The 57,671-nt window shown below is 61.2% G+C and carries 52 protein-coding genes and 1 pseudogene (1 of these 53 running past the window's edge); 24 read left to right on the forward strand and 29 right to left on the reverse strand.

The window, feature by feature from the left end:
- Positions 1-32: 32 nt before the first annotated feature.
- Positions 33-917, reverse strand: coding sequence for a M48 family metallopeptidase (locus tag VGL22_RS05690; protein ID WP_465265929.1), 885 nt, complete (start codon positions 915-917; stop codon positions 33-35).
- Complete coding sequence (locus tag VGL22_RS05695; protein WP_465265930.1) at positions 914-4,702, reverse strand: DUF2339 domain-containing protein; 3,789 nt, start codon at positions 4,700-4,702, stop codon at positions 914-916. Before VGL22_RS05695 ends, VGL22_RS05690 begins: the two co-directional genes overlap by 4 nt.
- Positions 4,703-5,013: 311 nt before the next feature.
- Between VGL22_RS05695 and VGL22_RS05700 the strand changes: the two genes are divergently transcribed.
- Positions 5,014-6,057 (forward strand): radical SAM protein, encoded by a 1,044-nt coding sequence (locus VGL22_RS05700; protein WP_465265931.1) that lies wholly within the window; start codon positions 5,014-5,016, stop codon positions 6,055-6,057.
- Positions 6,058-6,124: 67 nt separating this feature from the next.
- On the opposite strand, the gene VGL22_RS05705 is transcribed toward VGL22_RS05700, so the two are convergent.
- Together VGL22_RS05705 and VGL22_RS05710 are read right to left on the reverse strand one after the other, a co-directional pair.
- Positions 6,125-6,778, reverse strand: a complete 654-nt coding sequence (locus VGL22_RS05705) for a methyltransferase domain-containing protein (protein WP_465265932.1) — start codon at positions 6,776-6,778, stop codon at positions 6,125-6,127.
- Between the two features lie 57 nt (positions 6,779-6,835).
- The gene (locus tag VGL22_RS05710; RefSeq protein WP_465265933.1) at positions 6,836-7,243 is read right to left on the reverse strand and encodes a bactofilin family protein; all 408 of its coding nucleotides are present in this window, start codon (positions 7,241-7,243) and stop codon (positions 6,836-6,838) included.
- Between the two features lie 363 nt (positions 7,244-7,606).
- Between VGL22_RS05710 and VGL22_RS05715 the strand changes: the two genes are divergently transcribed.
- A complete protein-coding gene (locus tag VGL22_RS05715; protein WP_465265934.1) occupies positions 7,607-8,458 on the forward strand; it encodes a hypothetical protein in 852 nt (283 codons plus the stop codon).
- Positions 8,459-8,460: 2 nt separating this feature from the next.
- Here VGL22_RS05715 and VGL22_RS05720 read toward each other — a convergent pair whose 3' ends face one another.
- Positions 8,461-8,916, reverse strand: coding sequence for a hypothetical protein (locus VGL22_RS05720; RefSeq protein WP_465265935.1), 456 nt, complete (start codon positions 8,914-8,916; stop codon positions 8,461-8,463).
- Positions 8,917-9,081: 165 nt separating this feature from the next.
- Complete coding sequence (locus VGL22_RS05725) at positions 9,082-10,743, reverse strand: alpha-amylase family protein (RefSeq protein WP_465265936.1); 1,662 nt, start codon at positions 10,741-10,743, stop codon at positions 9,082-9,084.
- Between the two features lie 52 nt (positions 10,744-10,795).
- On the opposite strand from VGL22_RS05725, the gene VGL22_RS05730 reads away from it, so the two are divergent.
- Both VGL22_RS05730 and VGL22_RS05735 read left to right on the forward strand, forming a co-directional pair.
- Positions 10,796-12,358 carry an alpha-amylase family glycosyl hydrolase gene (locus VGL22_RS05730; RefSeq protein ID WP_465265937.1) on the forward strand — a complete coding sequence of 521 codons (1,563 nt, stop codon included), beginning with the start codon at positions 10,796-10,798 and terminating at the stop codon, positions 12,356-12,358.
- Between the two features lie 341 nt (positions 12,359-12,699).
- A pseudogene (locus VGL22_RS05735) lies at positions 12,700-12,789 on the forward strand (hypothetical protein); the annotation flags it as partial.
- A gap of 55 nt (positions 12,790-12,844) precedes the next feature.
- Here the strand turns inward: VGL22_RS05735 and VGL22_RS05740 are convergent.
- The 4 genes from VGL22_RS05740 to VGL22_RS05755 form a co-directional block, all read right to left on the reverse strand.
- Complete coding sequence (locus tag VGL22_RS05740) at positions 12,845-13,150, reverse strand: ATP synthase F0 subunit C (RefSeq protein ID WP_465265938.1); 306 nt, start codon at positions 13,148-13,150, stop codon at positions 12,845-12,847.
- A 220-nt stretch (positions 13,151-13,370) separates the two neighbouring features.
- Positions 13,371-14,105, reverse strand: coding sequence for a F0F1 ATP synthase subunit A (atpB, locus tag VGL22_RS05745; RefSeq protein WP_465265939.1), 735 nt, complete (start codon positions 14,103-14,105; stop codon positions 13,371-13,373).
- A gap of 41 nt (positions 14,106-14,146) precedes the next feature.
- On the reverse strand, positions 14,147-14,560 hold the full coding sequence (locus VGL22_RS05750; RefSeq protein ID WP_465265940.1) for a hypothetical protein: 414 nt from the start codon (positions 14,558-14,560) through the stop codon (positions 14,147-14,149).
- Positions 14,557-14,859, reverse strand: coding sequence for an AtpZ/AtpI family protein (locus tag VGL22_RS05755; protein ID WP_465265941.1), 303 nt, complete (start codon positions 14,857-14,859; stop codon positions 14,557-14,559). The genes VGL22_RS05750 and VGL22_RS05755 overlap by 4 nt, the downstream gene beginning before the upstream one ends.
- Positions 14,860-14,962: 103 nt before the next feature.
- Here VGL22_RS05755 and VGL22_RS05760 point away from each other — a divergent pair, with 103 nt between their 5' ends.
- Both VGL22_RS05760 and VGL22_RS05765 read left to right on the forward strand, forming a co-directional pair.
- Positions 14,963-16,606 (forward strand): lysine--tRNA ligase, encoded by a 1,644-nt coding sequence (locus VGL22_RS05760; RefSeq protein ID WP_465265942.1) that lies wholly within the window; start codon positions 14,963-14,965, stop codon positions 16,604-16,606.
- 57 nt (positions 16,607-16,663) lie between these two features.
- Complete coding sequence (locus VGL22_RS05765) at positions 16,664-17,461, forward strand: TIGR00282 family metallophosphoesterase (RefSeq protein WP_465265943.1); 798 nt, start codon at positions 16,664-16,666, stop codon at positions 17,459-17,461.
- A gap of 134 nt (positions 17,462-17,595) precedes the next feature.
- Here the strand turns inward: VGL22_RS05765 and VGL22_RS05770 are convergent, their stop codons facing one another.
- From VGL22_RS05770 to VGL22_RS05820, 11 genes are all read right to left on the reverse strand, one after another.
- Positions 17,596-18,924 carry a hypothetical protein gene (locus VGL22_RS05770; RefSeq protein WP_465265944.1) on the reverse strand — a complete coding sequence of 443 codons (1,329 nt, stop codon included), beginning with the start codon at positions 18,922-18,924 and terminating at the stop codon, positions 17,596-17,598.
- A gap of 501 nt (positions 18,925-19,425) precedes the next feature.
- A complete protein-coding gene (gene metX / locus VGL22_RS05775; protein ID WP_465265945.1) occupies positions 19,426-20,652 on the reverse strand; it encodes a homoserine O-acetyltransferase MetX in 1,227 nt (408 codons plus the stop codon).
- Positions 20,649-21,998, reverse strand: coding sequence for a homocysteine synthase (locus tag VGL22_RS05780; protein ID WP_465265946.1), 1,350 nt, complete (start codon positions 21,996-21,998; stop codon positions 20,649-20,651). Before VGL22_RS05780 ends, metX begins: the two co-directional genes overlap by 4 nt.
- A gap of 907 nt (positions 21,999-22,905) precedes the next feature.
- Entirely contained in the window at positions 22,906-23,505 is a 600-nt protein-coding gene (locus VGL22_RS05785) for a UbiX family flavin prenyltransferase (protein WP_465265947.1), read from the reverse strand.
- Positions 23,506-23,518: 13 nt separating this feature from the next.
- On the reverse strand, positions 23,519-24,241 hold the full coding sequence (locus VGL22_RS05790; RefSeq protein WP_465265948.1) for a uracil-DNA glycosylase family protein: 723 nt from the start codon (positions 24,239-24,241) through the stop codon (positions 23,519-23,521).
- 5 nt (positions 24,242-24,246) lie between these two features.
- Positions 24,247-25,557, reverse strand: coding sequence for an adenylosuccinate lyase (purB, locus tag VGL22_RS05795; RefSeq protein WP_465265949.1), 1,311 nt, complete (start codon positions 25,555-25,557; stop codon positions 24,247-24,249).
- 207 nt (positions 25,558-25,764) lie between these two features.
- Positions 25,765-26,019 (reverse strand): glutaredoxin family protein, encoded by a 255-nt coding sequence (locus VGL22_RS05800; protein ID WP_465265950.1) that lies wholly within the window; start codon positions 26,017-26,019, stop codon positions 25,765-25,767.
- Positions 26,020-26,358: 339 nt separating this feature from the next.
- Positions 26,359-26,844, reverse strand: a complete 486-nt coding sequence (gene tadA / locus VGL22_RS05805; protein WP_465265951.1) for a tRNA adenosine(34) deaminase TadA — start codon at positions 26,842-26,844, stop codon at positions 26,359-26,361.
- Positions 26,841-27,968 (reverse strand): agmatine deiminase family protein, encoded by a 1,128-nt coding sequence (locus VGL22_RS05810; protein WP_465265952.1) that lies wholly within the window; start codon positions 27,966-27,968, stop codon positions 26,841-26,843. Before VGL22_RS05810 ends, tadA begins: the two co-directional genes overlap by 4 nt.
- 131 nt (positions 27,969-28,099) lie before the next feature.
- Positions 28,100-29,011, reverse strand: a complete 912-nt coding sequence (locus tag VGL22_RS05815; RefSeq protein WP_465265953.1) for a carbon-nitrogen hydrolase — start codon at positions 29,009-29,011, stop codon at positions 28,100-28,102.
- A 96-nt stretch (positions 29,012-29,107) separates the two neighbouring features.
- The gene (locus VGL22_RS05820) at positions 29,108-29,659 is read right to left on the reverse strand and encodes a pyruvoyl-dependent arginine decarboxylase (protein WP_465265954.1); all 552 of its coding nucleotides are present in this window, start codon (positions 29,657-29,659) and stop codon (positions 29,108-29,110) included.
- A gap of 234 nt (positions 29,660-29,893) precedes the next feature.
- Between VGL22_RS05820 and VGL22_RS05825 the strand changes: the two genes are divergently transcribed.
- From VGL22_RS05825 to mdh, 3 genes are all read left to right on the forward strand, one after another.
- A complete protein-coding gene (locus VGL22_RS05825; protein WP_465265955.1) occupies positions 29,894-30,499 on the forward strand; it encodes a hypothetical protein in 606 nt (201 codons plus the stop codon).
- Positions 30,500-30,686: 187 nt separating this feature from the next.
- Positions 30,687-32,087: an NADP-dependent isocitrate dehydrogenase gene (locus VGL22_RS05830; protein ID WP_465265956.1), complete on the forward strand. Its 1,401-nt coding sequence runs from the start codon at positions 30,687-30,689 to the stop codon at positions 32,085-32,087.
- A 118-nt stretch (positions 32,088-32,205) separates the two neighbouring features.
- On the forward strand, positions 32,206-33,132 hold the full coding sequence (gene mdh / locus VGL22_RS05835) for a malate dehydrogenase (RefSeq protein ID WP_465265957.1): 927 nt from the start codon (positions 32,206-32,208) through the stop codon (positions 33,130-33,132).
- Positions 33,133-33,267: 135 nt separating this feature from the next.
- On the opposite strand, the gene VGL22_RS05840 is transcribed toward mdh, so the two are convergent.
- Genes VGL22_RS05840 through VGL22_RS05850 form a run of 3 tightly spaced genes read right to left on the reverse strand, consistent with a single transcriptional unit; the run spans position 33,268 to position 35,118 of the window.
- Complete coding sequence (locus VGL22_RS05840) at positions 33,268-34,185, reverse strand: alpha/beta fold hydrolase (protein ID WP_465265958.1); 918 nt, start codon at positions 34,183-34,185, stop codon at positions 33,268-33,270.
- A complete protein-coding gene (locus VGL22_RS05845; RefSeq protein ID WP_465265959.1) occupies positions 34,182-34,640 on the reverse strand; it encodes an NUDIX hydrolase in 459 nt (152 codons plus the stop codon). Before VGL22_RS05845 ends, VGL22_RS05840 begins: the two co-directional genes overlap by 4 nt.
- Positions 34,641-34,680: 40 nt before the next feature.
- Positions 34,681-35,118, reverse strand: a complete 438-nt coding sequence (locus tag VGL22_RS05850) for an ester cyclase (RefSeq protein ID WP_465265960.1) — start codon at positions 35,116-35,118, stop codon at positions 34,681-34,683.
- Between the two features lie 138 nt (positions 35,119-35,256).
- On the opposite strand from VGL22_RS05850, the gene VGL22_RS05855 reads away from it, so the two are divergent.
- From VGL22_RS05855 to ftsY, 4 genes are all read left to right on the forward strand, one after another.
- Positions 35,257-35,484: a heavy-metal-associated domain-containing protein gene (locus tag VGL22_RS05855; protein ID WP_465265961.1), complete on the forward strand. Its 228-nt coding sequence runs from the start codon at positions 35,257-35,259 to the stop codon at positions 35,482-35,484.
- A gap of 3 nt (positions 35,485-35,487) precedes the next feature.
- The gene (locus VGL22_RS05860; protein WP_465265962.1) at positions 35,488-37,746 is read left to right on the forward strand and encodes a heavy metal translocating P-type ATPase; all 2,259 of its coding nucleotides are present in this window, start codon (positions 35,488-35,490) and stop codon (positions 37,744-37,746) included.
- Positions 37,747-37,766: 20 nt separating this feature from the next.
- Complete coding sequence (locus VGL22_RS05865; protein ID WP_465265963.1) at positions 37,767-40,121, forward strand: LptF/LptG family permease; 2,355 nt, start codon at positions 37,767-37,769, stop codon at positions 40,119-40,121.
- Between the two features lie 69 nt (positions 40,122-40,190).
- The gene (gene ftsY / locus VGL22_RS05870; protein ID WP_465265964.1) at positions 40,191-41,183 is read left to right on the forward strand and encodes a signal recognition particle-docking protein FtsY; all 993 of its coding nucleotides are present in this window, start codon (positions 40,191-40,193) and stop codon (positions 41,181-41,183) included.
- 80 nt (positions 41,184-41,263) lie between these two features.
- On the opposite strand, the gene VGL22_RS05875 is transcribed toward ftsY, so the two are convergent.
- Both VGL22_RS05875 and VGL22_RS05880 read right to left on the reverse strand, forming a co-directional pair.
- Positions 41,264-42,673 (reverse strand): PQQ-dependent sugar dehydrogenase, encoded by a 1,410-nt coding sequence (locus tag VGL22_RS05875; RefSeq protein ID WP_465265965.1) that lies wholly within the window; start codon positions 42,671-42,673, stop codon positions 41,264-41,266.
- A 419-nt stretch (positions 42,674-43,092) separates the two neighbouring features.
- Positions 43,093-43,809, reverse strand: a complete 717-nt coding sequence (locus tag VGL22_RS05880; protein WP_465265966.1) for a hypothetical protein — start codon at positions 43,807-43,809, stop codon at positions 43,093-43,095.
- Positions 43,810-44,024: 215 nt separating this feature from the next.
- Between VGL22_RS05880 and VGL22_RS05885 the strand changes: the two genes are divergently transcribed.
- Complete coding sequence (locus VGL22_RS05885) at positions 44,025-44,990, forward strand: alkaline phosphatase family protein (RefSeq protein ID WP_465265967.1); 966 nt, start codon at positions 44,025-44,027, stop codon at positions 44,988-44,990.
- A 191-nt stretch (positions 44,991-45,181) separates the two neighbouring features.
- Here VGL22_RS05885 and solA read toward each other — a convergent pair whose 3' ends face one another.
- Positions 45,182-46,339, reverse strand: a complete 1,158-nt coding sequence (solA, locus tag VGL22_RS05890) for an N-methyl-L-tryptophan oxidase (protein WP_465265968.1) — start codon at positions 46,337-46,339, stop codon at positions 45,182-45,184.
- 281 nt (positions 46,340-46,620) lie between these two features.
- On the opposite strand from solA, the gene VGL22_RS05895 reads away from it, so the two are divergent.
- Positions 46,621-46,911, forward strand: a complete 291-nt coding sequence (locus VGL22_RS05895) for a hypothetical protein (RefSeq protein WP_465265969.1) — start codon at positions 46,621-46,623, stop codon at positions 46,909-46,911.
- 141 nt (positions 46,912-47,052) lie between these two features.
- Here VGL22_RS05895 and VGL22_RS05900 read toward each other — a convergent pair whose 3' ends face one another.
- Positions 47,053-47,505, reverse strand: a complete 453-nt coding sequence (locus VGL22_RS05900) for a hypothetical protein (RefSeq protein ID WP_465265970.1) — start codon at positions 47,503-47,505, stop codon at positions 47,053-47,055.
- Between the two features lie 152 nt (positions 47,506-47,657).
- Here VGL22_RS05900 and murA point away from each other — a divergent pair, with 152 nt between their 5' ends.
- The 6 genes from murA to VGL22_RS05930 all read left to right on the forward strand — a co-directional run bounded on the left by murA (position 47,658) and on the right by VGL22_RS05930 (position 54,744).
- Positions 47,658-48,962 (forward strand): UDP-N-acetylglucosamine 1-carboxyvinyltransferase, encoded by a 1,305-nt coding sequence (gene murA, locus VGL22_RS05905; RefSeq protein WP_465265971.1) that lies wholly within the window; start codon positions 47,658-47,660, stop codon positions 48,960-48,962.
- 293 nt (positions 48,963-49,255) lie between these two features.
- Positions 49,256-50,191 (forward strand): DmsE family decaheme c-type cytochrome, encoded by a 936-nt coding sequence (locus VGL22_RS05910; protein ID WP_465265972.1) that lies wholly within the window; start codon positions 49,256-49,258, stop codon positions 50,189-50,191.
- A gap of 12 nt (positions 50,192-50,203) precedes the next feature.
- On the forward strand, positions 50,204-52,681 hold the full coding sequence (locus tag VGL22_RS05915; RefSeq protein ID WP_465265973.1) for a hypothetical protein: 2,478 nt from the start codon (positions 50,204-50,206) through the stop codon (positions 52,679-52,681).
- 34 nt (positions 52,682-52,715) lie between these two features.
- A complete protein-coding gene (locus VGL22_RS05920; RefSeq protein WP_465265974.1) occupies positions 52,716-53,036 on the forward strand; it encodes a c-type cytochrome in 321 nt (106 codons plus the stop codon).
- Positions 53,037-53,342: 306 nt separating this feature from the next.
- Positions 53,343-54,128: a DUF2092 domain-containing protein gene (locus VGL22_RS05925; RefSeq protein WP_465265975.1), complete on the forward strand. Its 786-nt coding sequence runs from the start codon at positions 53,343-53,345 to the stop codon at positions 54,126-54,128.
- Position 54,129: 1 nt separating this feature from the next.
- Positions 54,130-54,744, forward strand: a complete 615-nt coding sequence (locus VGL22_RS05930) for a hypothetical protein (protein ID WP_465265976.1) — start codon at positions 54,130-54,132, stop codon at positions 54,742-54,744.
- An 80-nt stretch (positions 54,745-54,824) separates the two neighbouring features.
- Here the strand turns inward: VGL22_RS05930 and VGL22_RS05935 are convergent, their stop codons facing one another.
- Positions 54,825-55,235 (reverse strand): hypothetical protein, encoded by a 411-nt coding sequence (locus tag VGL22_RS05935; RefSeq protein ID WP_465265977.1) that lies wholly within the window; start codon positions 55,233-55,235, stop codon positions 54,825-54,827.
- Between the two features lie 369 nt (positions 55,236-55,604).
- Here VGL22_RS05935 and VGL22_RS05940 point away from each other — a divergent pair, with 369 nt between their 5' ends.
- The 3 genes from VGL22_RS05940 to ychF all read left to right on the forward strand — a co-directional run.
- Positions 55,605-56,858: a diguanylate cyclase domain-containing protein gene (locus VGL22_RS05940; RefSeq protein WP_465265978.1), complete on the forward strand. Its 1,254-nt coding sequence runs from the start codon at positions 55,605-55,607 to the stop codon at positions 56,856-56,858.
- 89 nt (positions 56,859-56,947) lie between these two features.
- Positions 56,948-57,466, forward strand: a complete 519-nt coding sequence (locus tag VGL22_RS05945; protein ID WP_465265979.1) for a DUF4149 domain-containing protein — start codon at positions 56,948-56,950, stop codon at positions 57,464-57,466.
- Positions 57,467-57,588: 122 nt separating this feature from the next.
- A protein-coding gene (gene ychF / locus VGL22_RS05950) for a redox-regulated ATPase YchF (protein WP_465265980.1) crosses the window boundary here: on the forward strand, positions 57,589-57,671 show its beginning. Its footprint extends 1,003 nt past the window's final position; 83 of the gene's 1,086 nt are visible here — the first part of the coding sequence; it begins with the start codon at positions 57,589-57,591; its stop codon lies off the right edge, out of view.

Consider the following 57,671-nt stretch of genomic DNA (forward strand, 5'->3'; position numbering starts at 1 on the left):
CTAATGAGTTACTACATTCAACTGCAAACTTCCTACTGCGAAGTAATCTCATACTCCACGTGAAACGGCCTGAGCGTGCGATCCAGCGGCAGATGGTCCTCCGCGATGACCGCCTGTGCCTGGGTCAGGCGCTCTGACGGAAGCGGATGCGAACGGAAGTAGCCTTCCAGCCCCTCCACTGCCAGCCTGCTCAGTTCGCCCGTCGGGGTCTTTGACTGAACCACAAAATCCTGCCGTAACTTGACCAAACGATTCAGCAGGTCCAGCGCTCCCCTGGGCGAGTACCCCGCGACGCACGCCAGCCGCAGCCCCTCGCGATCGGCCTCCGCCTCTTCATCCTTGCTGTAACCCGTCTGCCACAGGGTGATGGGAAGTTGCGCGAGCTCGCTCAGCGCGCCAAAATCCACCTTGCGCAGCCGCGCCTCCACCTGCACCCGTTCCATGGAGTGGAAGTGGTCAACGTGTTCAACCTCGTGCCCCAGCACAAACGCGACTTCGTCCTCGCTGCGCATAAGATCCAGCAGCCCCTGTCCGATGAATACCTGGCCGCCCGGCAGCGCAAACGCATTCACCAGCCCGCGATCGGGCACCAGGTGAAAATGGAAAGGCAGCTTCCGCTGTGCATGCGCTGCCAGCGCCGCGCCAATCTTCTCCACGTACTGCTCCGTAGCCTTCTGTTCCGCATCCAAATCGCGGTCAGCATACCGCGACGCGAGTTCATTGCCTATGCGCACCTCCTCCGCATCGGAGATCCGCGTCATGTGCATGGGAATGCGGCTCGCATCGCGCTGCCAGTCCGCGGCTAAATCGACCACCGCGTTGGCTGTGACGGCATCCGCCTGCTTGCGGCGCTGAGCCAGATACATGCCCGCTCCCGCAATCAGCAGCACCACCGCGAGCCCGAAGACACGTTTCATAACAGGCGCCTCACCGTGTCACGGAATCTGCCATAGAGTGTGGAAACCAGCGTGAGCGCCGCGCCCAGCACCGTGAAGGTGATCCAGCGATCGCGAGGCTCCAGCCGCCACGCGTCTCGCGCCACAACCTTGCCCACACACAATGACAGCAGCCCGAGCCCCGCCAGCCGATACGAGCGCTCGCTCGTCGCCAGCCCCAGCAGGATCATCAGCAGTCCCTCCACACCCCAGGCCAGCGTCACAAGACCGGGATGCAACTTGACTGCAATCACAAACGCCATGATCAGCGAAGGCGCAAAGAAGAAAACCTGCTCTGGATGCCGCAGGGCCGTCACAACCTGTGATAACCCGTCCTCACCCTCGAAAATCTTCCGCAAGCGGAAAGCCGGGGGCAACGCCAGCAGCATCAACGCCGAGGTCACGCTCAGCACGCCGATGCTTCCATTCCACCCTGTCGACGTGAAGTAACTCCCCCCATAAATGTTGTGTGCCAGCGCGCGCACCACAACACCGGCCGCCAGCAACTCTCCCTGGTGGAGGAACACTTCCTTCTTCATCAACAAGCTCACACACAAAAGAGCAAGCGCCGTCACTGACCAGGCCGCCACAATCCACTCCGGCCGTGCCTCAAAGTAGATCAGCGCCACCACTGAAGCCGTTCCGAGATACGAAATCAGATTCGCAGGCGACCATCCGCCCCCGGCATCATCGGTCTTCTTCGATTGCATTTGCGACCACACGAAGAAGTAGATCAGCGCAAGCGGCACGACGGTGTACACCCGAGGACTCAGCATTTCGCCGGGCGCGGCAGCCGCGGTGAGATTCACAAAGAAGATTCGTCCGAAGCTCGTCGCGAAAAACGCGTATGCCTGCAGCCGCAACTGCCTGGCATCGCGCCAGTCGCCTGCCTCGAACAGCGCCAGCCCCAGCACCGCCAGGCCCACTGCCACTGCCACCGGCTGCAACTCCGCCCACAACAGCCAGCCAAACACGCCTGCAGCCGCCCACGTATACACATGGCGCGCCGCGGTCCCGCTTTCCGGAATCCGCACCCACCGTGCCAGCGCGTAAAGCACTGCAATCACCGGCACAACCGTTAACAGCCGCAAATCAACGTTGTGCCATTTGCCGGTCTCTCCCAGGTTGACTGCCGCGCATCGCGCCACCGCCAGCACCGCCAGCACATGCGCCTGCCACGGAAGCTCTTCAATCCCGAACCACCGATCGGCCAGCGCCAGCACCAGCGCGAATCCGGCCCACAGCACCGCCAGCCACGGCTGCGGGGATTCGTGCCATGCCAGCGCCGCCAGCAGCCCCGTTGCCGCCCAGGTATGCGCCCAACCAGCCACCCGCGCATAGGGCGCATCCTTCAGCGTGCAGAAGCGCGAAATCGCGTAGAGCACTGCCGCCGCGCCGCCCATGGGAACGTAGCGTTCCAGTGCCGTCGCTGCCTGCAGATTCATGGCTGACAGCATTGCTGTCGAAAGCACCGCGAGCAGGTGCTCCTGCAGCGCGAGTTCCACAACCCGCAGGCGCCTGCCCACAAGGCTCAACGCCGCGGCCATAATAACCCACGTCAGCGTCACCCACGTGGGCTTCACTTCCATCCACACCAAGGCCGCCAGCGCAGCCGTGCCGGCCCATAGACAAAACTGCTTCAGGTGCAGTCGCAGATCTTCCGAACCTCTAAGCAGCCACGCGGCTGCATAGAACGCCAGGGCGATCAGCGGCAGTGTCGCGATGCGCGTCGCCAGATGCCGGGGGAACGGGTCCAATATATGCAGGTTCTGTGCGAATCCGGCCGCCGCCACCGCCGCGGCGAAGGCCGCGGCCTGCGCGAGGAGATGATTGTCCTCAAGGCGCCGCTTGCCCCACGCCGCCCCCAGCAGCAGCACAGCCCACGCTATCGCTGTCCAGTCGCCGGTGAACAGCGCCCACGTACCCAGGAACGCCGTCGCCGCGCCGAGGTACCCCTGCAGCGTAGCCAGCGGCTGCTCCACTCCCTCGAACAGCGTCCGCCATCTTCGCCGCAGCCCCAGCGCGTTTGCATAGAACAGGACGCTGCACGCCAGCAGCAGAATCCCGTCTTTCGTCATGGTCTGAGACGACGTCAGCCGCGTTTCGACAATGCCGCGCGCGGCATACAGAATCAGGGCGCCGGTCACTGCTCCGCCCAGCAGACCCAGCCTCCGGAACAGCTTCTCTTTCTGCGTGATGCCGGCGACCAGCAACACTTCCGCCGCAATCATCCACAGCAGCGCAATGTTGTTCCCGCTGAATTTGAAAGGCACCGACGCAAACACCAGAATCGTGCCGAGCACTGTCAGCAGGACGAACGCCGGCCGCCGCCTCCTGGTCACAGGCAATTGCCCCAGCCCAAACTCCACCAGGCCCAGCGCTAATAACGCATAGAACGCAAGCTCGGGATGCGTCGACTGGAACTTCATCACCGCCAGCAGCGCAATTGAATTCAGCAGAGCCGCGACCGTCGACAGCGACTCCTCGCGCGGCGTGCGCACCGTGCGCGCAATATAGGAGCCGCGGAACACTGCCCAGTACAGCATCAGGATGATCGCGCTCGGTAAGAACTGCGGAAACGCGTGCCCCGCCATGCCTTCCGGGTACAGCTTGTAGAGCCAGTAGAAGTGGTTCCCGTAGCTCGCGGCAATGCCGAAGATCTCCAGCTCGAACCAACCCATGCGCAGCGCGATACCCGCGATCCCAACCGCCAGAATCACGCCCGCGCTCAGCGAGTACACCGTATCCTGGCTGAGCGCCACAGTAGAAAAGGCCAGCAAAAATGCCGTGCCCGTCACCAGTTGCGACTCGTACTTGAGCGTGTGCGCCACCATGCCCGCGGCAACCGCCAGCATGAGCACGCAATCCAGCGTGTTTGACGCCAGCACCGTCATCGCGCCCACGTTGTGCAGGGCAAACGTGGTAAAGAACAGCAGCGCCCACCCGCCGCCGATTGCCATTCGCCCCACCAGCCGATAGCGCTCCCTGCGCTCCAGCCATACGCCCGCGCCCAGCATGCCCACGGCCACGCCATAGAGAATAAGCACGCGCTCGGCAGGGGCCATCGTCTCCAACGCCAGCCGCCCCCAGAACGCCACACCCAGCGCCAGCAGCGTAATTCCAATCTTCGCGAAGAAGTTCATGCCCAGCACTTCTTCGAGAGGCAATGCAGTGCCGAGCCGCTCGCGCCATGTGCGACGCGGAAGGGCGGGCTCTTTCGAGGCTTTCGCCGCCAGCACGGGTACTGGAGGGGTCTCCCATTTGCGCGGCTCAGGACGTGCATCCGGCAGCGGCGGTAAGGGGGTCGCGGCTGGCTCGGCTGCAACCGGAACAGCAGCCGCAGGTATCTCTTCAATGGGGGGAACGACAGGCCGTGGCGCCTCCCCGGCCAATTCGGCGTGGGGAGCAGCCTTCTCTTCTATCCCCTCCACCTTCTTCGGTGAGTAGACAAACCCATCCACCGTCACCCTCACGTCGTGCGGGACGTCAGCCGTCCTGATCACGGGATCGGCCGCCGCATGCGTCTGCTCGACGCGGACCGCCGCCACCGGCGCCGGCGCTTGCTCGCTCCGCTCCCCACGCGCGTGGGCCGCGGCCGTCTTCGCCACCTCACGCCGCACATCGGAGAGCTCCGCCTCCAGCTTCAACACCCGGTATGCCTGCTGCTCCAGTTGCTCGCGGAGGGATTTCGTCTTTACCAGGGCAACAATCGCAATCACCGGAATGGCGAGCACACACCCGGCTATCAGCACTACGAGTAGTTCCATGCTTCCCTCTCCGGCAAAACCGCTGCTTTCAGATGGAACGCGCCGGTTTCTCCTCCTTGCAGCATTTTTCGCGGTTCACGTGCCGAGCGAACCAGCCCTGTTGCCCTGGGCGAGAACCTGCCGCTTCAAAAAGGAGTTTTACGGAGTATACCGCCAGGTTCGGTCAGGCCCCTTGCGTAAGCCCGCGGCAGCAGGCCTGTCGCAATTGGCCACACAACAGAAGCCTCAAGCCAGCGCCTCAGATCATGGCATCCTGGCCGTTCCAGGGTTCACTTGACGCAGGCGCCGGGATGAGACTATAAGGCGAATATATGGCGAAAAACTCTACGGCTTCCCTCTTCCCTTCCGCGGAACCCGCCAGGCGCCTCAACCTGCTCGCCCGCTCCGCAGCCTCGGCGCCCCTCGATTCCACGGGGCATCTCACCCAGTACCGACCGATCCAGACCCGTTCCGCCATTTCCAGGGTGCAGTCCAAGCGAGGCCTGCCTTTCACCCACGCCATCAATCCCTACCGCGGCTGCGAGTTCGCCTGCCGCTACTGCTATGCCCGTTACGCCCATGAGTTTCTGGAGCTTACCCCTGAAGACTTCGAGCGCATTATCTACTTCAAGGAAAATGCCGGATGGCTGGCTGCCCGTGAGCTGGCCCGCCTCAAACCCGGCACCGAGATCGCCTTAGGCACGGCCACTGACCCCTGGCAGCCCATCGAACGCCGCCAGCGCATCACCCGCTCGATACTGCAGGCGTTCGCGAAGACCAGTGGATTCTCCCTCGGCATCGTCACCAAGTCCACGCTGATCCTGCGCGACATCGATCTGTTAAAGGAGATTTCACGCCGTCACGCGCTCACCGTACACCTGACCGTGACGACGATGGATACGGAACTCGCGCGCCTCCTCGAGCCGCGCGCGCCCCGCCCTGACCTGCGCATGTGGGTGGTCCGCAGATTGCGAGAGGCGGGCATTCGCGCCGGAGTTCTTTGTTCGCCCATCATCCCGGGAATTACCGATTCACGAAAGTCGATCGGCGCTGTTGCTGAAGCCGCCGCCGGGGCGGGCGCATCTTTCTTCGCGGCAAACCCGCTCTTCCTGCAGCCCTGCTCCCTGCCAACCTTCTTCAAGTTTGTCGAGGAGCACTTCCCGGGGCAGCTCGATGCGTACCGCCGCCGTTACGGCGCAAGTGCCTTTGTCTCAGCGGAATACCGTAAGCGGATCGCCGATCTGGTCAATGCCCTCTGCCGCGAATACAAGCTCGGCCGGCGTCACCAGCCCATGCCGCCGGCGCGCGAAAACCGCCTGCCTGAACTGGTTCAGATCCAGACCCGGATGCAGGCTCAACTGCCCTTTTCCGCGTGATGAAGAAAGCTCGCTCTGAAACTGCGAATGCCGGCCGGACCCGGCCACCCGGCGCGAGCGCGGCAGCTCAGCGGGTCATGATGACTTCAGACAACGCATCTTTGGCCAGAAACTGGCGATGCCCCGACCAGCCCGTGAACAGCCGTTCGATCGACCGGTTCGTGAAGGCGCGCTTAATAGCGAACGGCTCGCCCGATTGGACTTCCACCTCGTCGGTGGCAGTCACATGGAACCGGCTATGTTCCGTCATCGGCCCCTGTGTCTTGGCGTGGAAGAACGCAAGCACCGATCCGCCCTGATTCATCGACTCATACAGCCGGTTAACCACCGGCATCACCAGCGGCTCAGGAAGATAGTCGAGAGTTGTCCAGAGAAGCACAACATCGAATTGCTTGCCCGAGAAGTTCAGCGTCGAACCGAGAAAGCCGTCAACGTCCCATTGATCGTTGCCGTCCTCGTCCACACCCCTCTTCCAGTCGCCCGTCCAGGCATCATGGACCAGATCCGCCATGTAAACGGAATGCCCGATCGACGTGAGGTAATTGATATTCGTCGGCGACGTAGCGCCCGCGTCGATTACCCGAAGACCCGACTCCGCCTGCAGGCGTTTGCGCAGCGTCGACCACGCGCCTGAATATCGTGCGTACCGCGGCCCGGACATGGTCTGAGCAGACCCGGACTTTGAATCATTCTGCTTCTTTTCTAACCAGCGCTTGATCAACCCAGGTACCTTCTTCCGACAGCGGACGTAGCGCAGCCGCCGGCGTCCAATCTGTTGCTAGGAAACGCCGCCCGTCACCGGAGCTGCCGCGGGCGCTGAGCTCGCCTGAACGCCGGCAGCTTCCCCTGTCTTCGTCGCCTGCGACAGGTCCACCTTGCCGCGCACGCCGGCATTGTCTTCCACGGCGAGACGAGACGCCCGGATATCTCCGATCAACTGGCAGCCGGCCCGCAGTTCCACGCGGCCTGACGCGGTGATGTTGCCCTGCACCTTGCCCATCACCAGGACATCGCGCGCCGTAAGGTCGGCCGCCACATCCGCATTGGGGCCAATCGTCAGCCGGTTCTCAGCCAGATGAACGGTGCCTTCTACCCGCCCATCAATCGTAAGATCTTCTGCACCTTTGACTTCACCGCGAATCACAATCGACTTTCCAATCCGCGCAGCACCATTCTCAACCACCATCTTCGCTTCCTTCCGGGCGATGCCTGTGATCTTAACTCAGTGTAGCCCCGTACTTTGCGGGCAGCTTGTGACGCACAGCATTCCCGCGCACAAAACCCGCCCGGGGCCACAGGTCCCGTGTCCCCGCCTCTGCCCGCAACTATACTCAAGGGAGCCATTCAACAACAAACCTCGCATCGTAAGGCGTCCCGAGAACGTCAAACATGCAGAATCAGGCTCCTCGGTCATACTAAAGCCAGTTGTGCTTCGCCCCGTAAGGTTGTTCATGGAGGCGCGTTGCCTCACTTGCAGTATGCGGCGCGAGACAACCGGCGGCTGTAATCAGAATCAAGCCGGTCTTAAAGGCCGAACAGGTTTGGACGCGTGCGCTCAACTTTGAAGCTGGTCCCGCTCTGGATGTTGATGGTTGTGCCCGCCTGCGGCCAGAATGCCCCCGTGCACCCGCTGCAGGGTATGGAGTTGGTGCAGCGCGCCTTCGCGGCGGAGTTGAGCGGGCTCGAAGACACCTCCCATCCCATGCGCTACACCTCTCGCAAATCCAGCCCCCGGCTCATCACCACTAAAGACATCATTGAAACTCGCGACGGCCCCGTAGCCATGATCGTCTCAGTCAACGACCACCCGGTTGCCGAAGTCGATGCCACGAAGGAGCACCAGCGCCTGGACGACCTCCTCGCCGATCCCGGCAAGCAGCACCACAGAAAACAAGGGGAGGAGCAGGACCTGCAACGCGCCGCCAAGGTGCTTCGCGTCATGCCCAATGCCTTCCTGTACCAGTACGCCGGTCCCATCCAGGCGCCCACGGGCACGGTCGCACGATACCTCTTCAGCCCTAACCCCGCCTTCACCGCGCCCGATCTCGAAACCGAGGTGCTGACGGCGATGACCGGCGAAATCTGGATCGACCCCGTCCAGGTCCGGGTAATCCATCTGCAGGGCAGCCTTCAAAATGATGTGGAGTTCGGCTGGGGTGTCCTGGGCCGGCTGTACAAGGGCGGCTGGATCAACATCGATAATGCCGACATTGGCGGAGGCGTCTGGCGCGTCGTCCATTTCCAGATCAACATGTCCGCGCGCGTGCTGATCCGCACCAGGATCTTTGAAACGACTGAGGACCAGTCGCACTTTACCGTGGTTCCGCCGACACTCGACTACCGCCAGGCCATCGCCATGCTTCGTTCTGGCTCCGGCAGCGCGCCACCGGGCGGACCCTGACCTTAGGAGACCAGCACCCCAGCGCGATCCCGCACCGGAACCTCGGTGCTCACGCGATTCTGCAGATGACGTATGTCCTGCCAGGAGTAAGGCTTAAGGTTCAACGCCAACTCGCCTTCGCGGCCGTGAAGGCGCAGCCCGCAGGGCTCAAGAAAGGCAAACCGGCGCCGCGATGACTCCCGATCCAGTTCGAAGATGTCTCGCGGCTCGGGTTCGAGACTGTAAGAGGAGATGTTCGCCCAGCGGCGGCGCCTGAGCGAAAATGGCGTTCGCATGGTGACGCTCTCGTCGTCCCAGCACACCCGGAACCTCGACAGTATCGCCAGAGCCATCACCGTGAGGATCACTCCCCCGATTGCCCCCGGTATTCCCGCCACGCAACGAAACGCGGTGGCCACCGTCAGCCCGGTCAGGGCAACGGCTGCAAATGTCTCCCGGGCGGCTCGGATAGAGCGCATTCCCGTACGCTGATTGGTAAGCATGAGGCAGAGTCCCGCAAAACAGGCTGATTACGTCTAGTTTGCCGGATTTTTGCTTCAATTGCGAGACCTTATTCCGGAATGTGATCCCCGGATGATCTGACCCAGGCCGCCCCCGCCTCTCGCCGCCGGTCTGTCGAGCTTTTATGTGTCGGATCGCTTCAGCAGATCCTCACCTGGTCCCACCCGATACCAGTGGTATCCGTATGGCTCCAGAAGAATGCAGTGATCGCCCTTCTTGTCGGGCGAGCTGTGATCGTCAGACAGAACATTGATCAGTTTCACTTGCCCGAATTTCGCCTTGGCCGCCAGTTTAACTTCGTACGGCTCGGCATCCAGGTTGTGCAGCATGATCACCGAGTTGTTGCGCCACTCGTAACAGAGGCCCAGAACCTTGTCCGTTCCAACCGGCAGGCAGAAGAAGTCGCCCCACCCGATTTCGGGCACTTCCTTGCGCATGCGCATCATGCGCTCCATCCAGTTGAGCAGAGAATTGGGGTCGCGGCGTTGGGTCGCCACGTTGACATACTGATATCCATACCCTCCCCCGCTGATCACCGGCAGAACCGGCTTGGGGTTCGCAGTAAATCCCCCGTTGCAATCACTCGACCACTGCATGGGCGTGCGCGCGCAATTGCGCTCCGGAAGGCTAAGATCGTCTCCCATGCCGATCTCGTCGCCATAACGAATCACGGGCGTACCCGGCAGCGTGAGCATCAGGCTGTAAGCAAGCTCAATGCGCCGGCGATCGCCCTGCAGCATCGGCGCGAGCCGCCGCCGTATGCCGCGGTTATAGAGCTGCATATCCTTGTCCGGTCCCAGGACTTCGAACACCTTCTGCCGCTGCGATTCGGTAAGCCGGCCCAGGTCGAGCTCATCGTGATTGCGGAGAAACTGTCCCCATTGCGCGCCATACGGACGCGGCTTGGTAGCCTCAAGCGACTGCTGCAGCGGCCCGCAATCCGCCCCGGCCAACGCATAAAACAGATGCTGGTTCACATTGAAGTTGAACATCATCTGCAGCCGCTCGCCGGCCTTGCCGAAATACTCCAGGTCCGACTTGGGCAGAACATTCGCCTCGCCCAGAATGATCGCCCCCTCTTTCCGCCACGAGACAAATTCGCTGAACGAGCGCAGCATGTCGTATTGCTCCGCTGCGCGCTTCAAATTGGCGCCCTTCTTCGCAATCACAAACGGCACCGCGTCCATGCGAAAGCCATCCACTCCAAGCTGCAGCCAGAAACCCATGACTTTGAGGATCTCCGCCTGTACTTCCGGATTCGAAGTATTAAGATCCGGCTGAAAATCATAGAAGCGGTGAAAGTAATACTGCTTTGCCTCGTTGTCGTACGACCACGTCGTCTTCTGCACGCCGGGAAACACCATGCCTGAATTGGCGTCGGCGGGTTTCTTCTTAGACCACACGTACCAGTCGTGATACTTCGAGTCCGGATCTGCGCAAGCCTGCTTGAACCACGGATGTTCGTTAGACGTGTGATTCACCACAAGATCGATCAGCAGCCGCATGCCCCGCTGCTTGCAACCCCGCGCAAACTCCACGAAATCACCCAGCGTGCCATACCGCGGATCGACGTTGTAGTAGTCGCTCACGTCATATCCATCATCCTTGAAAGGCGACGGCTGAAACGGCATCAGCCACAGCGCGGTCACGCCGATACCTTGCAGATAATCCAGGCGCCCCAGCAAACCCTGGAAGTCACCGATACCGTCTCCATTGGCATCCATGTATGTTGCGACGGAAAGGCAGTAGACGATTGCGTTCTTATACCAGAGGTCGTTGATCATTGAGCGCGCGAGCTTCCCTTTCCTGAAAATCCAACCGGGAGTATTAACTGGGATGCAGGACTTATCGTGGTGGAAGGATGCTGTTGTATATGAGGTTTACCCACGTTCTTTTCAGGACAGCAACGGCGACGGCATCGGCGACTTGAATGGGATTCGCGAGCGGCTCGACTACCTTGTTGACCTCGGCATCGATACCGTCTGGATCTCGCCCATCTACCCCTCGCCTATGGCCGACTTCGGCTATGACGTTGCCGACTATTGCGGAATCAATTCCATCTTTGGAACCATGCAGGATTTCGATCGCCTGCTCGAAGAAGTGCACAAGCGCGGGCTGCGCATGATCCTCGATTTCGTGCCCAACCACACCTCCGATCAGCACCCGTGGTTTCTTGAGAGCCGCTCCTCCCGCGACAATCCCAAGCGCGATTGGTACCTCTGGCGTGACCAGCCCAACAACTGGCTCAGCCACTTTGGCGGTTCGGCGTGGGAATTCGACCAGAAGACCCAGCAGTACTACCTGCATGAGTTCCTGAAAGAGCAGCCCGACCTGAACTGGCGTAATCCCGCGGTGAAGACGGCCATGTTCGACGCTCTGCGCTTTTGGCTGCGCAAAGGCGTGGACGGCTTCCGCGTGGATGTGATGTGGCTGATGATCAAGGACGATCAATTCCGCGACAATCCGCCCAACCCCGGTTATCACCTCGGCCAGGGCTCCAAGGAACGTCTGCTGCCCATTTATGACGCCGATCGTCCGGAGATTCACGGTCTCGTTGCGGAGATGCGCGGCGTGCTTGAGGAGTTCGGCGACCGCGTCCTGATCGGCGAAATCTACCTGCCCGTGCAGCAGCTCATGAGCTACTACGGCAAGGACCTCACCGGAGCCAACCTGCCGTTCAATTTCCAGCTCCTGCAATGCCCGTGGAACGCCCCGGATGTTGCGCAGGTGATCGCCGACTATCACGACGCGCTGCCCGACGGCGCCTGGCCCAACTGGGTCCTGGGCAATCACGACAAGCCGCGCATCGCCTCCCGCGTCGGCGCGCATCAGGCGCGCAACGCCGCCATGCTGCTGTTCACTCTTCCCGGAACCCTCACCATGTACTACGGCGAAGAACTCGGCATGTGCGATGTGAAGATCGCCCCCGAAGACGTGCAGGACCCGGCCGAGAAGAATCAGCCCGGTATCGGCATGGGCCGCGACCCGGAACGCACACCCATGCCTTGGGACGGCTCGCCGCTCGCGGGCTTCACCACCGGAAAGCCGTGGCTCCCGCTCGGCCCGGAACACGATCAATGCAATGTAGAGGCACTCAGGAAAGACGCCACTTCCATTTACGCGCTCTATCGAAAGCTGCTGCGCCTGCGCCGTAAACACCCAGCCCTGGCAAATGGCACACTTGCCGACGTGAAAGCCGAAGGCCACGTGCTGCGCTTCCTGCGCGGCAGCGGCGACAAGGCTCTCCTGATCGTGATGAATCTCGGCCACGAGCCGGTTCGCACGGATGTGGACGCCGGTTCCATTGTGGTCTCTACCGGCATGGATCGCGACGGGGAGCGCGTCAGTGGCTCGACTGACCTGAAATCCGGTGAAGGCCTGATGATCGAGAGTCGATAACCAGCAGTGCTAAACTCCTCAGCACGTGATCCAGCTTAGGGTTCACAATCTTCAGGGTCAACACCATCCAATCGACGGAACGACCGTTCATCAGGAGCAGGAACTCCGCCACCTGCTCGATGAGTTCCGGAGGCGGGAGCCCTTCGTTGCCGAGTTGACCGCAGAAAATGGTTTCAAGCTGACCATCGGCATTGGAGGGTCGATCGGCTGCGCACAATATTCGCACTCCAACGGAGTCCGCCCTATCTCGTCGAGGTATTGGACCGACCAGAAACTTCGGAGAGCTTCGGCGTGGCTACGTTTCGCTGCGGAAACCAGCCCACTGAGATCCGAAAAGTCGATGCGTTCCTTTCGAGACGCTCGAAACGATGATCTTGGGCTTTCTCGCGACAGGCGAGCGCAGCACGGCCGTGGATTGGAATGAAATCTAAATGAAAACGGCCCCGTCCGGAGACGGGGCCAATTTCATTCCAAGCGAAGAATTGCTTACTTCACCTTGGCAAACACGATGACCAGCGTGAACAGCGTCAGCGATTCCATGAAGGCAAGACCGAGCACCAGCAGAAGCTGGATACCGGCGCGCGCTCCAGGGTTGCGGGCAAGCGCTTCGCAGGCCGAGCCCGTCGCGCGGCCCTGGCCGAGACCGCATAGACCGGCCGCAATGGCCATGCCGATGCCGGCGCCGATCGGCACCAGGTTGACCGGGGCAGCAGCGCCACCGGCCTGAGCAAACACCGGGACGGCAAAGCAAAGCACCGCCAGCGTCATAAACAGGTACTGAAACTTCTTCATAGCTCTCCAGCTTCCCTGGTAATTGGCCGTCAGTGGGTGGTTGAGGTTCACCGTGCTGACCCCCTCACGCTGACAGCCCATCTGTGTTATCCGGAGCGGAAGCGCTCTCCGGCAGAAACTTGTTGGCTGCTGGCTTCCAGCTTTACGTTCGTCTGGTGCGAGCATGATCACCTCACACCAACGAGCTGGAAGCTAACGGCTAGAAACTAGTAGCTGCTCTCTAGTGCTCGTGCGCTACTGCCTCGCTTAGATAAATCATCGACAGCAGCATGAACACATACGCCTGAATCAGCGACACAAACGCGTGCAGGCCCAGGAACACCGCGGGAATCGCCACCGGGATCAGCGAGAAGAACACCAGTGTTACCAGGTCGCTGGCGAACATGTTCGCGTAAAGACGGATGGTCAGCGACATCACGCGCGCGCAGTGCGAAATGATCTCGATCGGGAACAGCAGCCACGAAATCCACCAGATCGGTCCCGCAAAGTGCTTCAGGTAGCCGACAAACCCCTGCTCCTTGAAACCGAAAAAGTGGTAATAGAAGAACGTGCAGAGTGCGATGCCGAGCGGAACAATCGGCGCGCTGGTCGGCGTCACGATCCCCGGGATCAGTCCCGTCAGGTTCATCACAATGATGAACAGGAACACGCACGTGGTGAATGCCTGGAACTTTTGATAGCCGTGACCGATAATCTGCTCGGCCTGGCCACCGGAAAACTCGTGGATGATCTCCGCCACCTGCTGCAGGGCGCTGGGGTTCTCCACCGAAAGGCTGGCGCGTACAACCGCGAAAAACGCCATCAGTCCGAGCGCAATCAGCAATTCAAGCGCGAAGGTGTCGTTAATGGGGTGAGCCGCGTCCGCGGGATGTATACCCACCGCATTTAGCAGCGCGCTCACCGGGCCCGCAAACAATGCATTCAGAAGATCAGTAATCCAGTACGATTCGTGCATCGGACTTCTTTCTAGTTCCTTGCAGCCTCTGAAATTTGGTGCTAGTCACGAAGGAGCCGGAGGGCTTCCCAGCCCATGGCGAGCACCGCCAGGGCCAAGCCGCAGAGCAGCGCAATTGCCGACCCACGGAGACATTTCAGGCTACCATAAATGACCGCTGCAAAGATCACGATGCGCAGAAGAAACAGGGAGATAACCAGCGCCGCTCCCCGCGGCGTCTGCTGCCGGTCCAGCTTGGCATTGAACAGCTTGATCAGCCGCTGCCACTCCAGAATTGAGGCCGACGAAATCACCGCGCCCACCGCGATCATCGATGCGTCCCGCCAACCCGAAGCGATCCAGAGAATTCCCCCCGCGATCGCTCCCAGCATCAACGTTACGAACATCGCCCGTTTGAGCATCGAGGCCAGGGCCGCATCGGTCAGCCCCGCAATCGGATGTATGTCTTCCGTCATCGTCCCCCGGCGGTTCCCTTCCCGTTCTTGTCGCCGGTCCCGGTGGTGATCACCAGCCGGATCACGTACACCAGCCCTGAAATCCCCCCAAACACAATGCCCGCAATCCCGATCCAGGACTGATGCAGCATCTTGTCCAGCCACGCCCCAAGCAGCCATCCCACAAACGCCGCCGAGGGCAGCAGAATGGCGATCTGCATCATCTTCTCGGCCTGCACCAGCGTAGCCAGCCCCCCGGAGTCACGCTTCGGCTGCCGGTCGTTATCCGGTGAAGGCGGCAATGGATTGTGATAAGGCATCCTCCGTCGTTATACACGCTTCCGCCTGCTCCACGCGAGGCAGCCAGCACCTCGAAAGCCGATATACTGAGCGTTGGACCTCAGAGAAAAAGAAGGATTTCCCGTGTTCGAATCCGAATTTGAGCGCAGTCTCTTTGAGCTGCGCAGGCAAAAGCTGCAGGACATCGAAAAGCTTGGCCAGGCGGCATATCCCAATCAGTTCCCGTTCTCCCACTCCGTTGCCGGCGTGCGCGAGCAATGGGGCGAGGCCAGCACCGGCGAACTCGAGTCGCACCGCCTCACCGTCGCCGTCGCCGGCCGCATCATGGCCATCCGCGCCCAGGGCAAGGCCGGCTTTGCCACCCTGCAGCAGGACGGCCAGCGCTTGCAGATTTACGTGCGCCTCGATGCCGTAGGCCAGGAAGGATTTGCGCTCTACAAGCTCCTCGATCTCGGTGACCACATCGGCGTGGTCGGTTATCTCTTCCGTACGCGCACCGGCGAGCTCACCATTCACGTCGAGCGCCTGACATTTCTCGCCAAAGCCATGCTGAGCCTGCCGGAAAAATATCACGGCCTCACCGATGTTGAAGTTCGATACCGCCAGCGCTACGTGGATCTCTTCACCAACCTCGACAGCCGCGAAGTCTTCGTCAAGCGCGCCAGGGTGCTGCGTTCCATACGCCGCTTTTTCGATGATCGCGGCTACCTCGAAGTCGAAACCCCCATGATGCAGCCCATCGCCGGCGGCGCCGCGGCACGCCCCTTCCGCACCCATCACAACACGCTCGACATGGACCTGTTCCTGCGCATTGCCCCTGAGCTCTACCTCAAGCGGCTCACCGTTGGCGGCCTCGATCGCGTCTACGAAATCAATCGCAACTTCCGCAACGAGGGCATCAGCACCCAGCACAATCCTGAATTCACCATGCTGGAGTTCTACCAGGCCTACGCCAACTACCACGACCTGATGAATCTCACCGAAGAGCTCGTCAGCTACGTCGCGCGCGAGGTCAATGGATCCACCATCACTGAGTTCGATGGCCACACCATCGACCTGGCCAAATGGCATCGCTTCAACATGCGCGAAGCCATCGTGCACTTCTGGCCCGCGGAAGCCGGGCCCAGGCCCGCTATGAGCGCATTCGAATCCATACAGGTGCTGCAGGCCCGCATCTATGCCGCGCTCACCTCCCTGGATGAATCCCGCACTGAAGAAAGCATGAGAGTTGACCGGCGCGCCGATCTCAAAACCATGCGCGAGGCTCTCGGCCAGGTCTACCACGATGCATCCAAGGGCGCGCCTCTCGGCAAGATCATCTACAACGTATTCGAAGCGGTGGTCGAGCCTTTCCTGATCCAGCCCACCATCATCTACGACTTTCCCACCGCCGTATCGCCGCTCTCCAAGCAGAAGCCTGAGGATCCCGAGTGGGTGGAGCGCTTCGAGTTCTTCATTGGCGGCTTCGAAATCGGCAACGCCTTCAGCGAGCTCAACGATCCGGTGGAGCAGAACAAGCGATTCGAGCAACAGCTTGCCGAACGCGGCCGCGGCGATGAAGAGGCGCACCAGATGGACGAGGATTACGTCCGCGCCCTCATGTACGGCCTGCCTCCCACAGGAGGCGAAGGCATCGGGATCGATCGCCTCACCATGCTGCTCACCGGCTCACGCTCCATTCGCGACGTCATCCTCTTCCCGCTGATGAGAAAGACAGCGGCCGAGGGACCGCGGGAACAAGGAAACCAGGACGAGGCGCACGGCTAAGTGCCGCCTATACCGCCTCAGCTAGGAGCTGGAGGCGAGAAGCTAGAGGGCTGCTTTTTGAACATCCTTTTCATCGGCGACATCTTCGGCAGCGCGGGACGCAAGATCGTCGCCGCCCACATCGGCCACGTCCGTAAAACTCACGCCGTCGACCTCACCGTCATCAACGCCGAAAACGCTGCCGGCGGTTTCGGGCTTACCCCCGGCATCGCCGACGACCTCTTCCAACTAGGCGCTGACGTGCTCACCACAGGCAATCACGTCTGGGACAAGAAAGAACTGATCGACTATCTCAACTCGGTCCCCGCCGACAGCCAGGAGCACGCGCGCCGTATCCTTCGTCCCGTGAACTACTACCCCGGCGTCCCCGGCCATGGCGTGTTCCAGGGCGTCACCACCGGCGGTGTCTCTTACGCTGTCGTGAACCTCATGGGCAAGGTCTTCATGAGCGGGACTGAAGACCCCTTCCGCGCCGTCGACAATGTCCTTAAAGGTATCTCAGCCAAGGTCATCCTCGTCGACTTCCACGCCGAAGCCACCAGCGAAAAAGTCGCCATGGGCTGGCATCTCGACGGCCGCGTCACCGCCGTTCTCGGCACCCATACCCACATTCCCACGGCAGACGAGCGCATCCTCCACCGCGGCACAGCCTACCAGACCGACGTGGGCATGAGCGGTCCGTACGACAGCGTTATCGGGGTCGAGACGGAGATGGTGTTGCACCGCTTCATGACCGGGATGCCGGGCAAATTCGAGGCCGCCAGGGGGAACCCGAAGATGTGCGCCGCGCTGATCGGGTGCGATCCGCAGACGGGCCGGGCGAGCTCGATTCAGCGGATCATGCTGGGAGAGTGATAAAGACAGTGGTTAGTGATGAGTGGTTCGTGGTGAGAGATTAGAGGGATAAACAAAGAAGGGCAGCCGCGAGAGGCTGCCCTTCTTCTTTCCCAGGTATTGGATGCGGCGGAGAAATCCGCCGCCTGTTTGCCTTACTTGTGAGTTGGACGGTGCGCCGGATGATGCGCCGCCGGGGCCTTCTTCTTCTCCGCTGGAATGTACTCGCCATCCTTCAGCACCACCTGGGCCGAAGCGGAGGTCGTGTCCGTGGCCGGAAGCTGCTTGTAGGTGTCGTACGTACCCGCCAGCATGGCGTCGGGAGCCGTCTTGAACTCGAATCCGGGCTGGATGATCTTCAACTCGGCCTCGGTAAGCGGCTTCTTCATATTCACGATGAAGTCGGCAACCTTGGCGTCCTTCGCATCCTGCGTCACCGCCACCTGGACCTGGTCCGCAGTGGCTGCAATCACCACGCCGGGCACCTGCGTCTGTTTGCCTTGCAGAACAGCCCACATCTTGTCCGCGTCTTCCTTGCCGCCCAGTCCGAGAATGGTCTCCTTGTCGGAAAGCGCGAGCGAATCCAGATTCGGCGTAGACGCGATCAGGTCATGAATCTGTTCCTGCGGGCTCTTGGCCGGAGGCGGATTGTAGTCAGCCGTCGGGTTCACTGACGTCGCCGCCTTCTGCTTGATCTCGTCCAGCCCATCCAGACCGCCGTGGTACTTCTTGTAGTAATACTCAAGCTTCGGCTCGATCTGTGCCTTGTACTGCGCCGGAGCTAACGCCCACACGCGAGCGAAATACCACACCGCGACCTTGAGGTCCTGCGTCGAACCCGGCTGCGCATATGCCTGTGCCAGCAGCAGGGTGTCGTTCAGACCCGCAGTCTTGCTCTCGTCGTCGCTGTAGAGCTTGAGCTCGTTTTGGTATTCCGATTGAGCGTCCTTGTAATCCTTCTTCACCGAGTCATCGGCGGCAATCGCCGAGTGGAAGATCGGGAACGCGGCGTGCGTCAGCTTCTGCCAGTCGGCATCTGCCGTGCTGGCCGGCTTCTGAAGCGCCAGGCCCTTCTTCGCCAGCGCCGCTGCATCGTCGCAGGTGGCCTGGTCCTGGTTCTTCGCGCACTGCTGCTTCTTGATCAGCACCGAATAAAGGATCGCTTTCAGACTGTTGGGATCCACCTGGAGTTCCCGGTCTGCAGTCTTCAGCACTCCATCCTGATCGCCAGCCGCCTGATAGGAGTCGATCATCTGATCGAGAACTGCCCCCTTCACCACGCTTTGCGGATATTTCGACAGAAACTCTTCCCCGGCCGCAGCCTTGGCCTTGGGATCGCTCTGCGTGCTGAACATCTGGTAGGCGTTGAACTCGGCAGGGTCCTTGATCGTAACCTGGCTCGAGTCCTGCGAATGCAGCTTGGGCGCGGCAACGAGGCTGATGCTCGCAAGCGCCATCACCGACGCAAATACAAACTTCTTCATTTAGTGCTCCTGGGAAAATTCGAAATGGAAAATCTCATGCACTCGCTCGCTGACGGCCAACCGTTCTGCGCATTGCGGTTGTCTGCCCGCGGTGGTGAGGAAAGCGTTACCACGGCCCGATGCGGTGTTGGAAGGATTATAGAAACCCCTGCTGCCTATGACAAGGGAAGTCCCACAGCCCGAATGAATTGCTGCCACCCGCCGTTGACGAACGTATGCTCGCAACGGGTAATGCCTGACCCCATCGCAACTCGTAATGCTCCGGAACCACCCGTTCGTTCCAGAATGTCTCATACCCCGGTCGACCGCAAACCGCCGCGAACCCATTCGCAAGCTTGGCGAACCGTTTCGCAGGGAGTGCGAACTGTACCCCCGAATGCCCCTCTGCTGCTCTGCTTGTGACGTATCTTCGCCGAGCATACTGGCTTAGACACCAAAGGAGCAACAATTGTTCCTGTCCATTTTGGATGCTCGCGCTGCCGATACGTTGGCCGCAACTGGTTACTGTAGCAGTCGCAGCAGTTCCGCCTGCTCGGCTAGAAACGCGTCATGCCCGTGATCGCTGATCATCTCCCGGTAGTCCGACTGAACCCCCGCGGCGCGAATCGTCTCGGCAAACTCCCGCACGGACTGCGGCGGAAACAGCCAGTCCGAGTTGATCCCGATAAACGTAAGCCGGGCTTTGATCCCTCCGAATACCGCCTCAGAAGTACGCCCCCCACGAAGCGGCTCCCAGGTATCCATGGTGCGCAGGATGGCGAGATAGGAGTTCGCATCGAAGCGGTCCACAAACCGCCTTCCCTGCTCGTCCAGATAACCGCCAATGTCGAACCGCCCGCCGATCAGGCCCCCGCCGCAAGCATCCAGGCCCCACGGGTCTTCGCCGTTGCGGTTGGGATTGCGCGAAAATCGCTCGTCAAACAACGGCGCCGACTTGTAACTGAGCATCGCAATCTGCCTGGCCAGCGACAAGCCCCGCGTAGGCGGCTTCTGCGGCAGATACTTCCCGCCCATCCATTCCGGATCGTGCTGGATCGCCTGCCGTTGCAGATGATTCAACGCCAGCCCCATGGCCCCCAGCGGCGCCACCCCAATCACCACCGCGCGCTCCACGCGATCCGGGAACCCTGCCGACCATTCCAGCGCCTGCATGCCGCCCATGGAACCGCCCATAATCAGCCGCAGGCGGCGCACACCCAGGCTATCCAGCAGCCGGGCCTGCGCGCGCACATTGTCAGCAATGGAAACAAGAGGAAATTCGGGGCCGTAGAGAGAACCAGTTTCAGGATTGACCGAGAGAGGACCTGTCGAGCCATAACACGACCCGAGCAGGTTGATACATATCACAAAGTCCTGATCCAGCCGCAGCACCCCGCCCGGCGCAAATACCTCCGGCCACCACTGGTGCACCAGCGCCGACCCCGACAGCGCATGGCACACCAGCACCGCATTATCGCGTGCCGCATTCAGCTTGCCGTAAACCGCGTAATGCAGCGTCAGGCCCGTAAGCGTGCGCCCGCACTCCAGCATGAAGTGCTCGTCCAGCACAAAGTCGCCTTCGTAGGTGGGCGAAGGGACAGGCGGGCGCGCCGGTCTGGCCTGGGGTTTGGCCTGAATCGTCGCCTCGCCAGCGGCTTCGATCTTGGCCTCGTTCTTCACCTTCTTCGTGGCGGCCTGCGCCGCGCCCGCCGGTTCAGCGGCTTTTTCGCCCTGGGACATCACTGTCATTGTGCCTTATGACCGGCGGCCACCGACTCGCCCGCAAACGCTGTTCCATTTGCAGCTTCAATCGCCTGGTCCAGATCCGCAACAATATCGCGAATATCCTCGATCCCGATCGATACCCGCACCAGCTCCGGAGTCACTCCGGCCGCGCGCTGCTCCTCGTCCGACAACTGCTGATGCGTCGTCGACGCCGGATGGATCACCAGCGACTTCGCATCGCCAATGTTCGCCACCAGCGAGAACAGCTCCAGTGAGTCGATCAGCTTCTTCCCTGCCTCGTATCCACCCTTGATGCCAAACGTGATCAGCGCCCCATGTCCGTCCGGCAGATACTTCTTCGCCCGCTCGTGCCACTGGCTCGACTCCAGCCCCGGATACCGCACCCACTCCACCCCCGGATGCGCTTCCAGATGCCGCGCCACCGCCAGAGCATTCTGCGAGTGACGCTCCATCCGCAAGTGCAGCGTCTCAATCCCCTGCAGGATCAGGAACGCATTGAAAGGCGAAATCGCTGCGCCTGTATCGCGCAGCCCCTGAATGCGCGCTTTCAGAATGAATGACAGGTTGGCAAACGTATCCCAGTACGACAGCCCGTGATACGACGGATCCGGTTCCACAAAATCCCTGAACCGCCCTGACGCCGACCAGTCAAACCTGCCGGCATCCACAATGATTCCGCCGATGCTGTTGCCGTGACCACCCAAAAATTTCGTCGCCGAGTTGACCACGATATCCGCGCCATGCTCAATCGGCCTCAGCAACGCGGGAGAGGTCATGGTGTTGTCGATGATCAACGGCAGCCCATGCTCATGCGCAATCTCCGCCAGCCTTGAAATATCGGTCACGTCCAGCTTGGGATTGCCCACTGTTTCCGCATACACCGCCCGCGTCTTGTCATTGATCGCCGCGCGCAATCCGTCGAAATCATCAGGATCGACGAATCGCACATGGATGCCCAGCCGCGGCAGCGTATAGCGGAACAGGTTGTAGGTGCCGCCATACAAAGACGTCGTCGACACGATCTCGTCGCCGGCCGCTGCCAGTGTGGTCACCGCCAGCGTCTCCGCCGCCTGACCTGACGCCGTCGCCAGCCCCGCCGCTCCGCCTTCAAGAGCCGCCACGCGCTTCTCGAACACGTCCGTCGTCGGGTTCATGATGCGCGTGTAGATGTTCCCAAACTCCTTCAGCGCGAACAGCCGCCCCGCATGGTCCGCATCCTGGAAGAGGTACGACGTGGTCTGGTAGATCGGCACCGCGCGCGCTCCCGTGGCCGGGTCCGGCGACTGGCCTGCGTGCACGGCGAGGGTGGCAAGCTGCTGGGTTGCGGGCTGCTTCTTCTCTTCAGGCATTCTCTCGCTCCATTGATCTCTGGTTGATCGTGCGTTCAGGGGAGCCACGGCGCCATGCGCCATCGGACACTGGGGGGATCGGGCACAAACAACGCGGCCCGAATCCGTTCAGGACCCGGGCCGTTTGTTCAAGATCGTCTGCGTTATCGCATTCGCGTCTCAACCGCACGGATGGGTTCCTCACGCATGCACATACGCATGGCCATGGCCTCATCCGGCTTTTGCTTCGCGTTCCGCATCTCCCGCAGTATCGATGCCTGCCGGCAACCGTGTCAACGCCCTTCCGCATCGAATGGTCAAATTGCCTCCACCCCGTTGCCAGGGCGATTACATTCGCGTCATCTGATCACCGTTTTCCTAGGCGCAGCTAAAAAACTCTGATAAATTGCTTTACATGCAACCGGCCGGTCACTCACCGGGCTTACAGAGTTGCAGTGTTGTTGCTTTCTAATTCGGACCCTTGGGCGTTCCACACGGATTCGGGCTTCCCTCTGATCCCGTAACCCGGTTGTTCTCAGCCCAGGATGATTTCATCCCTGCGCGGACTCTCATCTTGGAATAGGCAACGTACGTGAATGCCCCAGGAGGACTTTGTGATCCCGCATGTACGAAGTAATTTAGCGTCTAATGCTGAGTCAGACCCCTCCGACACACAGCAGCCGGTCAGCGCCCGCGCCGTCCTCGAGGAGATCTTCCAGCTCCTCGAGGAGTACGCCCCAACCTGGTACACCGAAACACACCACGATCGGATCGTGGCGGCCCTGATCAGTTCTTCCGCAGACAACCAACCTCATTCGTAGCGAGGCGCCCATCTCCCCTGCCCGCTTTGAAGCACAGCGATGCAGATGACACGTATCTCTCAGCCTCATCTTCCTCGGATTCGCGAGGTCCGCGGAAGATGAGCCTCCTACTCGTCTGCCTTCCAGATATATGCGCCCTGCTGCCGCAGCCCGACATGCGCCAGCACGCGAAAGACAAACTGCCGGGCCATCTCCGTCGAATCCGCCGGCTTGAAATAGAGCGCCGGAATGACGGGGAAAATCACCGCACCCGCCTCCGCAGCCAGCGTCATATTGCGCAGGTGAATCCGGTTGAACGGTGTTTCGCGCACGCACAAGATCAGGGGCCGCCGCTCCTTCAGCGTCACATCCGCCGCCCGCGCAATCAGCGTATCCGCCATCCCATTGGCAATCGACGCCAGGGTCCCCATCGAACACGGCAGCACGATCATCCCATCCGAAGGATGGCTCCCCGACGCAATCGCCGCCCCGATGTTGCCATCCCCATGCTGAACCGTCTTCCGCGGCGCCGCTCCCAGCAGCTTCTCCACGAGGTCCGTTCGCCCCGCAATCTCCAACTCCTCCGCAATCACCCGCAGCGAATTATCCGTCGCCACAAAGTGCACCCGCGCCACCCGCTCATCCGCCTCCAGCGCACGCAGCATCTCCCGCGCAAACACCGCGCCCGACGCGCCGGTAATGGCTAAGGTGAGCGTTACGCTAGACAAAGGAGAAGTCATCTTACGCTAAGCCTGCCTGAATTGCAGCTTCCTGAAGAAGGCGGATTTCGCCGCGAGTATCTTGATAGGGCAACTGGCGTCGCCAGGAGTTGGAGTGAGACGGGTGCGTAATTGCGGTACAAACGATGGTTGCCCCGTTGTGTTCAATGCTGGCGATCGGCAGCTTATCGATGGACGAGACTCTGTTGGATCGCCATTCGCCCAATTCGTTTGGCCACAAATGTCCCATGAATGCTGCTGCCGCTCCGAGCGCAACGATCAGCTTCGGCTGAACGATGGAAAGTGTTTCCCTGAACAGATAACCACACTCGTTCATCAGCGATTCATCGGATAGCCAGGCAGGAGCCAGTCCTCCTGTATCGTTGCTTTTTCCTTCATGCAGGAAAGGCCACGCGTTTGTGAAGAAGCAGCGGCTCAACTGAATATGCGTCTGCGGCAGAAGCATTCGGTAGAGCCCCTTCCACGTGCTGCTTGTGCGGGTCTCGTCGCTTCGCACCAGCGTTCCATCGCTTTTGATGAAGTCGCTCCTGCAGCCGAAGTTGGAACCAAGGACGATGGTTCCTCCGACCGTGATAGTCGCTTCGCTTCCATCGAACAGGCCGTTTCCGCCGGGGAAGAAAGCCTTCTCCATTACAGGAAGGCCCTTGAAGGGCACGACTTTGCGGCCGGCGACATTGAGCGCGTCGAGTTTCTCTCTAAGTTCGGCGATCTGGCTAGAGGGCATGATGTCTACTTTCCTAAGACGCGGTTGAAGATGGCGTCGACGTTGCCCAACTGACGGGTGTAGTCGAACGTCTTGTCAAGTTTCTCGGGGGTGAGGAGCGAGGCAATTTGCGGATCGCGCCCCACCTCATCCCGAAACACCAAATCGTCTTTCCAAGCACGCATGGCATGGGACTGGACAAGCCTGTAGGCGTCTTCACGCAGCATCCCCGCCTCGGCAAGATCCAGCAGCAACTGCCCTGAAAAAATCAGCCCGCCCGTCGACTCCAGATTCTTCTTCATCCGCTCCGGATACACCAGCAGCCGGTCGATGAGGTCCGTCGTCTTCGCCAGCAGGTAATCCACCAGAATCGTCGAATCCGGAAAGATCACCCGCTCCACGCTCGAGTGCGAAATATCCCGCTCATGCCACAGCGCCACATTCTCATAGGCCGCCTGCGCATTCCCGCGCAGCACCCGCGCCAGCCCGCTGATCTGCTCTGAGGTAATCGGGTTCTTCTTGTGCGGCATGGCCGACGAGCCCTTCTGCTTCTCGCTGAAATACTCCTGCGCCTCCCTCACCTCGGTCCGCTGCAGGTGCCGCACCTCCACCGCAATCTTGTCCAGCGTGCTCCCCAGAATCGCCATAGCCGAGATGTACGCCGCATGCCGATCCCTCTGGATCACCTGCGTCGCAATCGGATCCGGCCGCAGACCCAGCCGCTCGCAGATCCGCTCCTCATGCTCCGGCTTCAGGTGCCCAAACGTTCCCACCGCGCCGGAAAGCTTCCCCACCCTCATCTCTTCGGCCGCTGCGTCGAACCGCGTCAGGTTGCGCTGCATCTCCGCATACCAGTTCAGCAGCTTCAACCCGAACGTCGTCGGCTCCGCATGGATCCCATGCGTCCGGCCAATCGTCGCCGTCTGCTTGAACTCCAGCGCCCGCCTCTTCAGCACATCCATCAGCGCCGTGATCCCGGCACGAATCAGCGTCGACGCGCCCTTCACCTGCAGCGCCTGTGCCGTATCCACCACGTCGTTCGACGTCAGCCCATAATGCAGCCAGCGCGACTCCTCGCCCAGCCCCTGCTCCTTAAGGCTCTCGGAAACCGCCGTCGTGAAAGCGATCACGTCGTGCTTCACCTCCGCCTCAATCTCCTGGATCCGCTGCACTGAGAAGCTGCTCTTCGACTCAATGACGCGCGCCGCCTTCTCCGGGATCACTCCATCCTCGGCCAGCACCGCGCTCGCCGCTGACTCCACCTGCAGCCAGCAGCGGTATTTGTTCTCTTCCGTCCAGATCCGGCCCATCGCCGGCCGCGTATAACGATCGATCAAAGCAGTTCTCCTCAAACGCACGAATACCCGGCACGCCGTTCGCACCAGGTCAACATGTCGATTGTAGAAGGTCGAAAGGTGAAGCCGCCGCCAGCGCTCAACAAGTCAGGGTCGGAAACCACAAATCCAACCCCGCCGCTCACCGGCTATGCCGCGCAGCGTCGCTCACCCGCCGCATTCGGCGAACCAGCTTCTGCAAGCAAGCCGCTAGCGGCGCCCATTCGGCGTAATTCCAAACCGCTTGTACAACTCGTCATACAGCAGCCCGCGCCCCGGGCGGTACGGCTGGAACCACTCGCCATCAATCACCAGCTGCGGAATCGCCCGCTTACCCACGTGCCGGATCACTTCATCCGAGGCCGCCGGATCAGCGTCCACGTTGATCTCGGTGAATTCGATCCCGTGCGTTTCCATAAACTGCTTCGCAGCCCGGCAGTCGCGGCACCAGGCCGCAGAGTACATCTTTACTTTCATCCGTGCGATTGTACCTTGATCATTTCCGTCCATTCCGGCAAGCCTCCCTGGGTTCGCTCCGATTCGCCCGCCGAAGAGGTCTATTGCGCGCTCCTCGACTCGTCCTCGCCCCAGTACCATTGGTTGCGAGACCTGCCTGCAGAAGTTTGTTCGCGTATCACTTTATAGGATGTGGCGTCCCGTCAGGCCGATTCTTTTTGAGCCGTTTACGATGATTCCACAATGACTCCCTCTGAGATCAAGCGCCTCCTCCAGCTCGAGCCCCACCCTTGCGAGGGCGGCTCCTTCCGCCAGACCTACGTGTCACGCTGGACATGCCGGACTCGATCAGTCGTTCCGGCGCCGCTCCCGGAAGAACCCTCTCAGCAACTCCGCCGCATTCTCCGCCAAAACCCCCTGCTCCACCTGCACCTGGTGGTTCAGCCGCGGATGGTTCAGCACCTCCAGCACCGATCCTGCCGCCCCGGCCTTCGGATCCGCCGCCGCAAACACCAGCCGGTCAATCCGCGCATGGATCATCGCCCCCGCGCACATAGCGCACGGCTCCAGCGTCACGTACAGAGTCACCCCATTCAGCCGATAATTGCCCAGAGCCGCCGCCGCCCCGCGCAGAGCCACGATTTCGGCATGCGCCGTGGGATCGAAGTCGCGGAGCACCCGGTTTTGCCCGAAGGCGACAACATATCCCGTCACGATCGCGACCGCGCCGATAGGCACCTCGCCCGCGTCAGCAGCTTTGCGAGCTTCCGTAAGCGCCAACTGCATGGCTTCAAGATCCGTTGCAGGAGCCGGCGGTGGTGGCGACCACATCATGCCTTGGATGGTAATTGGGCGGACGCAGACCCCTCAGGGATTTCCGAGTTGTGTGCCGCCGGCTGCTGCTGCGTCATGCAGTGCAGTGTACCCAGTCCCCACACCAGATCGACCGCGTGGATCCCAATCACCTCGCGATCCGGGAACGCCTCCGCCAGCACACCCAGCGCCACCCGATCGTTCGCATCATGAAACGTCGGCATCAGCACCAGCCCGTTCGCAATGTAGAAATTGGCATAACTCGCCGGCAGCCTCTGCCCGCGAAACATCACGGCCTTCGGCATCGGTAGTTCCACAATCGTGAACTGCTTGCCATCCGGCATGCGCGCCGCTTTCAGCCGCGTCACATTCTCCGCCAGCGGCTCATGATTCGGGTCCGTCGTATCGTTTTCGACCGCCGTGATAATCGTGTCCGGCGCCACAAAACGCGTGATGTCATCCACGTGCCCGTGCGTGTCGTCGCCGGCAATCCCCCGCCCCAGCCACAGCACCTGATCGATGCCGAGATAGTCGTGCAGCACGCCCTCAAGCTGTTCGCGGCTCACACCCGGATTGCGTTGCTGCACATCGCTCAGCAGGCACTCTTCCGTCGTCAGCAGAATCCCCTGCCCGTTCGTGTCGATCGATCCGCCTTCGAGCACAACCTTGTACTTCGATCCGTCCTGCTTCACGATGGCAGGCTCCCATGCACGCATGCCCAGCAGCGCCGACACGCGCCCCGGCAACTGGTCGTCGTTATGCCAGTCGTCGTATTTCGCCCATGCGTTGAACCTCCAGTTCGTCAACGCCACCTTCCCCTCGGCATGGCGCACAAAAATTGGCCCGGAGTCCCGCGTCCACACCCGATCCGTCGTCCACTGGTGGAAATACACGTTCTCGAGGTTCGCGTGCGACCGCGTTAAAATGCTCTCCGCACGGCGCTGCTCAGCCTCATTCTGCACCGCAATGTAAACCTTCTCTCGGTACGACAGGAGCCGCACAATCTCCGCATAGATCCACGGAATGGCCTGAAACTTCCCCGGCCAATCCTCCGGATTGTGCGGCCACGCCAGCCAGGTCGCCTCGTGACGCTCCCATTCGGCCGGCATACGATATCCAAGTTGTCGCGGTGTCTCGTTCATCATTTCCTGGTTCCATCAGGATCCACGTATCGCTTTGTCATCCTGAGCGTAGCCTAGCGGAGTCGAAGGATCTGCGGTTGTCTTTCTTGCGCCCCAGGCAGAAGGAAAATTCCGCCTGCCACCAAGTACCAGCTCTAAAGCGGGTCCAGAAACCGCGCCGTAATCGGCGTATACGCATCGATGCGGCGGTCGCGCAAAAACGGCCAGTTACGCCGCGTCTCTTCCATCAGGGCCACGTCCACTTCGCCGATCAGGATCTCCTCATCGGTATGCGATGCCTTCGCAAGGATGCGGCCAAACGGATCGGCGATAAAGCTGCCGCCCCAGAACTCCAGGCCCGGCCCCTCCACGCGATTACCCAGCACATCGCCCGTCTCGTGCCCCACGCGATTCACGGCCGCCACATACACTCCGTTGGCAATCGCATGCGCCCGCTGAATCGTCTGCCACGCGTCGTACTGCGCCGCGCCGAACTCTTCCTTCTCCGCCGGATGCCACCCGATCGCCGTCGGATAAAACAAGACCTCCGCCCCCTGCATCGCCGTCAGCCGCGCCCCCTCGGGATACCACTGATCCCAGCACACCAGCGTGCCGATCCGCCCCTGCGGCGTGTCCACCGCGCGAAACCCAAGATCACCCGGAGTGAAGTAATACTTCTCGTAATAGAGCGGATCGTCCGGAATGTGCATCTTGCGATACACGCTCGCAATCTTGCCCTCTCCATCCAGCGTCACAGCCGTGTTGTGATACAGCCCCGGCGCCCGCCGCTCGAACAGCGAAGCAATGATCGAAACGCGCTCTTCACGCGCCACCTTGCCCAGCACCTCGGTCGACGGCCCCGGAATCGCCTCCGCCAGATCGAACAGCCGCGTGTCTTCTCGCTGGCAAAAATACTGGGCCTTGAACAGCTCAGGCAGGCACACAATCTGCGCGCCCCGCTTGGCAGCCTCGCGCACATGGCCCACCGCGGCCGCCAGGTTCGCCTCCGGGTCCGGCCCCATGCTCATCTGCACCAGACCGATCTTGTACTTTCGAGAATTCGTCATCGCCCTCTTTTACTCCCACACAACAAGGCCAACCCCGCCGTTACGCAGAATTGGCCTTTACTCTTGACCCGCGTTCGCGTGCCCGCGCGGGCAGTTCTAATCTCCATCCAGAATCAGCACCGCCGCCGCGATCGTCGTCGTCCACAGCCCGCGCTTGTCACCCACAGCCGACTGCGTCACGTTGCTGGTCCGCACAATCTTGTTGGAGATGCGGTAAATCTCCTTCTTCTCGTCCCAGCTCTTGTCGGGATCAAACTCCACATCCAGCGTCGTTGCCAGCATCTCAGCAGCCAGCTCTTCCGCGTACTCGCCGGCCTGCTCTTCGGTCTGACCAAAACTGTGATGTTCGCTCAGGTAGCCGTACGTATCCTTGTCGGCGGGAATGGCAACTCCGATACTGGCTACACAAAGACGATGCGGCTCGCGCGTGGAGTTTTCCGCGATCACCGCAAATACCACTTCCCCATGATTAAGGAGGGTTTGCCCTTCCTTGCGGGTAATCATCTTGCAGCGCGGAGGAAAGATAGAGCTGACACGCACCAGGTTCTGGCTCGCAATCCCCGCATCCCGAAGCGCCAGCTCAAAGGACGTCAACCGCTCCTTGTGCTTGCCCACACCCTTGGTAAAAAACAGCTTCTTCGGGACCATGCCTTTTCCCAATTTCTATGTACCCTCCACGAGGAAAAGTGACCATGCTTGCCAACAGTTCCCGAATGAGTGTAACGCATACAGACCCGCAGCAGAACTGGCGTGCAGGATTTATCTCCCGTTCACAATTCGGGCTCATTCCCTCCTCAAAGCGCTCCTCCGGCCGTTCCACGGCATCCAACTTCTCTTCGCAAACAGGCGCAACATTTCTCCCGCGTCCGCGTTCCAATCAATATGAACAGCCGGTTCCTCGTCTGCGCAGCCGCGGCCGCTTTGACCCTCAGCGCCACTCTCTTCGGTGCCCCGGCCCAAAGCCCTCCCCCTCCCCCCGTCCAAAGCGATAATCCCGTCGTCCTCGACTGGGCCCCGCCCGCGCTCGATTCCCTGAGCGCGCAGGCCGCTGTAAAAAACAGCTTCACCCTCGACCGCAACATGCTCCATGCCGCGGCCGGCGTATTCGCCGAGAACGATGAGCCCACCAGGCAGGCCATCGGCCATCTCGACGGCCTCAGCGTGCACACGCTCAAATTCGGCGACATGGGCGTGCCCGACGAGAACGCCGTCAACTCCATCCGCGACGCCTACCATCTGCGCGGCTGGAAGCACGTCGTCACCAGCACCAACCGCGGCGGACCCGTCCACAACGGCAACACCGATGTCTGGGTCGTTATGGACGGCGTCAACGTCCGCGGCGCCGTCGTTCTGGCCGAAACTCCCCGAACCCTCACCCTGATCACCGTCGCCGGCGACCTCAGCCCCGTCGACCTGCTCCACCTGCGCGGCCACTTCGGCATCCCCAAATTCGACAGCGACACCCTCGGCCAGGCCCAGGTGCATTAAGCACTGCCTGCGCGGGTGCCCAATGCGTGCGCGGGTGCCCAATGCAGGAGCGGGTGCCCCTCTCCAGGAGCGGGTGCCCCGTCCAGGCTCTGCTTGGGCGGGAGTTAGCGTCCGGTCAAAAATTGCCACCCCCAATTTGCAGGTGTTAGCCTTCCCTTTGAACCCACGGAAGGAACCCACCCACAACATGCAAAGCACTTACAACGGGCTGGAACTCCCCAAAGACGGGCAGCCCATCCAGTACAGCAACAGCCAGTTCACCATCCCTGACAATCCCATCATTCCCTTCATTGAAGGCGACGGCACCGGCCGCGACATCTGGAAAGCCTCGCAGCGGGTCTTTGACGCCGCCGTCGAAAAGGCCTACGGCGGCAAACGCAGCATCAAGTGGTTCGAAATCTACGCCGGCGAAAAAGCCTTCCGCCACTTCAGCAACTGGCTCCCTGACGACAGCGTCAACGCCGCCCGCGACCTGCGCATCTCCATCAAAGGGCCGCTCACCACGCCCGTCGGCGGCGGCATCCGCTCCCTCAACGTCGCGCTCCGCCAGATCCTCGACCTCTACTCCTGCGTGCGCCCCGTCCGCTACTACCAGGGCGTGCCCAGCCCCGTGAAGCATCCGGAAAAGGTCGACATCGTCATCTTCCGCGAAAACACGGAAGACGTGTACTCCGGCGTCGAATTCAAGCAGGGCTCGCCCGACGCGGCCAGGCTTCTGGATTTCCTGAACAACGATCTCCTGTCCAAAACCAGGAAAAAGATTCGCGAGGACTCCGGCGTCGGCATCAAGCCCATCTCCATCTACGGCACCAAGCGCCTCGTCCGCTATGCCCTCAGGCACGCGCTTGAGTCCGGCCGCAAAACCGTTACCCTCGTCCACAAAGGCAACATCCAGAAGTTCACTGAAGGCGCCTTCCGCGAGTGGGGCTACGAAGTCGCCACCCAGGAGTTCCGCGAGCACACCATCACCGAGCGCGAAAGCTGGATCCTCGGCAACGTCGACGCCAACCCCAACATCACCATCGAAGAGAACGCCGCCCTCATCGAGCCCGGCCTCGAGTTCGGTAACCAGGCCTTCCGCGACGCGCTGTATGCGGAGATCAAGCAGACGCTCGATTCCATAGGCAAAACCCACGGCAACGGCGCCTGGAAGCAGAAGATCCTCGTCAACGACCGCATCGCCGACTCCATCTTCCAGCAGATCATCATCCGCCCCGCCGACTACAGCATCCTGGCCACCACCAACCTGAACGGTGACTACATCTCCGATGCGGCCGCCGCGCAGGTCGGTGGACTCGGCATCGCGCCCGGCGCCAACATCGGCGACGGCTACGCGGTGTTCGAAGCCACCCACGGCACCGCGCCCAAGTACGCCGACAAGGACGTCATCAATCCCGGCTCGGTGATCCTCTCCGGCGTCATGATGCTCGAGTTCATTGGCTGGAAAGAAGCCGCCAAAATGATCGAGACCGCGATAGAAAAGACCATCCAGCAGAAATTCGTCACCTATGATTTCGAGCGGCAGACCGCCGGCGCCACCAAAGTCGGCACCAGCGAATTCGCCACCCGCATCATCGGAAACATGTGATCAGCATTGCTGGCTTTGCAACAGGGCACGACTTTAGTCGTGCCGCAAGCATTCCCAAATAGGCAACAGGGCTTTTGCCCCTGAGGGACGGACACACGGTCCCCACGGAGAAATGAAAATGCGTAAGAAAGTAAGCATTGTCGGCGCCGGCAACGTAGGCGCCACGGCCGCACACTGGATCGCTTCCAAAGAACTGGCCGATGTGGTTCTGATCGACGTGGTAGACGGCATCCCCCAGGGCAAGGCCCTCGACCTGCTCGAAGCCATGCCCATCGAAAAGCGCGATGTGCATGTGCTCGGATCGAACGACTACGCCGCCAGCGCCAACTCTGACATCGTGGTCATCACCGCCGGCATCCCCCGCAAGCCGGGCATGAGCCGCGACGACCTGCTGCACACCAACTTCAAGATCATGTCCGACGTGGTCTCGAAAGTCGTCGCCCAGTCGCCCGAGTGCATCCTCATCATCGTTTCAAATCCCCTCGACGCCATGGCCCAGGCCGCCTTCCGCCAGGCCGGCTTCAACCGCGAACGCGTCATCGGCATGGCGGGCGTGCTTGACTCCGCCCGCTTCCGCACCTTCATCGCGGAAGAGCTCAACGTCAGCGTCGAAAACGTCAACGCCTTCGTGCTCGGCGGCCACGGAGACACCATGGTTCCCCTCGCCCGCTACTCCACCGTCGCCGGCATCCCCATTACCGAACTCATCGCCCCCGATCGCCTGGAACTGCTCATCCAGCGCACCCGCGACGGCGGCGCCGAAATCGTCAAGTACCTCAAGACGGGGAGCGCCTACTACGCCCCCAGCGCCGCCACCGTCGAAATGGTTGAAGCCATCCTCAAGGACAAGAAAAAGATCCTTCCCTGCGCAGCCTATCTGCAGGGCGAGTACGGCATCGAGGGCTACTACATCGGCGTGCCCTGCAAGCTCGGCGCCGCCGGCCTCGAAAAAATCATCGAGATCAAACTCACTCCCGAAGAAGACGCCGCCCTCAAAAAGAGCGCCGCGGCCGTCAAGGAACTCTGCGCCGTCATCGGCGTCTAGCCTCAACCGCATTCACAAAGAAAAAGCCCGGCTCTCCGACGAGAATCCGGGCTTTGTCTTTTGCTTTTCTTGTCTGTCATTCCCGAAGGGAATCTGCTTTTTGGTCGCCGGGTCCGCACCCCCCGTGCCTCTCCGCTACTTCCCCAGAAACGCCTTCACCTTCGGCCCAATCTGATCCGAACACTGGATCGGCGCCAGGTGCCCGCATCCCGGAATCACCTCGAACTCCGACTGCGGAATCAGCCGGTGCATCTCCTGCCCGTTTGAAACCGGCATGATCTGGTCTTCCCCGCCCCACACTATCAGCACCGGCATCTTCAACGCCGGCAACTGCCCGTCCGTCGTGTCCTTCCCCTCCAGCATGGAGTTGAGCGCCCGCTGAATCACCCACTTATGCTCATGGGAGTAGCGCAGAATATCGCGCGCGATGAATCCCGGAACCTGCGGCGGATGCGGCATCAGCAGCTTGTCCAGCTCATCCAGTTGCTGCGCCGTCGTCGGCATAAACAGGTCCGTCTGCCATTCCGGCCGGCTGTGCAGACCCGCGCTGTCGAACAGCATCAGCCTCTTGATTCGCTCCGGATGATCGATCGCGATGCGCTGCGCAATCCACCCACCCATCGACCAGCCGCCCAGGTCCACCTGCTTCAGTCCCAGCGCATCCATGAACGCCACAACCGTGCTGGCCTCGTCTGGAATCGAATACGAAAAATTCTGCGGCCACTCGCTCCGCCCGTAGCCCGGCAAATCCATCATGTACGCCCGCCGGTGCGAAGCAAGGATGAAGTACTGCAGCATACGCCAGTCTTCGGAGTGCCCGCCCAGCCCGTGTACCAGCACCACTGGCGGCGCATCCTCCGGCCCCGCTTCGTAATAGTGAATGCGGTTCCCGTTGAGTGTCATCCAGCGGCTATGCGCCCCTGACACACTCATCTGGAAATACAGCAGCCGATTGAATACCTCCAGCGGCCGTTCGTAAAACAGCACTCCCACAGCTGCAATCAGGCAAAGAATCACGCCCCCAATCCACAGGACCTTCCGCGAGACCTTCACCTGCTCTCCTTGTGCAGTTGCGTCGAACGCTGCCAGGCAGCCTCCATCACGCGCACGGTGATGGGATCAAACACCAGTGCCGAGTGGCTGTTCCACTCGGCCCGCTCCACCCATCGCACCGCGGCGGCATCGTCCCCGGCAGCCAGCTGGCCGCCCACCACCCGGCACAGATAGTCGGCGATGACGTAATGGTAGCGAACCCGCCCTTCCTCCCGATGGATGCGGTCGAGCAGTTCCACCAGCTCCACCGGCTCAACCTCCAGACCCGTCTCTTCGCGCGTCTCGCGCACCACCGCCTCGTGCAGCATTTCGCCCACTTCAATGAGCCCACCGGGAATGGTCCACTTCCCCTTCATTGGCTCGCGCCCGCGCTGCACCAGCAGCACCCGCCCTTCGTGCACAATGACAGCGCCCACGCCCACCAGCGGCGCTAACGGATATTCGCGTTGCAGCATGATTTAAAGATAGGTCAACGAGAAGGCTCGGAAACTCCGACTACGCCCAGCCGAGTTCGCGCATGGCGTAACCCGCGTTCCATATCTTCGTCATGTGAGCAACCCTGTCGCCCGCAAACTGCATGACGTAGACATAGTCCGTGCTGGTGGACTTCCCGGTGGGTGGCACCGGACCACCTTCGCCCGTGTGGGTAGCATGGAACACGGCAAAGGCGACCACCGTGTTTTGCTCCGTGTCCGTTGCAAATGCCTTAAGGTCGTAACGCGCGTCGGGCATCAAGCCCAGAATGCCTTTCATCCATTCTGTGTACTGCGCGAGTGTCACCACATCCAGCAGCGGCTCTGCCTGGGCGGAGAAACTCGCATCGGGCGTGCAATAGACACTGCAGGCTTCCCACCCTTTGCCCGCTTCGCACGCCTCGAAGAATGCGGATGCGGTCTCTGCAAGGGTGCGCGAACCCTCGGTAACAGTTGTCATTGGGGCGTCCTCCGCGATGAGGGTAGCATAGGGCATAGTGGACGCGAGCAGAAATTGTGCGCCGCTCAGAGCGCTGCGCAACCTGATTTTTGCATCTCCTTCCCTCGCTTTGGCATCGCTAATCAAGGAGTTTGTCTTATGTCGGAATTCTCGCTACACATCGATGGAATGCATTGCGGCGCCTGCGTACGCCGTGTCGGGCAGGCTCTGTCCGCAACTGAAGGCTTGGAGGTAAAAGAAGTCCGCATCGGCGCCGCGCGCCTCGCCTCCACACAGGACCCGCCGCCCGTCGACAGCGCCATCGCCGCCCTCGCCGCGGCAGGATACAAAGCGCAGCCCGATCCGGCCGACCACCCGGGAGCCTGACAGTTGGCCCCAACTCCTACTGAATCGGTCACGCTGCCCGTCGTCGGCATGACCTGCGCAGCCTGCCAGCGCCACGTCGAAGAAGCGCTGCGCTCCACCGCCGGCGTATCCAGCGCACGCGTCGACCTGATGGCCCATCGCGCCCGCGTCGAGTTCGATCCAGCTATCGCCCCGCCTGAGAAACTCGTTGCCGCAATCCGGCACGCCGGCTATGACGCCGTCCTCCCCCGTGCCGCATCGGCAGAATCCGCCCGCGAACACGACCCCGGCTCCGCCCGCAAAGCCTGGATCATGCTCTCCGCCGGCGCTCTCGCCATGATTCTTGCCATGCCCCTCAGCAGCGCCATGGGCCCCGTCGACCACGCCTTCATGCGCGCCCTCCCATGGCTCTACTCCGCGCCTCCGCAACTCCTCCGCTGGACCCTCCTCCTCAGCACCGCCATCCTCCTCGTCTGGGCCGGCCGCCCCATCTACGTCAACGCCTGGCGCGGCCTCCTGCATCGCACCACCAACATGAACACCCTGGTCTCCCTCGGAACCGGCGTTGCCTTCCTCTACTCCGCATACGCCACGCTCCTGCCCCGGACCGGTGGCCAGGTCTACTTCGACGCCGTACTCCTCATCCTCGGCTTCCTTCTCCTCGGCAAAGCCCTCGAAGCCCGCGCCAAAAAACGCGCCCTTGCCGCGCTCGATTCCCTCAGCCGCATGAAGCCCGTAACCGCCCGCCGCGTCATCGACGAAGTTCAGACCCTCGTCCCCCTCGATGAGATCCGCCCCGGCGACTCCGTGCTCGTCCTGCCCGGCGAGCGCTTCCCTGTCGACGCCTCCGTCATTGAAGGCCGCACCACCGTTGATGAATCCATGCTCACGGGCGAATCCACTCCCCTCGAGCGGGCCCCCGGCCAACGCGTCCTCGCCGGCTCCCTCAACTACGACGGCGCCGTCACCTGCCGCGCAGAATCCCTCGGTGAAGCCACCGTGCTCGCCCAGATCACCCGCATGGTGGAACAGGCCCAGGGCTCCCGCGCACCCATGGAGCGCCTCGCCGATCGCGCCAGTGCCATCTTCGTCCCCATCGTCCTTTCGCTCGCGCTCATCACCTGCATCGCATGGCTCATCGCCACACACTCCGTCTCGCTGGCGCTGGCAAACACCGTGGCAGTCCTCGTCATCGCCTGCCCCTGCGCCATGGGCCTCGCGGTTCCCGCTGCCCTCACCGTCGCTGTCGGCCGCGGCGCGCAGCTCGGTGTGCTCTTCAAAGGCGGCGAAGCCCTCGAACGCCTCTCCAATCTCAACGCCATCGTCCTCGACAAAACCGGCACCCTCACCGTCGGCCGCCCCGTCCTCGAAGCCATTCATCCGCTCGGCGCCTACTCCGCAAACGACCTCCTGCGCATCGCCGCGTCCGCCGAAGAGCGCTCCAACCATCCCCTCGCCCACGCCATCGTCGATCGCGCGCGCCAGGACGGACTCGCCTGGCCCACCCCCTCGGACGTCCAGGTTCTTCCCGGCCGCGGCCTCACCGCACGCGTCGAAGGTCGCGACTGCATCCTCGGCAACGCAGCCCTGTTCGCGGAGTTCTTCGTCCCTCTGCCCAAAGACATCGCGCCTCCTCAGCCTGGCGTCACCCGCCTCTGGATGGCCCTCGACAACACACCGGCAGCCTATTTTGACGCCCGCGATGCGCTCCGTCCCGACGGAGCCGAGGCAGTCGCTGGCCTGCGGCGCAGCGGCCTCCGCGTCCTCATGCTCACCGGCGACTCCGAAGCCGCCGCCGCGCCCATCGCCAAACAGGCCGGAATCGCTGAACTCGAATCCGGCCTTGATCCCGCCGGCAAACTCGCCCGCATCCGCACCCTCCAGCAGCAAGGCCTCCGCGTCGGCATGGTCGGCGATGGCATCAACGACGCCGGCGCGCTCGCCCAGGCCGACGCCGGCATTGCCATGGGCACCGGCGCCGATCTCGCCCAGGAGGCTGGCGACGTGCTCCTCCTCCGCGCCACTCCCGCCGCCATCCCCGCCGCCCTCGATCTGGCTCGCTCCACGCTCCGCGTCATGCGCCAGAATCTCGCCTGGGCCGTCGCATACAACATCATCGGTATCCCGCTCGCTGCCGGCGCCCTCTATCCCGCCTTCCACATCCTGCTCAGCCCCTGGATTGCCGCCGCGGCCATGGCCTTCAGCTCCGTAAGCGTGCTCGCCAACAGCCTCCGCCTGCGCCGCTGGCGACCCGCGCCGCTGCCCCAGCCAGTCACGCGCTAAACTGAAACGAGAGCCCTGCCGTGCGCATCCTCACCCGCTACATCCTCGGCGAAATCCTGTCGCACGCACTCATCGGCTGCGCTCTGTTCACCTTCATCCTCTTCATGCCCCGCCTCCCCCAGATCCTCGAGATGGTGGTGCGCAACAGCTCCAGCTTCAGCAACGTGTTCGAGGTCTTCCTCTTCACAATGCCGAACCTCTTCTGGGTCACCATCCCCATGTCCGTCCTGGTCGGCATCCTGCTCGGCCTCAGCCGCCTCGCCGCCGACAGCGAAATCATTGCCATGCGTGCTTCCGGGCTCGGCATTGGCTACTTCGTCCGCGTCGCCTCCATCGTAGCCATCGCCGGCGTCCTGTTCGGCACCGTCAACTCCCTCTGGATCGCTCCCCGCGCCAACCAGGCCATCCTCGACATGCAGCAGTCCCTCGCTGCCTCCCAGGCCTCGTATCAAATCCAGCCCCGCGTCTTCTATGAGGACTTCCACAACGCCGTTCTCTATGTCCAGGACGTCCGCTCCGGCACCGGCGCCGCCAACTGGAAGCAGATCTTCATGGCCGACCTGAGCGACCCCTCCTCGCCAAAGGTCACTACCGCCGAGTCCGCCACCGTCGTGAACGACTCGTCCCTCGAACTCCTCATGCGCCTGCGCAACGGCCAACAGCATGACGCAGACCCGGCCCATCCCGATCAGTACAACGTCTCCACCTTCACCACCACCGACCTCCCGTTCCGGCTCAGCCCGCAAAACGACATCCACCTCGGGCGCATGGACACAGCCGTTTACGCCATCCCTACCCGCGTCCTCATTGACCGCATCCACAAACCCGACAACAAGCGCTACGTGATCGAGCTCAACAATCGCCTGGCCTACCCCGCCGCCTGCCTGGTGCTGATGCTGGTCGGCGTTCCCCTCGGCGTCATGTCACGCCGCGGCGGCAAGGGTTCCGGGTTCGTCTTCACGCTGCTGCTGGTCATCATCTATTATGTGGTGTCCTACACCGGCGTGGCCCTGGCACGGCAAGACAAACTGCCTCCCACCCTGGCCGTCTGGCTCGCCAACATCGTCTTCGCCCTCGGCGGAACCTTCCTGCTGTGGCAGATGGCTACCGGCGGACGCATACTCATTGCCATCGCCAATTTCCGCACCCGCGCGCCCAGCCTCAACACCGAATCCCTCTTGTCCGCCCTCCACACCAACGGCGGTCCCCTCGGCCACATGCTTGACCGCCGCCACCCGCGCAGCACCCGCAAGGCCTACCGCGGAGCGTTCCCGCGCATCCTCGATGCCTACGTGATCCGCGAATTCGTCAGTGCCTTCGTCCTGGTGCTCTGCGGCTTCGTTCTGTTGACGCTCGTGTTCAACTTCTTTGAGCTGGTAGGCGACATCATCAAAAACCAGATTGCGCCTGTGACCTGGGGCCTCTACCTGGTTAACCTCGCGCCCAGCATGCTCTACACCATCACGCCGCTGGCGGTGCTGATCGCCGGCCTCACAACCTTCGGCGTTCTCAATCGCAACAGCGAAATCATCGCCATGAAGGCAACCGGCATCAGCCTCTACCGCCTCGTGATGCCCATCGTCGCCATCGCCGCAACCCTCGCCGTCAGCCTGTTCCTTTTCGACGAGTTCTACCTCCCCCAGGCCAATCGCCGGCAAGAGGCGTTGCGCAACGTCATCAAGCACCGCCCGGCTCAAACCGTGCTCCATCCTGAACAAACCTGGATCTTCGGCCAGGCGCGCCCCGGCGAGCCCGGCCGCATCTTCTACTACCGCTTCTTCGATCGCGACCGCGCCGAGTTCGCCAACCTCTCCATCTTCGAGTTCCACCCCGCCACCTTCGCCCTGTCGCGCCGCATCTTCGCCGGCCGCGTCTACTGGGATGACAAAAAGAACGCCTGGCAGTTTGAGAACGGCTGGGTGCGCGACTTCGAGGGAGCCAACCAGACCGGCTTCCACGAGTTCGCAAAATCCACCTTCAGCGAAATTCAGGAAGAGCCCAACTACTTCTCCAAAGAAAGCCTGCAGTCCCAGGAGATGAACTTCGATCAGCTCGATCGGTACATCCGCGACCTGCGCCAGAGCGGGTTCGATACCATGCGCCTGCGCGTCGCGCTCTGGCACAAGCTCGCCTACCCGCTGGTCGCCATCGTCATGGCCATGCTCGCCATCCCCTTTGCGCTCTCCATGGGCCGCCGCGGATCGCTCACCGGAATCGCCGTAGCCATCGGCGTCGCCCTGGCTTACTGGATGGTCGACGGCCTGTTCGGCGCCATGGGCAACGTAAACTACCTGCCCGCCCCCCTGGCCGCCTGGTCCGCCGACGTTCTCTTCGGCCTCACCGGCGGATACCTGCTGCTGCGCACTCCCACTTAGACCCTGCCGTCCCGCCATGCCGGCCCCCGCGCCCCTCCCTATTCCCCATGCCTTATCCTGAACAAGACCATGGAATTCATCAGCCTGTTCGGCAGCCTGAACGAAGAACCCGAAAAGAAGCCCGAAGAGCAGGAACCGGAAGAAAAGCGATCCGGATTCTTCGGCCGCATGCGCGATGCCGTCACGCGCACCCGCGAGTCCTTCGGCTCCAAAGTCGAAGGCATCGTCGCCATGACCCGCCAGGTAGATGAAGCCGACCTCGAAGAGCTCGAAGCCGCGCTCATCACCTCCGACATCGGCGTGCAAACCACCACCGAAATCGTTGACGCCCTCCGCGACCGCGCCCGTCGCCAGGCCATTGAAGGCGGCTCCGAGTTGCGCGACCTGCTCAAGCAGCAGATCAAGTCCATCCTCGACAGCACCCAGAAGCCCGTCGTCCAGCCGGCCGCTCCCCCCCGCGTCACCTTCCTGGTCGGTGTCAATGGCACCGGCAAAACCACCACCAGCGGCAAGCTCGCCGCCTGGTCCAAAGCGCAGAACCGCTCCGTCCTCCTCTGCGCCGCTGACACCTTCCGCGCCGCCGCCATCGAACAGTTGGAAGTCTGGGCCGCCCGCTCCGGCGTTGAAATGATCAAGACCCGCCAGGGTGGCGACCCCGCCGCAGTCCTCTACGACTCCATTACCGCCGCCAAGGCTCGCAACATCGCCGACCTCTACGTCGACACCGCCGGCCGCCTCCACACCAAGTCCGGCCTCATGGACGAGCTCGAAAAAATGCGCCGCACCGCCCAGCGCCTCATCCCTGACGCCCCCCACGAGGTCCTCCTCGTCATGGACGCCACCACCGGCCAGAACGGCCTCCAGCAGGCCCGCCTCTTCACCCAGGCAGCCGGCGTCACCGGCATCGTCCTCACCAAGCTCGACGGCACCGCCAAAGGCGGCATCGCCGTTGCCATCGCCCGCGAACTCAACCTCCCCGTCCGCTTCGTCGGCGTCGGCGAAAAAATGTCAGACCTCCTCGAGTTCTCCCCCGAAGCCTTCGTCGACGGCCTCCTCGGCTAACCCGCTTCCATCCCCTGCACAGCGTCCACCGAACCAGCCTGCCGCTTTTTTTCTGGCGACTGGGTGGGAGACCGCGATCCTCAATTCACCCGCTCCACCCCACCCCGCAAATGCACCGAATACACCAGCCCCAAATAATCATCCGTAAGCAGAAACGAATCCGGACCCACCCGCAGAATCCCGCAAGGCCTTCCATGCACCACCGCCTTCCCGTGCTCCACCGTCATGAACCCGGCGATGAAATCCTCCGGTCTGCGTTCCGCTCCCACCAGCCGCACAACCCGGTATCCCGAACCAATACCCGGATGCCCTGCCCCATGCAGCACCACAAGCAAGCTGGCCTTCAGCCTCGTATCGCCCTCCGGAAAATACGCGAACCCCAGCGGCGAGCTGTGCGCCCGAAACCACGCATACGCCGCCGGAACACCCTCGCAGCTCTTCAGCGGCTCCGCCGGCGCACCCAGCGCCGCATTCGGATCGGCGCCGCGCGCATGCCCTCCGCCCGCCGCAAGATTCGTGCCCGCCTCGGCCACGCTACCCTGCTTCCCGTACACCGAGTCCTCTCGCCCACGCACCGGCGAATCCGTATGCGCATTGAACTTCGGATCCTCCATCCGCGGCAGAGCCGTCGTATCGAACCTCGCCTTCCCCTCCGCGAAATAGCACTTCGGCCACCCATAGTTCACCGCATGGTCCGCGCCCGCATCGATCCTTAACAGCGTGTCATCCGGCAGCTTGTCGCCCAGGTGATCGGCGCCCATGTTCGTCGCCAGCAGCACTCCCCCATCCAGTTCGGGAACCCAATGCAGGTCCACCGCGTTGCGCACGCCCTGCGCAACGACCTTCGCGTTCCCGCCATCCGGGTCCATGCTCAAAATCGATGCGCGCGCCGCCTCTCGCTCCTGGCAGTAATTGCATGAAGACCCCACGGAAACAAAAATGCGCGGCTGATCTCCCACCTTGCCCACCGCAATCGTCCGCGTAAGATGCCACCCGCCATATTTGTAATTCAGCCCATAATCCGGAAACCGCAGCAGCGTCTGCGGCGCGCCGCCCGGAGCGTTCTCGCCCGCCCGGTACGGATAGCGCACCAGCTTGTCGGTCAGCCCCACATACAGCCACGTCTGCCCCGTCTTCTCATCCGTCCAGAACGCAATGCTGTTGGGATTATGCAGATGCCGCAGGTAGGGAATCGTCCGCGCAAACGCGTGCGCGCTCTCATTCCACCCGTCAAGGATTGAAACCGAACCCAGCCGGTTATCCGCCAGGCTGTACATCGCGGTAACAAAAACGCGCCCGTCCGGTGATTGCGCGAAAAAACGCACCCGCCGAATTCCCTTGATCGCGATGTTTATCTCAAACTCCGCCGGCGCCGACAGCGTAATCGACTTACCCGGCGCATAGATAAGTGTGTGCGATTGCTGCTGCCCCCAGCCCGCGCCAACCACATCCAGAAGCATCCCTAACACCAGCAATCCACGTCGCAACATCACCAATAGTCTATCCAGCTAAGCGACAACCGCGTTGCACCTTGACCTGTGTTTGCCGTCACAGACGCCCGCTCCAGATATGGCACCATAGATGAGGTGCCCCATGCGCTCGCGGACCATCTCTCGCATCCCGCTTACCCTCACTCCCACCCCATCCAGCGACGCCAATCTGTTAACCAGAAAATTACCTGATTTCCTCAAAATGTTTTCCACAGACCCCCTTGACAGGAATTTCGCACAACCCCTTATCGCTGAGGTTTGTAGATCATCGCAGTCCAAATAAGGGTTCACCTGAACTTCGCCTTTTAAGGGGTGGTTACTAAAGATTCTTGGGAGAACTCGGTTCGCAGGCCTGAATCGCCAAGGCTACTGAATAGTTATCCCCTGCGCGACCACCTCAAGACCTCGCCGCCCGCTCCTCAACACCTGCCCGTCCTCCCGCACCATAGATCCGCATCGTTCAGGTATTGCGTCCAGTCCTTCGCAATCCCTCGCTGCGCCTCCGCCAGCGGCATCCTCCCCGCCTTCACCTCTTCGGCCAGGTAGTTCTCCACGTGATCCTTCTGCTTGAAGTAGCGCTGCTTCAACGTCACCTCGTCCGGCCCGCACTGCGGCCAGATATTGCCCAGCCCATCGGCCCCGCCCAGTTCCAGCGGAACCAGATGGTCCAGTTCGCACACCTGGTTCTCATTCGAGTTCACCCGCGGCTTCTGGATCGCATACCACCCATACGCCACGTGCTTCTGCGCCTCGCTCGACGCGCAGTTCCGCACCGTCCGCGTCCGCCACGTCGCATCCCGCATCACATTCAAATTGACTGAAGGGTTCACCCCGCCCGGCGTGCACCGCCCATCCGGCACAGGATACCCGTTCCGCGTGCGCACCGTGCAGCCCCGCATGGCCGGCTCCGTCCAGTCCGCGAAGTACTGCGTCTCGCAGACCACCTGCCCGGCCGCGCCGGAACCGCCCTCTCCGCCACGCGCCTCCGGCTTTCTCCCCTCACGCTGACTCTCCCGCCTCCCGCGCTGCTCCTCGCGCTCCGGCGCTCTCCCCTGCGTACGGATAAAGAAGAAATACACCGCCGCCACAATCAGCACACCGATAACAAGCTGAACGAAAAATGATCTGCGCTTCATTGCTGATGCCAGTACATCACGCGCGTTCGGCAACCGGTTTCCTCAACCGGGACGACGTACCTTCCCTCTAACCCCACACCTTTTGTCATCATTTGCTTGCTCTTGGCATTCACCTGCGGTTCCCAAGCCGCCCCCTCGCGCCATAGACTAAGAGCATTCATAGGGGCTTCATCCGATGTCTTCATCTCTTCAAAAGACCATCGAGAGGAGCGCTCATGCGCATTGCACTTTCCCCTTTCAAGCGTCAGCTCTGGCTGCCTGCTGCGTTGGCAATGGCTCTGCCCACCACCTTCTCCGCACAGACGGTCCATCACATCAAAACCGTCTTCGTCATCGTGATGGAGAACCACAACTGGACCGGCTCAACAGCTTCCACAAACATCGCCAATAATCCCGCCGCCCCGTTCACCAACTTCACGCTGATCCCTGAAGCCTCGTACGCGCGCAACTACAACAACCCGCCCGGCATTCATCCCAGCCTGCCCAACTACCTGTGGCTCGAGGCCGGCGACACCCTCGGCGTCCACGACGACGGCTTGCCGCGGCAGCATCCGCAGTCCACAACCAATCACCTGGTCACGCTGTTGCAGAAAGCCGGCATATCCTGGCGCGCTTACGAAGAAAACATCACCGGCAACGACTGCCCCATCAACCCCGAGGGCGCGCTCGATGCCAACGGCGGCCGGCTCTACCAGCCTCGCCATGACCCCTTTGTCTATTTCAATGACGTGACAAACACGCTGAACACCAAATCAGCCAACTGCATCAGCCACATTCGTCCCTTTGGTCAGTTCGCCACCGATCTCGTCAACAACACCGTGGCGCGCTACAACTTCATCACGCCCAACCTGTGCGACGACATGCACGACCCATGCAGCGGCAACGCCATCACCCACGGCGATACATGGCTCAAGACACACGTCCCCGCGATCCTCGGTTCCACCGCGTATCGCAGCGGCGGCGCGCTCTTCATCGTGTGGGATGAAGCCCAGACCGGCGACGGTCCCATTCCCATGATCCTGCTCTCGCCGTTCGCCAAGGGCAATCACTACTCGAACGCCATCTACTACACGCACTCGTCGATGCTGCGTACTCTGCAGGAAATCTTTGGCGTGTACCCGTACATCCGCTATGCATCGAGCGCAAAAGACCTCAGCGACCTGTTCTCCGTCTTCCCTTAGGGGCCGAACAAGCCACGCCGGAACTAACTCGAAGCAACGGTCTTCGCATCACTCAGCCCCTGAACCTGATGACCATCGGCCTCTATAACGAACCGCGCGGCGCCTGGTTTGCATCCGTTCTCTTCTGACAGCACGCTTCTTGTCTTGACCGTTGCGCTTTGATTGCCGAAGGAACTCTGCCGTGGTATTCCCTACTCCCTATTCCCTAATCCCTGCTCTTCAAACCTGCCCGGATCGAAAATCCCCACCGGCAACTCCGTCGCTCCCACCGTCGCCAAATCCGCCAGCACCTCGCCCACCACGCTCGCAAACTTGAACCCATGCCCGGAGAACCCGCATGCAACCGTGCAGTTCTCCATCTGCGGATGCCGTCCAATCACAAAGTTCTCATCCGGTGTCATGGTGTACATGCATGTCTTCGAACGCAGCACGGCCCCATCCAGTGCAGGCATGCGCAGCCGCACCTTCTCCACAATGCGCCTCATATCGGATTCGTGGATCGCACGATCCACCGTTTCCGGCGTGCACACGCCGTCGCTCCCATGCACCGCCGCCTTCACGCCGCCGGCTTCACCATCCAGCGCCGGGAATCCGTACGCAGGCGCCCCGCCATCCGGGTCCTCCGCAAGCCACACCGGAAACCGCTCCGGCAGAAAATCTCCCACGCCGCCGCGCGGCGCAATCCACGCCATCACCTGCCGCGTCACACGCAGCGGAAACACGCCGGCCATCGCATCATTTGCCCACGGTCCCGCTGCGATGACTAAGTGCCCCGCGTTGTACGTCCCGCGATCCGTTCGCACCTCGACTCCGTTCGGCCCAGCCTTCCAGGCCACCACCTTCTCTTCGAAATGCAGTTCCGCACCCGCACGTTCGGCCAGCTTGAGATGGGCACGAATGCATTCCTCCGGCAGCAGATAACCAGCATGCGGCTCCACCACCGCCACATCTCCTGCAAGAGGCCGCACCGCTGGATAGTTCTTCGTGATCGCCGTGCCCTCAAACACCTCAAACGCAATCCCGTGCTCCCGCGCCGCTTCCATGGTGCGCTGGATCATTTCGCCCCGCGGATCACCCAGCGTCATCCCGCCCGTGATACTGAGGAGCCGTACACCCGCGTCAGCCTCGACCTTCCGCCACAACTCATAAGCGCGCAGCACCAGCGGAATGTAATCCGGGCTCTCCCAATACGCCTGCCGGATGATCCGCGATCCTCCATGCGAGGAGCCGCGATCGTGCGCCGAAGTAAACTGCTCAATTCCCAGCACGCGGCCTCCGCGCCCCGCCAGGTGAAACGCCGCCGCGCTACCCATCGCCCCCAGCCCCAGCACAATCACGTCAAACGCCATTCGCTCCCCTCGCCCTTCGCGCCTCGGTTGCACATCCCATGACGCTCACGCCGTCAATACTGCCGCTGTACCCTATTCTTGTTTTCACCGCGTTCTCATCGCCGATTCGCTACAGTTTAAAAGACAGCAACGGTTCCCTCGCCCACAACAACGACCACAGAATCGAGTCATGACTCAGATCGACCGCGCCGCAGCACGCTCATGGATCCTGGCCGGCCCGCGCCGCGGGATCACGCGCGGTCATCACCATCGGCTATGCAGGCAGCGGCCTTCTGCTCTACATGGCCGCCGCAGCCCACCAGCGCGTTTTCTCCGTCGCCGCGCTCGGCCTCAGCATCGCTGCCCTCATGGCTGCTGAGGCGGGCTTCTGGTCTTACGCCGCCGAAGTGGGCGGCGAGCACTCCGGCCCGCTCTCAGGCGTCATGAATACCGCCGGTATCCTGGGAGGCATCGCATCCACTTCCCTGATACCTGTCTTGGTTCGGTACGCGGGATGGATTGCTGCGCTCTCCACCGGCACCATCATGGCCCTTCTCTGCGCAGCCACCTGGTTCTTCATCCGCGACCCCTGAACTTCTCCGCCGCTGCGCGCTCCGTACCATACAGGAAAAGCCGGGCATGCACCCGGCTGTTCCTGTTCGACCTCTATTTTTGGTTTTTATCTATATGGCCGACCCGGCAGAGAACCAAGACGAACAGACGCACATTCAGGATTACTGGACCTGCGGCTTCTCATTCCGGCTGTGCCGTTTCGCCTTGCGCTCCTGCAGCATCTGTTCGAACTGCTGCTTCTGCTGATCGTTCAGCACCGCTTCGATCTTGGTTTTGCTGTCTTCGAACGCGGCCTTCGCTTTGGCATGCTTGTCTTGCTTGCTCACTGAAGCGTCCGCCCGTAGCGACTGCATCTGCTGCTGACGATCGGCGAGAATGGGCTTGATCTGCGCCACCTGGTCCGCGCTCAGATTCAGCTTCTTGCCCAGCCGAGCCGCTGCCTTGTCTGGATCCATTTCGCGGTGCCGCGCCTTCATGCCGCCTTCAGTCGTTGACTGCGTCTGCGCATTCGCCGTGGAGCCCGCTGCCTGCGCAGCGTCGCTCGGCGCTTGCGCTATTGACATTCCGGCCGACATCGCCAGCCCCAGCACTACTGCCATTGTCTTCGTATACATACCGTTACATCCTCCGTTAAGGACCAGCCTGTTCTCCGCTGCGTCCTCATGTTCCAATCAAACCCACCCAACCTGCACAAGTTGCGCGCTCCCCGTTTCTCCTCTGCCGCTCTGCCCCTTTAAACTGGTTGTTACGGAGCACCCTGCCCCACATGGATAAATTCCTCATCACCGGCGGCCACCCTCTCACTGGAACCATTCGTGTCTCCGGCGCAAAGAACTCCGCCCTTCCCTGCATGGCTGCCGCCATCCTCACTGCGGACGACGTGATCCTCGAGAACGTTCCCCAGGTCCGCGACATCGACACGGAGCGCAAACTGCTGGCCTCCATGGGTGCTGAAGTCGAGCTCTGGGACGACGGCGATACCCGTCGCACGCGCATCCGCTGCGCCACTCTGTCTGACCCCATTGCCAAGTACGAAATCGTCAAAACCATGCGCGCCAGCTCGCTCGTGCTCGGCCCACTTGTGGCTCGCACGGGCATCGCCCGCGTGGCAATGCCCGGTGGATGCGCCATCGGCGGCCGCCCGATCGATCTCCACCTAAAAGGCCTGGAAAAGATGGGCGCCGTCATCACCACGCAGCACGGCTACATCGAAGCGCGCACCGATCGCCTTCGCGGCGCCCACATCGTCTTCGACAAGATCACCGTCACTGGCACGGAAGACCTCCTCATGGCGGCTGTCCTCGCCGACGGCGAAACTCTCATGGAGAACTGCGCCCGCGAACCGGAAGTCGTCGATCTCGCCGCGCTGCTTACCGCCATGGGCGCGCGTATCCAAGGCGCGGGCACATCCACCATGTGCGTGCAGGGCGTTACTTCGCTTTCCGGGGCGCGCCACCGCATCTTCCCTGACCGCATTGAGGCCGGCACCTTCCTCATCGCTGGAGCAATCACGGCCGGCGATCTGGTGGTGGCCGACTGCAACATCTCTCACCTGGGCGCCGCTATCGCCAAACTGCAGGAGGCTGGTGCCCGCGTCGACACCCTCGGCCGTGACGCTCTCCGCGTGCGCAGCAACGGCTATCTCCGCGCCGCGGACATTTCCACGGAGGAGTACCCCGGCTTCCCCACTGACATGCAAGCGCAGTACATGGCCCTCGCCACCCAGGCCGACGGCGTTTCTCTGGTCAAAGAGAATATCTTCGAAAACCGCTTCATGCACGTCCAGGAACTGGCGCGCATGGGCGCCGACATCCGCCTGGAAGGCCGCACCGCGACGGTTCGCGGAAAAGCACAACTCTCCGCAACCCATGTAATGTGCAGCGACCTCCGCGCCAGCGCTTCGCTGGTATTGGCCGCCCTGGTCGCTGACGGTCAATCCGTCCTTGATCGCGTCTACCACATGGATCGGGGTTACGAGAGGATTGAAGAGAAGTTAAGAGCGGTTGGCGCCAAGATAGCGAGAGTCAGCAACGTCCCTGCCCCACAAAGCGAAGAGGCCCTCGCAGGATAACTCGGTGCATCATTCCCACTTAGCCTGTCTTCCTCGGATGCTCGAGACTGCCTGATCATTGCAACCTGGTTCGATCTAAAAGTAAAGCAAGCAATGTCAGCGCATCGCGCGGTAAAGAAGCCTTTACCTTAGCTTTACAAGTGTTTACAGCCGTCTTGATCAAGCGCAATCGGGTCGTAGATCTGCCTGCCTTAAGCTCCACCCAGTACATCTCTCAGCGCCCTTCAGAGTGTGAGTTCGCTTAACACTGCAAGTGTTTCCGGCGCTCAGGTGTACCCGCGGGAGGAAGTTTCATGAGACGATCCCTGTTAAGCTCGGCATTCGTCGCACTAACTGTACTGCTCGCGGCCTGCGCACCTGCAGTTGCGCAGCGAATCCACATTGCAGCAGCAGCGGCCGCCACCACAAAGGCCAATCCTGCGGACTTTGTGGGCGCCAAAACCTGCACCATGTGCCATCGGCCTGAAGCTCTGGGAATGGCGAGCAATCCCCACTCCAAGCTGGAGCTGACTCACCAGGGCAAGGGAGTTACCTGCGAAGGCTGTCATGGACCTGGAAAGGCTCACGTCGAATCAGGCGGAGATGCGTCGAAGATATTCAGCTTTACGCACGGCAACTCGCAGCAGATGGACGGCCAGTGCCTGCAGTGTCATCAGGCTGACCACCCAGGCTTCTCCCGCTCCGCGCATGCGGACGCAAAGGTGGGATGCGTTGAATGTCATGGCATCCATAAGTCGCAAGAGCAGACCAGGCTGCTCAAAGCCTCGCAGCCGATGCTTTGCTACAACTGCCACAAGGACATCAAACCTGCTTTCTCGAAGCCTTTTCATCACAAGGTGAACGAAGGCTTGATGACCTGTACGGATTGTCACGATCCGCACGGCACGTTCCAGAAGAGCATGGCCAAGTCAGCGGCGCAGGACGATGCCATCTGCATCAAGTGCCATCAGGAGAACGCCGGCCCGTTCATCTACGAACACCCGGTGGTGAAGACAGAAGGATGCACCTTCTGCCATTCGCCCCACGGATCGGCGAATCCTCGGCTGCTGGCTCGCAACAACATGAACCAGTTATGCCTGCAGTGCCACACGGGACTCGCGGGCGACCAGTTCGTGGCCGGCGGGCCTCCCACGTCGCCCGTCCACGACCAGTCGATGCAATACACCTCCTGCATCATCTGCCACTCGCAGATCCACGGGTCCAATGTTGTCGACACGTTCATTCGATAGGGGGAGCCGACGATGAAAATCGCACAAAAGCTGATTGCACTCACGGCCAGTCGTGATTCCGTCGCCCTTCCGCTGGCAGGACACCTGCTCCTCCTGCTGGCGCTCTTGCTCGCACTGCTGATCACGCTTCCGGTAACTGCCCAGGAAGCCGTGGAAAAGAAAGTTCTGCCGAGTGAGTCCGCCGCCAGCGGCGCCGCGGGGGGCGGCATTGCTACTGGCGAAAAAGAACATCATTACGTGCTTCACCAGAGTGTCGAACTGGGCGGCCACATCGTCACGACGGAAGGCAGCCCGGCAACGTGGGCGACCCTGGTGAACCTCCGCAGCGGTCCGCGGTTGCTGGCCGGCTCCCTGATGGCGCACTCTATCGATCGTAAGAAGACTCCGTTTTTCGATGAACTGAACCTGAATGCGACCGGATTCGGCGGAGACCCTTACGCCATTAGCACGCTGCGGGTTTTCAAGGGGAGAGCTTACGATCTTCAGGCCAACTTCCGGCGTAACCGCCAGTACTTCAACTACAACCTGTTTGCTAACTCGCTGATTCCCGCCAACGCCGTGCCTTATGTCCCCATCCTCGACTCTCCGCACCTGTTCAATACAGTGCGCAAATCAGGAGACATGAATCTCACGCTTCTGCCGCTTTCCAAAGTGAGCATCCGCGTAGGGTACTGGCGAACCGTCAATGAAGGCCCCTCCTTCTCGTCAAACGTAAGCAAAAGCAACACCAATCCGCTTCTCGACCAGTGGTGGCGCTACAGCAATGACATTTACAACGGGGGCCTGGACTGGAAGCCCGTCAAAGGCACGATCTTGAGTTATGACCAGTTCTTCACCAGTTACAAGCAGGATACGACCTGGAATATTGACCCTTCTAACTTGCAATTCCAACTGCAAGATGGAACTCCGGTTTCGCAGGGGCTTAACATCTTCACCACGGCGGACAACACCTGCCTGGTTCCGGGCACAGACAATACGGTGATCGCCAAGTGCAACGGGACGCTCGACTACCACCGCTATGCGCCGGTGCGCACCCTGCTTCCCAGTGAACAGCTTCGCTTCGCCAGCGCCTCGGTCCCGCATCTGAACATGAACGGCCGGTTTCTCTATAGCGGCGGCCAAGGGAGTATTGACCACTACAACGAGTACTATTCCGGCTGGAGCGACAAGTCCATCAACACAACGGGGCGAAATATCGTTCGCTACACGGGTGTGGGTGCAAACAGCCATCTCGCCACCCTTCCACGCGTCGACGTCGCCGGGGATTTCGGAATCACAGCGCAGCTTTCCCGCAAGTGGGAGGCATCGAACATCTTCGACTTCCGCTCGTTCCGTCAGAACGGCCATACCACCCCGCACCAGGAGACTCAATTCGGTACCAGCCTGGCGGACACCTCGAACTTCTGGACTCCTGGATTGTGCCCGCCGCCTTACACCGCGGACACTTGTCCGCTGCACACGCCCAAGACGGCAGCGGACATCACCACCACGTTCCGTCACAGGTACTTTTCGCAGACTGTTCGCACTGACTCTTCAGTTATCGCCTACTCCCCGATTCAGAAGCTGACGGTCAGTTGGGGCTACCGCTGGCGCGAACGATACATCATCAACAGCCTGCAGAACACCACCACATCGACTTTTACTCCGCCTTTTGCAAATCGCGGAGCCTGCGCCAATCAACCCCTGAATTCTGACGGAACCTGCACCGTAACTCCCGACAGCGAACCGGACACGGATACAAATGAGATCCATGAGCACTGGGGGCTGGGAGGAGTCAGCGTACGAGCGTCGCAACAGTTGAATATCAAGCTGAATGTCGAGGCCATGTCAGCGGATGAGGCTTACACCCGTATCAGCCCGCGGCACCTGCAGCACTATATTCTCCGCACCTTCTACAACCCTCAGCCCTGGATGCACTTTTCGGGAGCGATCAACTGGCTCGAGCAGCGCGACAACGTTGAGTACGTTCACCATCTGGCCCACACCCGTGACTTCTCGCTGGGCGCCATGATTGAGCCCAGCGACAAGTGGTCTCTCGACGTGAATTACGCCTACGACAACGACTACTCACGGACTGACATTTGCTACTACGCCAGCAGTCCCCTTCCCGGCGCCGGAGCCTGCGCCATTCCAGGCTATGTCGACAACATGCAGCCCTACTTAGGCAACAGCACTTACCACTATCCCGGCCACTTCGCCTCGGTGAACTTCGTGTTCACGCCTAAAAGGAAACTCCGCTTTGCCGGCGGTCTACAGGCTGCGGCTTCGAATGGGAACGCCGAGGTCCTGAACGACAGACAGGTGATGGGATCTCTGCAATCCAACTATCAGATGCCGTTCGGCGAGGCAGTGGTGAACATCGCTGAAGGCTGGGCCTGGAAGGCCGGCTGGAACTATTACGGGTACGGAGAGGGCTCGGCTGTGGGTCCGACCCTGCCCCGCGATGCTCACGGCAACGTGATCACCGCCAGCGTCAAGCACTGGTTCTGATTCAGCGCGCCCCCAACCAATCAGGAGAATCCAGATGAGCAAAACTATTCCGCCCATTGCACTACTTCTTGCCTTGGTTCTCGCTCCCACCGCATTTGCCCAGGATTCGCCCGCTGATCTGTACAAGGCGAGTTGCGCTCCATGCCACGGGGCAAATGGAGACGCAAACACGCCCGCGGGCAGGAAGTACAAAGCTACGTCATTCACCTCGGCGGCGGGACTGAAACATAGCGACGCGGAGCTCCTGCAAATCACCCGCAAAGGCAAGGGCCAGATGCCCCCCTGGTCCGATGTTCTCACCGATGCGCAACTCAAGAGCGTAATCACGTATATCCGAATGTTTCAGAAAAAGTAACGAGATCTCGATCGATTTGGCCCGGCGTTCTGCGGCTGATTCTGCGACCTGCCGGCGAATCGCCCAGGGCCGCTCTTGACATTGCCCGTGTAGCCGGGCTCCACGAGACCGGCGTGAAACAATTCACGTCCTCGTTCCACGGCCCAGAGTCGCATGACGAAACGTGTGCGCTTCCGAGTCATCGCGCCCTCTCAAAGGCCTCGGCACATCCGAAGTCTGGCACTACTGCCAGTGGTTGTCACGCCCGCTGCTCCCTGATTTTATAACCGGGTAAGCCGTTACGAATCCCCTGCCCGGGAGGTTAATATGTTTCGTCTTCGAACTTGGCTGACTCTATTCACATTAACTGTATTTCCAATTCCAGCTCACCATCTTATAGCCCAGGAAGCCGCAACTCATCCCGCGCCAGAAGCGGTCGTGAAGGATGTCGACCCGCTGGCCATGAAGGTTCTCAAAGCCGTAGCCGACCCCGTCCAGCAGGCCCAGGCATTCTCATTCAAAGCGATCGTTTCTGAAGAGGATCTCGCATCCAACGGCCAGATCATCACATCCTTCCACGTCATTGACGTCACGGTTCAGCGCCCGGACAAGGTCCACATCATCTTCAAAGGCAGTGGCCCGCGGGTGGAGCTTTACACCGCCGCTGGCAGCGCGTGGCTGTATGCCCCGGAAAGCAAACTTTACGTGTCGTTACCGGCTAAAGAGAACATTGCCGCCTATATCGACGCTCTCCACGCGCGGGGCATCGATATGCCCGTGGCGCCGTTTCTCCGCAGCGACTTCTACAATCTGGCGGAGAAAGTGGTGAACACTGCTTATGTCATCGGCCGGGTCAAAGTCATTGACGAGGATGTGCATCAGCTCGCGTTCAGCTCTGATGATGCAGATTGGCAGATATGGGTAACCGGCGGAGAGGCGCCCCGCTTCGTTCGAGCAGAGATCGTGAATAAAAACCTTGATGGCGATCCGCGGACCATCATCCAATTCCTGGACTGGAACCTGAATCCAACCATCTCGGCCGAAGACATCACCTTCACCAAGCCGGCTGACGCCCACCAGATCGATTTCATCCCCCTATCAGGAGGGAATTGAGATGAAACTCAAAGTTGCTTCAGCGCTATGCCTGTCCCTCTTGACCATAACTTCCCTGGCCCAGGTTGGTAGAGGACGTGGAGGGGGTGGCGGCAGTTCGAGGGAACAAGTAAAGAACCGCTCCACCGGACAGAACGCGAACCGGGCAAATACGTCCAACACCCGCGACACTTCGAACGCAAACAATCGCAACGTCAACAACACCAATGTCAATAATCGCGGCGTCAACAACACGAATGTGAACAACACCAATGTCAACCGGAATACGAACGTCAATCAGAGCGTAAACGTAAACCGGAATGTGAACGTGAATGTTAACGGCGGCGGCGGATGTTATAACTGCGGCTATCATAACGACGACGACTGGAACTGGGGCGCGTTTGCTGTAGGCGCAACTGCGGCTGCCGTAACTACCGCGGCCGTGGCAGCCGCTGCCAAGCCCTCCACCACGGTGGTGGTGGCGCCTCCCGCGGTTGGAACGGTTGTCACTGCCCTGCCCGGCGGTTGCAGCAAAATCGACTCCGGCGAGAATGTTATCTACAACTGCAACAGCGTGTACTACCGCCCCTACTACCAGGGCACGAGCCTCGTATACCAGACCGTGACTTATCCTTAGGATGCTTGCCCGGCTCTTGAGCCGGCTGTAAAGGGGTGCGCCCCCGTCCGCGCTCCGGCAAGTATTCCGCTATTTGGAATTCAGCGCCAGCTCACAGCCAGGTGCCAGCGCAGATCCCGGTGTGCGGTTTTTCTAAGTACACGTTCGTACTCGCGCAGCTCCGAAAGAACCTGCACCGTCTCTGACCCCAGAGCCGTCGGCGCCGCGTCCAGAAAGTGCAGCAGTGCGCAAACCGTCACCAGCCCATTTGCCGGGTTAAACCACTGCGGATCTGGCAGATGATGCACCCAATCGGGATTGCCCCCGCCCTGCTCAAGCAGCAAGGCCATTGAGTTCTCGTCCGCGGAAAAGAACTCCAGCAGTGGACTGACGCCGAGGCGCCCGGCCAGCCGCTCCAGGGCATCTTCGTTACGCGCCAACGCATGCCCGTTTACGAAGATATCGAACCCGGGGTCCTCCCCCTCGACCACTATGTAGAGACTCGCCGCCATTTCTCTGCCGCATACCCCGCCGGAAACCTGACACCAGCTCTCGCCTGTACTGTGACAATCCATCGTGTGCGGGAGTTTTTTCCGGACACATTGGACCTCTCGACAGTGTAGACATCCATCGTCTCCACAACCAGCGAAAATCCTGCCCGGCGCATCTGCTCAGACACGGGAGGCGCCCGGGTTCGCGATTACCAAAGCAGCACTGTCCTTCCCATAAAGTCGGAGTTACCTCGGGGGTGCAATCCGCCTATAATCGGTGTTCGTTCAGCGATATGGACTTTAGATAGCACCGGGCCAGGGGGGGATGTGGATTGGAGTAAGCTGCCGGATCTTATTGCTGTTGGGCTTCTTGCATGGGCGTTTGCTTCCGTGGCCCGTAAAAGTCCCACGCCGGTATCGGCCCACTGGCTCTGGGCATGGCTGCTCATCGTTTTCCACTTCCTCGCATTCATGTTTTCGTTGGCGCCTGCTTCGGTAGGCCCGATTTCAGAGTTCCTCGGTGTTCTGGCCCTCGTGTGGGCAGGCCTCCTCTTCATGCGGGCATCGGTTCCGTATCGAAGCGAAAAGTCCAGCCTCGTCCTGCTGATCACGCTATTCGTCACATACAGCGGCTATCTGGCAATCCTGATGCACGGAGCGCCCGCGCTCATTCTGAACGTTGCCGCCTTTCTACTGGGCGCCGCGCCCCTCACCGTTGCGCTTATTGCCGCGCCCCGTTTCACGCACCTCCTGCGATGGATGATGATGGCGCTGCAGGCATCCCTCAGTATTCTGCTGCTCAATGTGCAGAACAGGGCCGACGGCATGGATCTGGCCCTGAACGCGATCCTGTTCACCGTCTTTCTCGGGGCTGCCATCCACTTCTGGAACATGTATCGCCGCGCCTCTGCCGGCGCCATCATCACCATCGCAGGCTTCTTTCTATGGGCCAACGTATTCACGATCGCGCCATCTCTGGCCGCGTGGTACCCCCAGGTGCACATCGAGAAAGAAGTTTGGAACCTTCCCAAGTACGTGGTTGCCATCGGCATGATTCTGGTGCTTCTCGAAGACCAGATCGCGCATAACAAGCATCTTGCCCTGCACGACGCACTCACCGGCTTGCCCAACCGTCGGCTCTTCTCGGACCGGCTGAGCCGCGCACTTGAACGCGCCCGGCGCACCGGAATGCAGACCGCCCTGCTTTTCCTTGACCTTGACCGGTTCAAGCAGGTCAACGATACGCTGGGCCACCATGCCGGCGACCTGCTGCTGCAGGAGGTTGCGCGCATGTTTTCCGGGCGCATACGGCGTTCCGATACGGTGGCGCGCACTGGCGGGGATGAGTTTGCAATCATTCTCGAGGGGCCCACCAGCCGTGAGGAAGCCAGCCACGTGGGACGGTCGCTGCTGGACCTGCTCGACAACCCGGTGCACGTCGGCAATCGCTCCATCAGCGTGGGTGCAAGTCTGGGTATCGCTATTTTTCCCGACGACGCGCAAGATCAGGAATCGCTGTGCATCAGGGCAGACCTGCGCATGTACGATTCGAAGAAGAGGCTTGAACCGAATCAGCGATTCGACGCTTCGTCCGAAACAGCAGCGCCACCAATCCTGCGTCCCAGCCAAACTCCCACGCGCTGATCCGGTTGTTTGCCGGCGCTGAACGACAGCACTCCACCGCGACGTGCCAAAAACTTTGCGAAGCACCCGCGCTCAAGTATTCTTCCGGCATGAAGACCCTGCTACGCACGCTGCTTTATCTGGCGCTGATTGTCTGGCTCGGCGCTGAAGTCTTCTTTCCGGTTGTTGCCGCGGTCAGCTTCACCACGCAGCCCGACACGCACCTCGCAGGAACTATCGTCGGGCAGCTCCTGCGCATTCTCCATTCGATGGGTTTTGTCTCCGGCATCGTGGCTCTTGCCCTGCTGGCGCTTGCACCCACGTGGAACATCTATAAATCGCGGGTGGTGATCGCGCCCATGGTTCTGCTTGTGCTGATGCTGGCGTGCACCGCCTACTCGCAATTCGGAATTATCCCGGCAATGGAGCGCGACCGCATCGCGGCCGGAGGCGCCATCAACACCGCCGACACCACCAATCCATACACGCAGGACTTCAACGAACTTCACAATCGAAGCCTGTTCGTCGAAGAGGCGGTTTTGCTCTTCGGGTTGATCACGGTCGTTCTGGTGGCGCGCGCCGAAACGGTCAGCGGCGAGCAACCCCGCTTCGCAACCGTGATGAAGTAGGTGGCGGGCTCCCGCGGCATTCATCGACGTCTCCCGACGCCCTTCTCTGCGGAGAATGGCCAGCCGTGGCCCTCCCGCATCGCTCCTGTAAACTTGGAGGGACCCAGAAGCCGAGGAAGCGCATGAAAACAGGCATCATCGGCCTGCCACAAGTAGGCAAGACGTCGCTCTTCAAGATCCTCACCAAGGCCAAACTGGAGGATCG

The sequence above is a fragment of the Occallatibacter sp. genome (assembly GCF_036502485.1).
Taxonomy (GTDB): Bacteria; Acidobacteriota; Terriglobia; order Terriglobales; family Acidobacteriaceae; genus Telmatobacter.

Excerpts from the sequence above, each read along its gene's own strand:
- VGL22_RS05945 (WP_465265979.1), top strand. The coding sequence starts at position 56,948 with ATGAAGACCCTGCTACGCACGCTGCTTTATCTGGCGCTGATTGTCTGG.
- VGL22_RS05900 (WP_465265970.1), bottom strand. The coding sequence starts at position 47,505 with ATGTATACGAAGACAATGGCAGTAGTGCTGGGGCTGGCGATGTCGGCC.
- VGL22_RS05770 (WP_465265944.1), bottom strand. The coding sequence starts at position 18,924 with ATGAAGAAGTTTGTATTTGCGTCGGTGATGGCGCTTGCGAGCATCAGC.
- VGL22_RS05920 (WP_465265974.1), top strand. The coding sequence starts at position 52,716 with ATGAGCAAAACTATTCCGCCCATTGCACTACTTCTTGCCTTGGTTCTC.
- VGL22_RS05750 (WP_465265940.1), bottom strand. The coding sequence starts at position 14,560 with ATGACGGAAGACATACATCCGATTGCGGGGCTGACCGATGCGGCCCTG.
- VGL22_RS05935 (WP_465265977.1), bottom strand. The coding sequence starts at position 55,235 with ATGGCGGCGAGTCTCTACATAGTGGTCGAGGGGGAGGACCCCGGGTTC.
- ftsY (WP_465265964.1), top strand. The coding sequence starts at position 40,191 with ATGGAATTCATCAGCCTGTTCGGCAGCCTGAACGAAGAACCCGAAAAG.
- VGL22_RS05820 (WP_465265954.1), bottom strand. The coding sequence starts at position 29,659 with ATGGTCCCGAAGAAGCTGTTTTTTACCAAGGGTGTGGGCAAGCACAAG.
- solA (WP_465265968.1), bottom strand. The coding sequence starts at position 46,339 with ATGGCGTTTGACGTGATTGTGCTGGGGCTGGGGGCGATGGGTAGCGCG.
- VGL22_RS05855 (WP_465265961.1), top strand. The coding sequence starts at position 35,257 with ATGTCGGAATTCTCGCTACACATCGATGGAATGCATTGCGGCGCCTGC.
- VGL22_RS05895 (WP_465265969.1), top strand. The coding sequence starts at position 46,621 with ATGGCCGCCGCAGCCCACCAGCGCGTTTTCTCCGTCGCCGCGCTCGGC.
- metX (WP_465265945.1), bottom strand. The coding sequence starts at position 20,652 with ATGACAGTGATGTCCCAGGGCGAAAAAGCCGCTGAACCGGCGGGCGCG.
- VGL22_RS05830 (WP_465265956.1), top strand. The coding sequence starts at position 30,687 with ATGCAAAGCACTTACAACGGGCTGGAACTCCCCAAAGACGGGCAGCCC.
- VGL22_RS05810 (WP_465265952.1), bottom strand. The coding sequence starts at position 27,968 with ATGATGAACGAGACACCGCGACAACTTGGATATCGTATGCCGGCCGAA.
- VGL22_RS05700 (WP_465265931.1), top strand. The coding sequence starts at position 5,014 with ATGGCGAAAAACTCTACGGCTTCCCTCTTCCCTTCCGCGGAACCCGCC.
- VGL22_RS05915 (WP_465265973.1), top strand. The coding sequence starts at position 50,204 with ATGAAAATCGCACAAAAGCTGATTGCACTCACGGCCAGTCGTGATTCC.
- VGL22_RS05755 (WP_465265941.1), bottom strand. The coding sequence starts at position 14,859 with ATGCCTTATCACAATCCATTGCCGCCTTCACCGGATAACGACCGGCAG.
- VGL22_RS05800 (WP_465265950.1), bottom strand. The coding sequence starts at position 26,019 with ATGTACTCTGCGGCCTGGTGCCGCGACTGCCGGGCTGCGAAGCAGTTT.
- VGL22_RS05885 (WP_465265967.1), top strand. The coding sequence starts at position 44,025 with ATGCGCATTGCACTTTCCCCTTTCAAGCGTCAGCTCTGGCTGCCTGCT.
- VGL22_RS05910 (WP_465265972.1), top strand. The coding sequence starts at position 49,256 with ATGAGACGATCCCTGTTAAGCTCGGCATTCGTCGCACTAACTGTACTG.
- VGL22_RS05850 (WP_465265960.1), bottom strand. The coding sequence starts at position 35,118 with ATGACAACTGTTACCGAGGGTTCGCGCACCCTTGCAGAGACCGCATCC.
- murA (WP_465265971.1), top strand. The coding sequence starts at position 47,658 with ATGGATAAATTCCTCATCACCGGCGGCCACCCTCTCACTGGAACCATT.
- atpB (WP_465265939.1), bottom strand. The coding sequence starts at position 14,105 with ATGCACGAATCGTACTGGATTACTGATCTTCTGAATGCATTGTTTGCG.
- VGL22_RS05695 (WP_465265930.1), bottom strand. The coding sequence starts at position 4,702 with ATGGAACTACTCGTAGTGCTGATAGCCGGGTGTGTGCTCGCCATTCCG.
- VGL22_RS05845 (WP_465265959.1), bottom strand. The coding sequence starts at position 34,640 with ATGCTGCAACGCGAATATCCGTTAGCGCCGCTGGTGGGCGTGGGCGCT.
- mdh (WP_465265957.1), top strand. The coding sequence starts at position 32,206 with ATGCGTAAGAAAGTAAGCATTGTCGGCGCCGGCAACGTAGGCGCCACG.
- VGL22_RS05825 (WP_465265955.1), top strand. The coding sequence starts at position 29,894 with ATGAACAGCCGGTTCCTCGTCTGCGCAGCCGCGGCCGCTTTGACCCTC.
- VGL22_RS05875 (WP_465265965.1), bottom strand. The coding sequence starts at position 42,673 with ATGTTGCGACGTGGATTGCTGGTGTTAGGGATGCTTCTGGATGTGGTT.
- VGL22_RS05720 (WP_465265935.1), bottom strand. The coding sequence starts at position 8,916 with ATGCGCTCTATCCGAGCCGCCCGGGAGACATTTGCAGCCGTTGCCCTG.
- VGL22_RS05740 (WP_465265938.1), bottom strand. The coding sequence starts at position 13,150 with ATGAAGAAGTTTCAGTACCTGTTTATGACGCTGGCGGTGCTTTGCTTT.
- VGL22_RS05730 (WP_465265937.1), top strand. The coding sequence starts at position 10,796 with ATGCAGGACTTATCGTGGTGGAAGGATGCTGTTGTATATGAGGTTTAC.
- VGL22_RS05815 (WP_465265953.1), bottom strand. The coding sequence starts at position 29,011 with ATGACGAATTCTCGAAAGTACAAGATCGGTCTGGTGCAGATGAGCATG.
- VGL22_RS05880 (WP_465265966.1), bottom strand. The coding sequence starts at position 43,809 with ATGAAGCGCAGATCATTTTTCGTTCAGCTTGTTATCGGTGTGCTGATT.
- VGL22_RS05725 (WP_465265936.1), bottom strand. The coding sequence starts at position 10,743 with ATGATCAACGACCTCTGGTATAAGAACGCAATCGTCTACTGCCTTTCC.
- VGL22_RS05690 (WP_465265929.1), bottom strand. The coding sequence starts at position 917 with ATGAAACGTGTCTTCGGGCTCGCGGTGGTGCTGCTGATTGCGGGAGCG.
- VGL22_RS05930 (WP_465265976.1), top strand. The coding sequence starts at position 54,130 with ATGAAACTCAAAGTTGCTTCAGCGCTATGCCTGTCCCTCTTGACCATA.
- VGL22_RS05780 (WP_465265946.1), bottom strand. The coding sequence starts at position 21,998 with ATGCCTGAAGAGAAGAAGCAGCCCGCAACCCAGCAGCTTGCCACCCTC.
- VGL22_RS05710 (WP_465265933.1), bottom strand. The coding sequence starts at position 7,243 with ATGGTGGTTGAGAATGGTGCTGCGCGGATTGGAAAGTCGATTGTGATT.
- VGL22_RS05790 (WP_465265948.1), bottom strand. The coding sequence starts at position 24,241 with ATGCCCTCTAGCCAGATCGCCGAACTTAGAGAGAAACTCGACGCGCTC.
- tadA (WP_465265951.1), bottom strand. The coding sequence starts at position 26,844 with ATGATGTGGTCGCCACCACCGCCGGCTCCTGCAACGGATCTTGAAGCC.
- VGL22_RS05925 (WP_465265975.1), top strand. The coding sequence starts at position 53,343 with ATGTTTCGTCTTCGAACTTGGCTGACTCTATTCACATTAACTGTATTT.